Source organism: Eudoraea algarum (genome assembly GCF_050589645.1).
In the GTDB taxonomy this organism is placed as follows: domain Bacteria; phylum Bacteroidota; class Bacteroidia; order Flavobacteriales; family Flavobacteriaceae; genus JBNGOQ01.
This window is the reverse complement of the sequence record NZ_JBNGOQ010000001.1, coordinates 717556-775226: the sequence shown is the minus strand read 5'-3', so window position 1 is coordinate 775226 and position 57671 is coordinate 717556. Positions and strand designations below refer to the sequence as shown.

The window sequence follows — 57671 nt, the reverse complement described above, 5'->3', positions numbered from 1 at the left end:
AAGATGACCCTCCATTTGGTATGGGCGGCACCTCTTTTTCGCTGTTTTATCGATGAACTGCATAAAAAATACGATTAAACCACAATTTTTGGCCTTTTCACAACATTTTTTAGCTGATGTACAATATGTCTTGCTAACTTAATGGGAGCGAAATATTGAAGTTGAACCCAAATGCAGATGTTATGAAAGAGCTATCATTTAATACCGGAATTCTCGATGCCGTACTATCTATCGTAGTTGTTGCATTGGACATTGTGCTAGCACTTGTTGTTGTTGGCAGCCTACTGGCCCTTGTTGGCCTGATGTAAATCTCCCTGAAATGAATTTATAAAAAACCTTCGTTTATTTGTTGAAAATCAAAATTGCCTTTAAAGCGCTTCCTTCGGGGAGCGTTTTTTTTACAGCAATGTCCAAGACAAGGGTTTGATCTTCTTTAATTTTTGGAAGGATATACCTCTTTCCTTTTGCTTTCTATCCGCACCATGGTTTCCTTGATCCGCTCAGGATTCTTCCAAAAATCTACAAATGCCCGGAGGGCTTCATTGGCTATTTTAGGATGCGTATTCATTTCAAAAAGCGGCACCAACTGATCTACCTTTTTGATATAATCATATTGTTCCCTTTGCAGAGTACTGAGTTGGTCAGCCGCCTTGATGTGGGCCGGTATCCTATACTGCAAGGTTTTGTGATTGGATCGCTGCACCTCCTCGCTTCCAAGGTATGTAAGAAATTCATGGGCCAGTTTCTGGTTTTTGGTAGACAGCGCATGGGCCCCGTACAAATGCAGGATCTCCACCTGCGGAATATTTTGCGTAATCGGTGGCATAGCAAAAAAGCCTATGTTCCCTTTCTGTTCCTGTATGGGGCCAAATTCCCAAAGCCACTCCCCTATGTTCCACATGACGGCTTTGCCTTCTGCCAGGTCCTTGACAGCAAATTGCCAATCCTGCTCTGCTGATTTTGAACTAAACGCATGGTTGTCGAACAGCGTTTTCCAATGAACAAAAACATTCCCTACCCGCTCGTCCAACCAACTGATCTTTCCGGCCATAAGGTCTTCATAGAAATCAGGACCGTACAGGCGTAAGGAGAGGATAGCAAACCATCTGGCCACAGGGGGTTCCCAGCCGTCCCCGGAAACGGTGAACGGGAGGTATCCGGCCTTGTGGAGTTTACGGCACAGCTCCAAAAGCTCGTCCCAGGTGCTGGGCGGCCGCACCCCTACCTTTTCAAAAATATCCTTGCGATACCAGATGGGGTTCCATTGAAAGCTCATGGGCACAAAATACGGGCTTCCCTCATAGGACACCGCCCTTTTTATAGCAGGAGGAAATGCCGAGTCCCAATTGTTTTGGTCCCATACCACAGATAGGTTCACAATGTCACCATTGGACACATGGTCTCTATAGACACCTTTAACAATGCCCGAAACTACATCGGGCCGTGGCTCTTGCTCAAATTTGTCAAGGATAAAATCCGGAACCGGGGCATTGTAAAAATTGTTGGCCTCATAGTTGATGGTTGGGTTTCCCCTCTCCGTTTGGAAATCGAGCAACATCCCGGCATCCCAGTTGCCTGCGGGTCCCCCACCGTGATTTGCCACATAGCTGAGATCGGGGCTGGTGGATCTATTGAAATTTGAAGCGATCCTTATTTGTATGCTTCCCAGTGAGTTGTAATGGTTGCGTTGGGCCTCGGTGAGATTTTGCAAAGTATCCGTTATTTTTAATCCAGTGGTATAGGCCGCTATGGCGGCTTCATTGGCCCCTGTTTTCAAGAGTCCGTGCCCATAACTGTAATAGGGGTTGATCATATGGGGAAAGGCCTTAAGATTGGCCTGGAAGATCTTAACGGCCGCTTCTTCCCTTTTCTCTGCGATAAGTTGATATCCTAGATTGTTCAACTGTGCAAAGGAAAAGTCGTACTTGTCCGCTTCCTGGGCTTTGAGCGCTTCATACGTTTTAAGTGCCTGGTCAACCCCTTCGGTTTTCACCAGCTCGTGCAGTAATTGGGTTATGGGTTCTTTGACGTTCTGGGCGCTGCAAATAATCGGAAGCAATATGAGGAGATAACGGTGTAATTGTTTTATCATGGCCCTTGGTTTTTCTAAAAATACCAATAATCCCCCTGCCAAAGTGTTAGCAAAAACTTAAGAAAAAGAGATTTCCCCTGAAACCATAAATGAAAATATCCAAATTTGTCAGGTGTGCCCCAGAAGTAAAATTGCTATGCCTTCACTGATCGTGGTATAGCGACCCTATGGTGTTGATTTGATCAATTATTTGTATTGTTGTCAAACAAAGACCATCACTTTAAATCAAAGGCTAAAAAGTTGTTTGGCTGGCATACTTTAAATACCTGTGGAAAATTGGAATACGATGCACCCGGATTTGTTGGACTATATCCAAAGATATGTGGACCTCTCAGAAGAGGAAATAGCGCTCTTTGTATCCTATTTGAAGCCCAGGAACCTGAAGAAAAAGGAGTTCCTTCTTGAAGCAGGGCAAGTGTGCCGATCAAGATACTTCATCATCAAAGGAGTAGTCAGGCAGTTTTATATTGACAAAAAAGGAAACGAACAGATCATTCATTTTGGGGTGGACAACTGGTGGATCACGGATTATGCGAGCGTCATTAACAAAACCGTTTCCCATTGCTATATCGAGGCCCTTGAGGACACACAAATGCTGGAACTTTCCGAGGAAGACCTTAACCGCCTGTGTGTTGAACTCCCTAAAGCCGATCAGCTTTTCAGAAAAATAATGGAGAAGACCTATATTGCCATACAGGCAAGATTGGAATTTATGATGAGCCTGTCCGGAGAGGAGCTGTTCCAAACCTTTATTTCCCACAATCCCGATTTTGTCCAAAGAGTCCCCCAATACATGATTGCCTCCTATTTGGGCATGTCGCCTGAGTTCGTTAGCAAGATTAGGAGCAGAAAAAAATAATCACATTTCTTAATCTAGATTAAGAATCCCCAACGGTGCCTCTAGTAATTTTGTCCAAAAACATATACAATGAAAAAAGCATTTTTATACTATTCGTTCATTCCACTGATCATAGGTTGTTCAGGGCAGTCTAAAAACAAGGATATGGCCACGGCAGCCCCAAAGGAAGAGGCATCTGTTCACATGAAAGCAAAAACCATCAACGAGGATCTGCCCACTATTGGGGTGCTCATTTTTGAAGGCGTTATTATGAACGAGGTGATAGCGCCGCTGGATGTCTTTTCGAACACCGATGCTAAGGGGAAAACACGCTTTAATGTGATCACGATCGCTACGGAAAACAAAACGTACCACAGTGCACATGGTTTGCAAATAACCCCTGATTACACGGTGGATGAAGTACCGGAATTAACCGTTTTGGTCGTGCCCAGTTCCTATAATCCTGCCGATCAGACATCGGACAGCAAATTGGTGGCATTTGTCAGGGAACAAAACAAGACTACGGATTATGTGGCCAGCCATTGCGCGGGCGCCTTCATCATTGGTGAGACAGGAATCGCCGATGGCAGGGAAATTGTGACCTATGTAACGGGCGGTAAGGCGCTGCAGGCTGATTACCCTGCCTTAAAAGTGGCCGATGACAGCAAGGTAGCCGTGGTGCAGGACGGAAAATTCATATCGTCCAATGGAAGTTTGGTAAGCTACATCGCTTCCTTTGACCTGCTGGAAAAGCTCACGGATACCAATCACAGAAAATTTGTGGAATCCGCCATATTGTTCGACCGATTAAAGATGTAGGGTCCGGCCTTTGGCAAGGCGTTAAAAAGTAGGAATCTGACCGGTCCCTGCTTTTTTGTTTCGGCCAAAAGGACACTTCGCCACATGGGTGGACGGCTTTTTCCTTGAAAATTATGTGGTCACGTTTTCTATCTCTAAATTGTCAATCAAAAACAAGAAGTAATCACATTAAAATGTACTAAACCTTAAATGACATGAGAAGGAGTCTCCCATTATGGTGCGCCAGTTTCCTGTTGGCGCTAACATCACTCAATGCCCAAGCCCTGCAGGATTCGTTGGCGGTTGAAAGGGCCGCCTTGGACTATATTGAGTCCCAACACCAACTTAAACCCGAACTCATGGAACGTGCCCTGCATCCAAGAATGGTAAAAAGAACCTTCTGGACCGACAAAAAAACTAAAAAACAGTATTTGCGGGAAACCTTTGCCGATGCCATGGTCCTCTTGGCGGAAACCTATAACATAGAAGGGGACAGGTTTCCAGAGCCCCCTAAAAAAGAGGTCGTTATTCTGGATATTACCGGAAATACGGCGTCGGTGAAACTCATCGCGGACGAATGGATCGATTTGATGCATATCATTAAACTCAATGGCACGTGGCAAATCGTGAACGTGCTTTGGCAGTTTCACGATAGCTCCAAACACTGAAGGGAGCTAAAACGAACTGACCGTGATTTGGCATAAAATCTTTGTGTACACTGGATTGATTTAAAAAACCTTTATACCATGGAAAATATCCCTAACTGGATCATACTTTTATTTGTTGCCACTACCCTACTCACTATTTTCCTGTTTTGGTTGGCCGCCAAAAAGAACAAAGGCGTCTTGTACGTCCTAGTCATCTGGCTTTTGATCCAAGCGGGCATTGGACTATCGGGCTTTTATCAAAATTTTGATGCCGTTCCGCCCAGGTTTATCTTTTTGTTGGCGCCTGGCTTTGTCGTTGCTGCACTGCTGTTCCTGACCAAAGGTGGTAAAACATTTATCCAGTCGTTGGATCTTAAATGGCTGACACTCCTGCATACGGTAAGGGTTCCTGTAGAGTTAGTGCTCTTTTACATATTTCTGGGCGGCCTTATACCGGAGGACATGACCTTTGAAGGTAAGAATTTCGATATCATTTCGGGATTAACCGCACTGCTTGTTTACATGGTCGCCTTTAGAGGAGGAGTTGTAAAGCGCAAGCTGTTGCTCTTCTGGAATGCCATCAGTTTAGGCTTGTTGATCAATATCCTGACCATCGCCGTGCTCAGTGCAAAAACCCCTTTCCAACAAATGGCCTTTGATCAACCCAACATCGGGGTGATGTACTTTCCTCTGGTTTGGCTGCCATCGGTCATCGTGCCCCTGGTCCTTATTTCGCAGCTGGCCGGTATTTCAAAACTGCTGGCTAAAGGCAAATGAATGGCGTCTTATGGCAAACCCATATAATTTTTCGAAGACCATGGGCCCATAACAAAAACAAAGAATGAAAAGGATGGATGAACCCATAGCAAAATACCGCAACATGTTGTTCCCCTATGCCTACAACATCATAGGGTCTGCAGATGACGCAAAAGACATTGTCCAAGATGTCCTAAGCAAACATTTTGTTTCAAAAAACGAAACTTCAAATGAAATAAGGAACGAAAAAAATTACCTCATAACCAGCGTAGTGAACCACGCGATCAACGTCAAAAACCGCACTAAAAAATTCGCTTCCCATTTGGAGCAACTCCCGGAACCTGTGGCCACTGAAGAATCGGACCTGGAATTGCATCTTAAGGACATTGTTTCCTACTCCTTGCTTGTTTTATTGGAACAATTAAACGTTAGGGAAAGGGCCGTATTCATTTTAAAAGAGGCCTTTAACTATTCGCACCAGGAAATTGCCGAGGTCATCTCGGGCACCGCCGAAAATTCCCGAAAACTCTTGAGCAGGGCCAAGGCCAAGATCAATCCAGCAAGAAAACCTTCGGCCAAAATAGCCAAGGGGGAGGCTACTGGGTACCTTAACAGATACGTCACCGCCATAAGCAACGGGAACGTTGAGGAATTGGAGGCCTTGTTTTCCGAAGATATCAAGGTCGTTGCCGATGGAGGCACAGATGTGAAGGTACTTCGCAATTTGACCTTGGGTAGAGAGAACTGCATTGTTCTTCTTCTGGAGGTATACAAAAAATTTCAGATAGGACAGACCATCCGATTTGTAGAAATAAATCACCAACCAGCCATTCTCTTCTATACGGGTGAGGAACTTAACACTTGTCAGGTATTTTCCATTGCTTCCAATGGGAAGGTATACGCGATCAACTCGGTAATAGATCCCAAAAAATTGAAAAACATAGCAACCCGATCAGCCATTTAAAATGGGAGTAACCGCAATATGAATCCGAGGTGAGTTGGCAGTCGCTTCACGTAGAAAGCGGGTTTCGATAGCAACACCGTCACGTTTTGCACCCCAATTTTGTCTATTTCCTATAGACAAAATTGCAACAAATGAAACGATTATTAAGAATTGACTCCAGTTCAAGAAAAGAAGGTTCCCATTCCAGGAAGCTTGCCGATTTGGTCGAGGAAAAGTGGAAAGCCTCACACCCCAAAGGCAAGGTAGTCTACCGCGATCTGGCAGATTTTAACGTGCCGCATATTCACAACAAAACCATCCAAGGTTTTTACACGCCCCATGACCAACGAGGTGCGTCTCTCAAAGCGGCCCTTGAAATCTCGGATGAATTGATCGCCGAATTAAGTAATGTCGATGATATACTGATCAGCAGTCCGCTCTACAATCTGAATGTTCCGTCCAACCTTAAGGCGTATTTTGATCAGGTAGTCCGTGTGGGAAAGACCTTTGGTATTGATGAAGACGGCAAGTATTTCGGCATGCTAAAAAACAAAGGAGCCTATCTGGCCCTTTGCAAAGGCGGGTCCTATTTGGGAACACCTATGGAACCTTATGATTTTCAGGAACCCTACCTAAAAACCATATTGGGACATATGGGCATCGAAACGAAAAGGGCGTTCTCTTTGGAAGGAACGGCGTACCCTGAACAATTGGACAAAAACATGATGAAAATTAAACAACAGATTCTAGAAACTTTTTAAACCCAAAACATATGAAAGTAGATTTTTTTAATGACCAGTTAGAGAATAGGGCCTCGGTAATTCCCGTTGAGGAAGGAGAAACATTTAAAATGAACGGCATCTCATTTACCTTCAAGGTCACTAGCGAACTGACCAATGACCAGTTAGGCGTGTATACGATAAAGTTGGCACCGAAAGCCATAGGGGCCAAGTTGCATTACCACCGATTTATGGATGAGACCTTTATTGTCCAGAAAGGGACCCTGACCATCTTTGCGGGCACCCCGGAAAAACGATATGATGCGGGTCCTGGTACGGTCGTCTATGCCCCTAGGATGACGCCGCATGGCTTTCAAAATGATACGGATGAGGAAGTAGCGCTTACGCTGCTTTTCAATCCATCGCAGAAACGGGAGGGGTTCTTTAGGGGGCTGAGCGAAACACTATGTGAACAGCCCATAGACCCAGGGAAATATCTCAAATTGTACAACAAATACGATAGCTTTCCGGTGGACACCTCCAATATGTTGCCGGTAAGGGAGTAAGCATTTTAAAATTGAACGCATAAAAAATTCGGCGCTGGTTGTACCTGAACAAAAAAATGCCTCACGAAAATGTGGGGCATTTGTGTTTTGTACCGACCCTGGGTTTCCACAATACTGTGTAATTGGAAACTCATTAAAATAAACCAGGGATAATCATTTCTAGGCTTATGAGCATGCAGCGTTAATGCTATTTTCTATTTTTTTTTGAATCTAAAGTCGCATTTGTCAGCGCCATTTGCTATTGTTCCCTTTCTGATAAGTTCGAGTCCGGCTAGACTTGAGGTAATTTTATCCACTTCGCATAAAATGGGAGTGTATTGTTGCGCATTATGTTTGTTGAACAATTTGCATATTCCGCACTCCAATATGTCAATGCCATAACCAAACCCAAAGGTTTCTTTTTTGTCGGTAATTATCTTTGCGAGGAATCCATCCTCATGTCCCTTCTTGCTCAATTTTTTGTCCATCACTTTTAGAACCAAGCTGGATAATTTAGTGTTGATAAGCTTGGGAGGAAGTTTTTTAAGACTTTTTTGAAATCTGTTCTTTGGTCTTACGTAATCCAAAGCTATTTCAATGCAAACCGTTTTTATTATCTGAAAATCAGTTTGTTTTTCCTCCAGTGTTTGGATGGTAGCCAAGAAATATGCCATTACCTCCAATCTTTTATCGAGTGGATTTGATGAACTTTTTGAAAATTTCGTGTCCTTGGAAACCTGCATGTATATCTTGTCCGCATCACGTATTATTGAATCATGTGATTCGGGAAATTGTTTGGCCAAAATTCGTTTGAAATGTTTCTTGTACCCCATATCGCTCTGATTCCGCAATCACCTTCCAAGGAGGAATAAAGATAAAATGTTCTCTACCCACAATATACGTAAAATAGCCTCGCAAATCCAGGGAGTACTAAATCTAGGTTTTGGTACCTGGCGCCTGAAAGCGTATGGGTTGATTAAACCCCGCGTCCTTGAACTTTTGAATCATTACCAAATTGCAGTTATCCCTTTAGGTACCTCCCCTTCGACCCCGCTCTAGATAAACCCCCGGACTCGTGTCCATTTCGTTCGGGACAAGCTTCTCGTCTCTCCCAAACCCTGTTCAATATTTGGAATAAAAAAGCCCCTCGTTTCCGAGAGGCTTTCGCTCTTTGTACTGGCCCTCGACCTAGCTCGTGATAAATTCCGAGACTCCCCGTGGCTTGTGTAGGGCGTAAACCCTGCCTGCCGGAAGGCAGGTTCTCGCTCCCCACTTCAAAAAAATGAAGCCCGTCCAAAAATGGACGGGCCTTTACTTTGTACAGGCGGAGAGACTCGAACTCTCACACCTTTCGGCACTAGATCCTAAGTCTAGCGTGTCTACCAATTCCACCACGCCTGCAAAAGGACTGCAAATATAAAGTAAAATTTCAATTTAAAAACACTACGTCTTTAAAAAATAGTGCTGCTTTTTGTACATTTAAGCTACCATCAAACTTTGGTATATGCAAAACATAGGTGAATACGTGGTCCAACACAGGGACCGATTTATCAAAGAGCTTGTCGAACTCCTAAAAATCCCTTCCGTCAGCGCCGATCCCGCCTTTTCTCAAGACGTGATGGATACCGCCCAAGCCGTGGCCCGATCCCTTGAACGGGCCGGTTGTACAGCGGTGGAAATTTGTGAGACCCAAGGGTACCCTATTGTATATGGAGAGCGAAAAGTGAGCGCCGATCTGCCCACGGTTCTGGTCTATGGCCATTACGATGTACAACCCCCAGATCCCATGGACCTATGGGATTCCCCGCCTTTTGAACCGGTCATCAAGGCCACGGAACTGCATCCAGAGGGCGCTATTTTTGCCCGGGGTGCCTGCGATGACAAAGGACAATTTTATATGCACGTGAAGGCCTTGGAGTTTATGGTGAAAACCGACCAGCTGCCCTGCAACGTAAAATTCATGATCGAAGGAGAGGAAGAAGTAGGCAGTAGAAGTCTGGCGGCTTTTGTAGAGGAAAACCAGGAGAAGCTGTCCAACGATATCATTTTAATTTCCGATACCGGCATGATCGCCAAGGAGGTACCCTCCATTACTACGGGCCTTAGGGGCCTTAGTTATGTGGAAGTGGAAGTTACCGGTCCCAACAGGGACCTGCACTCCGGGCTATACGGCGGAGCGGTGGCCAATCCCATCAATATCCTAGCGAAAATGATCGCGTCCCTTCATGATGAAAACAACCATATTACCATTCCAGGATTCTATGACAACGTAATAGAACTATCCCAGGAGGAGCGTGCAGAAATGGCCAAAGCCCCCTTTGAACTGGAAGCGTATAAAGACGAACTGGATATTGAAGCGGTGTATGGCGAAAAGGGTTATACCACCAACGAACGCAACTCCATACGGCCTACACTCGATGTCAATGGCATTTGGGGCGGCTATATCGGCGAAGGGGCCAAAACCGTTATCGCCAGCAAGGCCTATGCCAAAATCTCCATGCGACTGGTTCCCAACCAAGATTGGGAGGAGATTACCACACTTTTCAGTACGCACTTTAAAAACATCGCCCCAGAAGGGGTAAAGGTGAAGGTAACCCCGCACCATGGGGGGCAAGGGTATGTTACCCCTATTGATTATGTGGGCTATAGGGCAGCAGCCAAGGCCTACGAGACCACTTTTGGCAAGACCCCCATCCCGCAAAGGACCGGGGGCAGCATTCCCATCATCTCGCTCTTTGAAAAGGAACTGGGCAGCAAGACCATCTTGATGGGCTTTGGACTGGATACCGATGCCATCCATTCGCCCAACGAACACTTTGGGGTCTGGAACTACCTCAAGGGCATTGAGACCATTCCCTATTTTTACTCCAATTTTACAGAAATGAGCAAACAATAGGGTGCTTCCCCATGTTGGTCAAAACGGTATTCAGGGGAGTTGCGAATACCCGTTTCGCGTTTTCCAAAGAAAGTATTTTTCAAAGAGGACTTTGGAAAAATCGTAGAAGACGTTGGGTATCATAATGGCAAAATTTCTGGGTTTAAAAAGTCGGTCACTTATAATGATCACCTCCTTTTTTCCGGCATCCATCACACATATTCCAGGGATCCTGCCCCAGGCTTTTTTCTTTAATTTGTTTTTCCCTTTAGTGACCCTAATGATGTTTTCCGCTACTATTTTACCAGTTTCATCGGAAGGATATCCCGTTTTAGGGCCGGAAAAGGGCACTTTGCCAGGGGTAAAGGGCAACTTTACGTCTACCGCGATTCCGGCAGCCCAAACATTGGGAATCTTAATATGCCTATAGTCCTCTCCTACGGGTAAATAGCCGGTGGAGGTAGCCCCTAGTTGGGTGGAATTGCTCACAAAATCGACTCCTAGGAAGGGTGGCATCAACATGGTGAAACTACTAGGCAAAGCTTCCCCTGAAGTTAAGATTACCTTATCCTCCATAACTTCTTTGACACCCACCTCTGTCCGGTAATGGATACGGAACATTTTCATAAAGGACTTCAGCATGGTTTCCCCGCCGGTCATCCCATCAATACCGAAATGCCCCAAAAAGGTTTCTGGGGTAATCCAATAGAGGTCTACTTTTTTTCTGATTTTTTGTTCCCGGAGCCATTTTTCAATATTGAACAAAAACTCGTAGGCTGCACCCATGCAGCCTGCATTTTGTGTAGCCCCGATAACGATTGGTCCAGGATTCTTTTTGAATTCCTCCAATTTCTTCCTGATTTTCATTGCCCCTTCGGGTGTGCCCACGTAATAAGCATGTTCCTTAACGCCGGGGGCGACATCGTATTTCACCTTGGGACCTGTGGCGATTACCAAATGATCATAGGACACTTCTCCCTTTGTGGTAAAGACCAACTGTTTGTCCGTATCTACCCTTAAGGCCTCGGCATGTCTGTATTCCACACCTTTTTTTTCAAGGATTTTATCCTTTCTAAAGGAAATGTCCTTTACTTCCCTCCTTCCAAATGGAACCCAAATGAGCGAAGGGATAAACAAAAACAAGGGCGATTTATCTATCATAATTACCCTGTGATCCCCTTTTCCCTTACGCTTAATTTCAAGAGCTGCGGTCATCCCCGCAAAATTGCCGCCTACTACTACTGTTGTTGTCATGGCCTTGGATTTTATTGTATTAAAGTTAGTACATCCCAAGGAGAAAAAGTGTGACCTAAGTCACACAAGACTTCGCCCGGGCAGTTGGGAAAAAATGCCAGAAAAACAACTCTACATTTGTAGAATATAAAATTTTATTCTATGTTTGTAGAATACATTTGAATACTACGCACATGAAACTGTCAAAAACGGAAGAGGAGTTGATGAACCATCTGTGGAAAATGGAAAAAGCCTTTATGAAAGATCTCTTGGAGGCCTATCCGGACCCAAAACCTGCAACCACTACGGTGGCGACCTTGTTAAAGCGCATGACGGACAAAACCTTTATCGCCTATACCACCCATGGAAAATCCAGGGAGTATTACCCTTTGGTGAAAAAGAAGGACTATTTCTCTAAACATGTGAACGGACTTATCAAGAACTTCTTTAATGACAGCGCCTCCCAATTTGCCTCTTTCTTTACCAAGGAGACCAACCTCAGCAAGGAAGAGCTGGAGGACCTGAAGACCTTGATCGATAACGAACTCAAAAAGAAATAAGATGTTGGACTATTTGCTAAATTCGGGCGCATGCCTGGCCCTTTTCTTTTTGTTCTACAAACTATTGTTGGAACGGCAGCATATGAATGTCTTTAAAAGATATTACCTATTGGGGGCCCTGCTGGTATCCTTGGGCATTCCCCTCCTGACCTTTACCATTTATCTTGAACCTGCCTCCCAGTTGGCACCCGTGCTTCTGGAATCGGCGAATGGCACCGTTGAGCCCGTTCCAACGGATCTGGACACCCTTAATCTACCCTTGATTCTTTGGTCTATCTATGGCGTAGGAGTGGCATTGTTCAGTTTTAGATTTGTAAAGAACCTGCTGCAACTGCGCCGGCGGATAAAACACAATCCCAAACAAAAAGTGAACCGTATTACCCAGGTGTTGCATACCGAACCCCTGGTGCCCCATACCTTTTTCAACTATGTATTCTTGAACCGGGAAAAATTTGAAACTCGTCAGATTCCGCGGGAAGTGATGATGCATGAGGAGATCCACGCCCGGCAAAAGCATTCGTTGGACATTCTCTGTATCGAATTGGTACAGCTGCTGTTCTGGTTTAACCCCTTCATCTATCTACTAAAACGCGCCATAAAGCTGAACCATGAGTTTTTGGCCGATTCCGAAGTGGTCCAAAAAGGAATTGAGCCGGCCGTATACCAAAAAACCATATTATCATTTTCATCAAATACCTATCAGCCGGTATTGGCAAATGCCATCAATTATTCATCCATCAAAAAACGATTTACCGTCATGAAAACAAAAACATCAAAACGCGCCATCTGGATCAGAAGCTTTTTAACACTTCCCCTTTTAGCACTGTTGTTGTCCAGCTTCAGCCAAAAAAACTATGTGCAGGAGCCGTCCGCAGCGATCGCTACGCACAACCACCCCATACAAGAGGAAAAGGCCTCTACCCAAGTAGTGGCCGAGTACAATAGCCTGGCCAAGGCATACAATGTGGTTCCCCTGGATCCGAGAAAAGTGCGCTCCGAAGACCTTTTGCGCATGGGCCATATCTATGCGCTTATGACCCCGGTACAGCGCAAAACTGCCGAGCCCTTACCCACGCATGTGGCTCCTCCCGTTGTGCCACAGGAAAAAGCCACTCCAGCCATGGTGGCCGAGTACAATGCGTTGGCCAAAAAATACAATGCGATGCCCAAGGAGCATATGCGTATCCTAGGGAGCGAGGTAGAACGTATGCGCTACATTTATGACCTGATGACCGCTGCCCAGAGGCAGGATGCTGAGCCCTTCCCTGAGCTTCCCGAACCACCCCCTCCTCCAGCACCGCCGCTTGTGGACGAAGTTGTGGTTGAAGTGGCTCCCGTGATATCCCCGTCGGCGCAGGAAGTAGTGTACGTACGGCCTACTTTGGCCCCTGAACCAGAGGTGAACGTGGTGGCGCCAATTTCACCTAAATCTGTTAGGGTACTTGTAGATCCGTCTCCTCCGGCGCCAGCGAAATCACCAAAAGACTTTATCGAGGAAATGGCCGAGAAAAATGCGGAGTTCTACCACAATGGCAAAAAAATATCCGCGTCCAAAGCCCTCAAAATTTATCGGGAGGCCAAAGGCCTGCATTTAAGAGCTAGGCATACCGGTCTCAAAAGGCCCATAGTGGAGCTATCCAGCGAACCTTTTGACATTATCGAAGACTAATTTCAATAACCACGCTCTAAGTCAGCCGGCATCTTCCATAACCTTTTTTAGGTTATCGGTGCCATGGGCGTGGTGTTGACCAAACCTTAAATCGGCGGTCTGGGAAATGAGACCATCCCGCCCAACCACCATACCAATTTGAACCGTCATGAAAATATACCATTACATACTACCGCTCTTTATATTGATCTTTTTATCGGTCGGCGCTCAAGAATCTGTCTTGTCCATTTCCGAACCTTATGGGCCATATGCCATTGGATTTCGTGAATTTAACACCCTGGATAAATCGAGAAGCTTCTCCGTTGAATCGGATGCCTCCAAGGACAAGGGCAAAACCATTTCAAGGCCTATACAGGTTTGTGTTTGGTACCCGGCCGTTGCAACAGGGCAAACGCCCATCAAATACGAAGACTACTTTTTTCTCAAGGCCCATGAGGTCGGGAGAACGGTGTTAACCAAAGAGGGAAGGGAGCGTCTCATAGCAGAATTCATCGAAACCGACCCTGTCAATCTCGATGTATTGGACAGGGAATTGAACGCTCCGATGAAAGCGGTCAAAAATGCCCCGTTCGAAGAGAAAAAACGCTTTCCTGTACTCATATACGGACCTAGCTGGTGGTCTACCGCATTCGAAAACGCCCTCTTGTTCGAATTTCTGGCAAGTCATGGCTATGTGGTAGTCTCCAGTCCAAGTGTGGGTCCCGAAACACGTGAAATGCCTATCTCGCGCATCAGCGTGGAAACCCAGGCCCGGGACATGGAGTACCTGTTAAGTATTTTGGACAAATTCCCCAATGCAGATCCCCATAAAATCTCGTTGGGTGGATTTAGCCTTGGGGGCCTATCCAATGTACTTATGATGGCCCGTAATCGATCTGTGGATGCTTGGATCGGGTTGGATCCCAGTATCCACGAAGCCTATGACTTTTTCAAGGATTCTCCCTATGAGGACTACCGCAGGTTTACCAAACCCATGCTCTTTATCAATTCCCTGGGTTATATGAATGAACTTCCTTTCTACGACAAACTGGTTTACAGTGATGCCTATATGGTAAATCTTCCTCAATTAGATCATACCGATCTCGCTTCCAAGTTCATAAAGCTTTTTGGTTCTGGCGATGCCGCGGATAAAATTAGAGGTTACAACCTTATTGCCAAATATTCGCTGGCCTTTCTTGATGGTGTATACAAATATTCCTTTGATTATGGGAGCATGATGGCCCAAGTATTTGAGCAACCGTCGGACACAAGCTTCGTAAAAATAAAAAGCAAAAAAGGCATACCCACCGTTGCGAAACTCTTTGAACGCTACAAAAATCATAAAGGCGAAGGACTAACGGCTTTTTTGAATGACCGACTGACTTCGGACAAGGTGGTGAACTATCCCGAAGCCGATCTACAGGATTTGATCTTTAGGTGCACCAAAAGCGGTTTTACCGAAACCTCCGTGCGCTTGATGCAATGGTACCAAACGTCCTATACCAATACCTTTCATTCAAAGGTGTTGGAACACATCCCTTTTGATCGGATGTTGCAGATGTTCCAAATGGTCTACGCAAACAATGGCGGCTGCCATTTTGACTATGAGCAGTTAAACCATACCGGACATCTACTATCTATGGGTGAAAAGGGAAGGGAAGCGCTGGATTATTTTGTCCTAAATATCCAACTGAACCCAAAAAGCTATAAGGCCTTTTTCAATTTGGGAATCGGCTACTATCGACTCGAGGATTTTGACCGGGCAGCAATACATTTCAAAAAATGCCTGGAGCTAAATCCGGACGAGCGGTACAGGGATTTGGCTCAGGGCTTTTTAGCCAAAATTTGAGTATTAGCGACATCAAACGCCCAAAACCATCTAAAAGTGGCTATTTCCATGGCTTTTTTGTAACAAATTGTCAGGAATCACGTTCTAACATTCTATCAATCCATTTAGAACACTGTTATGATACAAAACTTTTTTATCCTCTGCTCCGGGGCGGATGCCTCTATTTTGGAAACCTGTTCCCCCGGCGAACGCAACAAATATGCTGGCATTGGCGCCACCGTTTTCTTCACGGCGGTCATGGCCTTTATCGCCTGCAGCTATGCCCTTTATACCGTTTTTGATAACGTATACACCGCCATTTTCTTTGGTCTTATATGGGGTCTGCTCATCTTTAACCTGGACCGTTTCATTGTTTCCACCATTAAAAAAAGGGACAGTTTTAGAAGTGAGTTGCTCCAGGCAGCTCCGCGAATCGTACTGGCGATTATTATTGCCGTGGTCATTTCCAAACCTCTGGAAATGAAGATCTTCCAAAAGGAAATAGATCAGGTGCTCCTGGAACAGAAAAACGAACTTACCCTTGCCAACAAGGAGCAGATCGCACAACAATACACACCGGTGGTCGCCGGCCTTAATCAAGAAATAGATGCCCTAAAGGGCGAGATAACCGCCAAGGAGGCCGAGACCAATGCGCTTTACGAAACCTATATTTCCGAGGCCGAGGGCAGGGCAGGGACCATGCTGCTGGGAAAAGGGCCTGTCTACAAGGAAAAAAGGGAAAAACACGACGCCTACCTTCAGGAGTTGCAACAACTTAAACAAACAAACAAACAGAAAATTGCGGATATCGAAGCGCAGATTGCCAATCTAAATACGGAGTATGCCGTCGCAGTAAATGACTCCCAACCCATTATTGATGGTTTTGACGGACTCATGGCACGGATCAATGCGCTGGGCGAACTCCCCTGGTTTCCATCCTTCTTTATCTTTTTACTTTTCCTGGCCATTGAAACGGCGCCCATTGTGGCCAAATTATTGGCGCCCAAAGGACCATACGACCTAAAACTGGAAGATGAGGAAACAGCCGTGGAGACCTGGGTGACCCAAAAGGTGCTACAGCGTCAAAAGATATTGGCCACGGACACTTCCCTGAACGAAAAAATCTACGGTGAGATTGCCGAGGAAGAGGCCGTGTATGCCTACAAAAAACAAAAAGCGGAGGAATTGTTGCGCCTCCAGGCAGATACCTTCCACGATCTGCAAATCAAAAGTCTTTGATATGGAGCGGAAAGGACCGGTGGTTCATCACCGGTTCCTTAGTCGCTTCATCCGCAATTACACCAATTGAAGTATGGTGGGTGCAACCACGCTCAATACAATTTCCTTTTGGTTGATGCTTATATCATAAATGGGATACACTTTGGTGGGACTGCCCGTTTTCAAAAAGCCCTTGTACCTACGCTTCTTTCCTGTCGTTTTCATAAGCTTGATTTTTGCATTATTCCTCAAAAATAGTTGTCTGTTTTCTTCGACTAGTGAGCGCAAAGTCCGAAACGCCATTGGTATCGGTAAACGACCCCCATCTATGGATGCATACTTTGACCTTTATAATGCACGGCTATTTTGACCAACTGTCCTAAGATCTTAACGGAATCCTTCATGGAGAGCTTGGATCCATCGGCATGGATCCATCGGTTCAAAGGTTTCTCGCAGATAAGGCCTACGGCCTTTTCCTTTCCATAAAACTTTCGCATTCGCATAAAAATTTCAACATCGAACAACCAACGCGTGATGAATCTTTTCCGGAACATATTTTCAGCGATCTCACGGTCCATGATCTTGGCACCACATTGGGTATCCTTAAAGGGCATGCCCAAAATTTTTCGGATAATCAGATTAATGGTAAGGCTAATGATCTTACGGGCAGATTCCTTGGTAATATCCGCACCCATGCGGTTTATTCGGGAGCCACTTACTATTTTATAGTCAGACGCCTCCAGCACATCCACCAATTGGTCAAAATCCCTGAGGTCGGTGGAGAGGTCGGCATCCAGATATCCGATACAATCCAATTGGGTATCCTTGGCCAAATGCAGTATCCCTTGCCTAACGGCCTCGGCCTTGCCCCCATTTTTCGCACAGTTATAAACACTAATGGTCCCTTCGTGCCCCTTGCGGAGTTCCTCCAACACCTGCAAGGTATTGTCCGTACTGCCGTCATTGACAAAACAGAGGTGATATCCTAGATGCTTCCGGACAAACTCCCTAAAAACTTCAGTAGAGAGCCGTTCCGCTTCATTGTAGCAGGGAATTACCACCCCTACACAGCGTTTCTGGAGCATACGGGCCTCCCCTTTGATCAAAGTGGGTTTGGTACTGGTCCCCAACATGCGTCTTACCCGGGCACCCAGTTCATTGAGACTCAGCGGCTTTTTGACATAGTCATCGATCCCGAGGTTAAAACCATTTATGATGACCTTTTCATCGGTATTCCCCGACATTACCATAATAGGGGTACTCGACTTTCTATCGATACGGATGTGTTTCACGACTTCCAGACCCGATATGTCGGGCATGTTAATATCCAGAATCACTAAATCGGGTTGAAAGGCATCAAAGGCCTGTATCCCGGCTGCACCGGTACCGGCAAGCATTACTTCATAGCCTTGGGCTATAAGCTGTTTTTCTAAGGACAGTAAAATTAACTGCTGGTCATCAATGGCTAAAATTTTCATAGGTTAAGTCTTTGTGGTTAAATTTTTTTGGTTCAGGATGGAAACCGCTCGGATGTTCGATCAATTTCCAGGACAAACATAGCCTCGTTCGACGCAATATTTGTGTAGGAAAAGTCGATTTACGGTTTACTGTAGATGAATGGAACCTTTGGTGCGGTGGGCGATAATGCCCGAATATCACAATATATCTATCTTTATCTTGTTATATTTTCCTACAAGATAACCATGGACCGAACCAATGTTTTACTGATCTTATCGCTGGTTATAGGCGTTGCCTTTCACGGGTCGGCCATGTTCTTCACCTTGGAATACACCTATGATGCCCTGATCCATCTTTTTTTCGCCGATCATTATGCCCAAAGTTGGTTTGAGCCCTGGGATTATCGGTGGTACACAGGTTTCACCGTACAAGCCTATCCGCCCCTGGTTCATCAGTCCATTGCCTTGCTCTCCTTTATTGGGGGATTGAAATTTGGATTGTTCGTGCTTGCTATCATGGCTATTTTGTTGTTTATCACCGGGGTCTATCGCTTTTCACTGGTGTTTCTTGGCAACCGAAAAATAGCTGGCTATGCCAGTCTTCTGGCCGTATTTTCTTCCACTTTTCTGGAAACCTTGCATCTTTTTGGGCAATTGCCAAGCCTTATTGGCTTATCCGTACTACTACATGCCCTACCGGAAATATACCTATGGCTTACTTCGGGGAAATACAAATACCTGTTGACCTCGCTTTCCCTTATCGCTGTAACGGTTACCTCGCACCATGTTACGCCTATATTCGGGATGGTTTTCTTTATTTTTCCCTTGATCGGAATGGCCTTGATAGACCAAGCAAAGGAACGGGCAGGCCATCTTGGCAAAGTTACTTTTAGGGTATTCATTGCTTCTTTTAGAGCCATGTTCTGGCGTGTTGCCGGTTTTGGAATGTCTTCACTGGTGTTGATTGTGGTCTGTATCCTGCCCTATTGGATCAACACGAAAAAAAATCCGATTACCCAGGTACCCATTCCTCATGGTTCGCGCGACAACTTTTTGGAGGTAACCTCCTCGGGGCTGGTCTTCTTTTTGATACCCTGGGGCATTCTTTTAGTGCTACTACCCTATCTGTTTTACCGATTTTACAGCAAACGTTACCTCTTTTTTGGCCTTTCCTTTTCAGCGCTTACCTTGTTGGGCACAGGGGGCACTACACCGCTTCCGAGGATGCTCCTTGGCGAAAATGCCTTTAACATCCTAACACTGGACCGGTTTACGCTTTGGGCCACCATAATGGCCCTTCCGCTGTTTGGGGAATTGGTGTATCGCTTAGCCGAAGGAGACCTGAAGGCGCTGATAAAGAAAAAGACGGGAGGCGTATACCACAAGTTTCTCAGTGGCCTTTTGGCAGCGGGGGTTTTGTTCATGGTCATTTTCACCATGAGCCTGGGTTACTTTAGGCCCGCACAGCCTCAAAAGATCAAGATGTTGCCCATAGTAAACTTCCTCAACCAAGATCAGCATGATCAATGGCGTTACCTTACCTTGGGATTCGGAGATCAGATGGCCTGGTTATCTGCCCAGACCAATACCCTGACGGTTGATGGTAACTACCATTCTGCCCGGCGCTTGCCAGAACTTACTACCCGGGCCATAGAACGCTTGGAAAATTCAAAATTTAAGGGAATAGAAGGTATTGGTTCCCTACAGCAGTTTTTGACAGTCCCGGAAAAATACCATTTAAAATACATCTTTTCGAACGACAAGTTCTACGACCCACTACTCTATTTCTGTGGTTGGCAACGGCTGCAACAATTGGAAAATGGTATTCAGGTGTGGGAGAAACTGAACGTGCCCCCGCTCCCGGCCCTACTTCCCAAGGAAGATGTGGCGGTCTCCTTAAAATTGCTGTGGGGCCTGGTCCCGATATGCACCTTGCTCATCGCTTTTATGCTGAACATTCAATCCCTATGGCTCCGTGCATTGAAATCAAAAAAGCGACACCCACCCATTTACATGGAATACGGAATTGCCTACAGTTCATTTCCCAATAAATTACTGGCGCTCAATCAGCTTTGGGCTGTTGGAGTGCTCCTGTGTGTTGCCTTAAGCCTCTATCAATTCTACTTGAACCACCATCCGCAGCGTGCGCCCGAGAATGTCCTCAAAGCCTATTACGATGCCGTGGATTTTAAGGAGTTTGAACGTGCCCATACCTATCTTGATCCTGCGAGTGAGATAAGCCTGGCCCAATATATGTTAGAGGTTTCGGTATCCGATGGGATTCTAAGTTCCCACGCCAAACTGGATGCCATCGCCGTGGACATTTTGGAGCAGACCGCTAATAAAGCCCGCGCCCAGGTCCGGACGGAATGGGTCACTCCCCTGGAAAAGATAAAGAAAACCTTTGTGCACGAATTGAACGCAAGGGACGGACGCTGGTACCTAAGGCCCCTTGCTTTTGACAACAACCTACCATCGGATCAGTTGTTTTCAGACAATACGACCTCCTTTTTCAATCAAGGTAGGCGTAGAATTACCACACAGGAAACCCATCATGAGGATATACTGCAACAACCAGTGCTGGAAGTGCTTTCTGCAAAATTGGTAAAATTCGGGTCGCAATACGCCATTGTTGGCGAACTGCAAAACGTGGATCACGTGCCTGCCGATGTGGTCATCAAGGCGAGTTTGTACAACAATGCAAATGTTGAACTGGCAAACTACAATGCCAAGTACCATATGAAACATAAATTGATGCCCAAGGAAATCACCCCTTTCCGCATAAACTTTGAGGGCGTCGCCTGGTCCAAAAACGGGGAACGGATTCCAGGCACCTTCAACCCGGAAGAATTTACGCCGATCCAACTCCGGGAGGCTCCTACCAAATTTGACCTTCAGTGCGCGGGCAACGTGGCACAGACCGATCTTTATAAACGCCTGGCCCTACAGGAGGTAAGTTTAAACAAGGGAGCCATGGATGGAACACTCTTCAATTGGGGTGTGCAGGAAGTGACCATCCCCCAGCTTCTTGTGTCCTATTACGGGAAAGATAGGGACTTGCTCTGGGTAGATCACCAATTCCTGAGCGAAGGTGTGCGCGTACAACGCAAACAGTCCTTTACGTATGTTCCCAGAGATATGAGTGCCCTAAAGGTGATTAGCAGTGGCCTCGAAAATTGCTTTGTCAATGGGCTACCCAATGCGGAAGTAGGTGAAAAACGCTTCCCCGAAAGGGAACAGTTGCATGCCATGCAACAAATGCAACCCTACAACGGGCCTGGGTTTAGTTTTTTAAAATTTGAACTGAATGCCTATGTCGGAAATCCAAAATAAGCTACGTTCCCCTGTTTCCCTTCTACCACTGTTCTGGCTGCTCTGGGGCTGCACCCCGGAAGTGACCGTAGGGGACACAAGGGAGGCACAGCTAACGCTTAAGCCACCTTTGGACACCTACACGGCAGGGGACGACATCATCCTGGAGTTTCAACCTGAAGGCGTTGCCCTGCCCAAGCTTTTGATCCAAAATGTGTGGGGAACTTCCGTCCTATCCCCGATAAAAAAAGATAATCGATTAGTCTATATCTTTCCCAGAATGTATTCGAGAAAGGCCGGTAACTGTCATTGGCAATTGCTCCTCAAAGGAAAGATGGTACAAAACGGCTCGCTCCAAATAAGGCCCAATGAGGACCGTTCAGTTCATCTGGAAACCTATATGGGGCCTAGGAGTATGATGGCCGGCCACTTGGACCACACTATGCTGGTCGCAGTGGCCACGGATCTATATGACAATCCGGTACCACAAGGCAGGCCGGTCAACATACAATATCAATCCAATACAACTAAGATCACCGATAGTGTCCTCACCCAAGGCCTGGTTGCCTGGAAACGCATTCCTACCCGTCCGAAAGCCGGAAGGATATTGGTGAGTGCGGCCTATCAACAAACCCGCTCCAAGGAACTAACAGCCAATGTCTTCCCTGCCTTGGCAGAAGACTTTAGCATTGAGGCGGAGCGTACCCATCCCTATGCGGACGGTCATCAATCGGTTAGCTTGGTCACCTCCATTATCGAGGACAGCTATGGAAATACGGTCAGTGACGGCACCTTGGTCCGCTTTGTGGCCGAGACTGGTACCGGGGCCTTGTTGCACAGTTTGGGGACTACTATCAACGGCCGTGCGCAGGCCAAATTGCTGCATCCCCAAGAAGCCGATAGTTGGACGGTAAAGGCCTATATAACAGGGGCGGCGGAAAGCAATCCAATTTCGCTCTATTTTGATCGGGCCGTCCAGGATCTCGCCCTAAGTTCTTCCGAAGATCAGCGAAAACTCACCGTAGGGCCCCTACGCAGCTTTATGGGCCAACTGATACCCGACGGGATGCAAATTAGTGTCCATGTTCATGACCCAGCTGGGCGACTACTGGAACGAAAAACCACCACCACCCGAAAAGGTTTGGGTATATTTCAGTTTCCAAAGGCCTATTTTGGACCAGGCACCTATTTGTTGGAGGTACGCGCTGGTGGTATGGTACAAAAACAAACCGTAACATGGTATGAATAGCCGCTGGAACAAACATATGTACCGAGCACTCCTGTTGCTGTCGTTTCTGGGAATAAATGCCCTGGTCCTCATCGGAATTGGATCCACTTTCTCCTATCTTAACTCGGGCGCCGATCGCGCTTCCATGCTGCATCTGGCCCACGAAACCGAAACAACCTATTTGCCCAAGGTACATTGGAGCACTTTGAAAAACAAGGGCCGGGATATGGAAGCCCAGACCCTAAGGGACATTGAACGGGACTATCTGCGCGCCTGGCACTTGAGACATCAGGCGTACCGGTACTCGGATGCTTCCCTGTCCAAGGACCACTACACTGATAGCGCCCAGACAAAATTAAAGGCGATCATAGATTTCAACAAGAAACGAAAAATCAGTATCCAGGGCACTACCCTATCCCACCATCCCAGCTTGGAATTCTACAGTGCCGATGGAAAGTTGGTCGTCTTTACGGATTCCAACGTTAGAATCCATGAGGCAATCTACCAGAACGGGGAGCTGCTCCGACAACAAACACAGCCCCATGGTTATCAGGTAATGATGCTATTGGAAGATGGTTTTTGGCGCATACGGCATATGACCGCATTGGAGGGCGTCCAATCGACCCAACCCCCTGACGGGAAAGCAGCTATTCCGGAGCTGAAAGTAAATACGATCAAAGGACTCAACTACTATCCCCGAGATACCCCCTGGGAGCTCTTTGGTCCGTTGTTTTCGACCAAAATTACGGAGCGCGACTTTGAGCGTATCCGTAAAATGGGCTTAAATACGGTCCGGGTATTTGTCCCCTATGACGGTTTTGGTCCAGACCAATTGACAAAATTGGAAAACCTAATGGATATAGCGGAGGAAAAAAACCTTAAGGTGATGCTGACCCTCTTTGATTTTTATGGCGATTACGATATCTCCGATTGGAGTCGCACCCATCGGTACGCCGAGATAATCGTTCAAGGGCTTAAAGACCACCAAGCCTTATTGGCCTGGGATGTAAAAAACGAACCTGATCTGGATTTTGTTTCCCGGGGCGAGTCCAATGTAAAGGCTTGGTTACAGGAACTAGTCTTTCAAATCAAAAACTGGGATCCCACACATCCGGTTACCATTGGTTGGTCCCATCCAGAAAAGGGATCATTATTGGCCGATCAGGTAGATTTTGTTTCCTTTCATTATTATTTGGAGCCGTCAGACTTTCCGCAGGCGGTTGCGAAGCTTCGGGAAACCGTGCCGCACAAACCCCTGCTCCTTCAGGAATATGGGTATTCTACCTATAGTGGTTTCTGGAACTTGTTTAGTGGGTCCGAGCAGGAGCAGGCTAGGTACTACAAAGACATGCAGCAAGCCCTTGAAAAAGAGGAACTTCCCTACATGTTCTGGACCTTGTATGATTTTGAAGCGGTTCCCAAGAAAGTCGTGGGCGGCTTGCCTTGGAGGAGAAGCCCCCAACAGTATTTTGGCTGCTTTGATAGAGTCGGAAGACCAAAAGCCTCCTATAAATACCTAATTTCAACGGCGCAAGACCAGTAGTTGTTTCATGCATCTTGGTACGTTTCAGGAAATAGGAAAAGGGAGCAGCTAACCACAACCACTCCCTTCTCAGCTTAACCTAACCAAAAAACTATTCGTTGGGTTCCAATTGATTTTGTAGTGCTGTGAACTCCTTGAAAGGTGTTTTTGATTTTTGATGCGCTATGGCCTCAAAATAATCCACATACGTCTTCGTAATGGCCGACATGGGCAAGGAACATGATGCCTTGTAATTGGTACGGGCCAGATGGACACGATAGGCATCCTGAATCAAAATGTTCTGAATGGCATCTGCCAGCGACACGCTGGATTCTGGGTCAAAAAACTCCCCCTGATATCCTTCTTCTTGCACCAGGACACTTAGGTCTCCCAAATCGGGCAACGCCACGGCCTTTCCATAACTTCCTGCTTGGTGCAATACGCCAGAACTTCCGGTGGTACTCGTGTATGGGAAGACCACCACGGCGCTTTCTCCAAAAATCGTAGGTACATCTTCCTCCGCCACATACCCGGTAAACCGCAGTTGGGGTACCGTTTTATACCGCTCTTGGACGGTTGCCAAATAACCCGGCGTGTTGGGACTATCGGTACCCGCAATCACAATTTCAATATTTTCTTGGGTCCGCTCTCTAATCTGCTCTACCGCATCAATTAGGATTTCCACCTTCTTATATGTCCCGAACTTTCCAAAGGCCATTACCTGTTTGGGTCCGTTTGGCAGGCTGTAATCCGGCTCCGGTGGGGTTTCAAAGGAACCGTGTGGTATCAGGGCCACATTTTTGGCCCGGTATTTCTTTTCCAAAATATCTACATACTTGCTGATGGTCACGGCCACCACATCTGACGCCAAAATCAATCGTGTAAGGCTTGTCCCGATATAGCTATAGAGCCGTTGCAAAAACTTGCTTTTGGTGATCCCCGCATTGTCAAGGTCTACCTGCTCCAGAATATTGTGTAGGAGGGAAATGGTGGGGATTCCCCTGAGTTTGCAAAAAAGTGGTAAAAACAATCCCAGTGCTGCGGGAATCTTTTTGTCCCCAAATTTTAGGAACTGCAGGTTGAACAAAACTGCATCGGGTTGCGTTTCCAAGAGGGTCCTGGCAATATTGGGAAAGTTGGTGTAGCTATTAAAGTTCCAGCACTCCTTCACCGTAATCTTGCAGCCTTCCTCTTCAAAGGAGAGATCTTTTTCTCCTTTAGTACGGTCGGTAATCAGGATAATCTCACCGACCTCCTGCTGTAATCTAAAATGTTTTACCAGATGATAGCCGTACTCCGTAAGTGTGACTTTACTGGGCGGGTAAGCTGTTACAATGGCCAACTTCATTTTTGTAGGTTTCATAGATTTGGAATTAGGTTAAACTTCTTGCACAAATATCTAGAGAAAACCCTATAAACATTAGCGTTTACAGATGGATGGACCGTTGCTGTAGACGAACGGAAGTTGAGTTTCGATAAGTCTTTTTTGGCCATATGGGTCAAAATATCCCGCAAAAAAACCTCCTTGCGAGGGAGGGGCGTCTTAACGGGAAGGCTGGTTTTTAGGGCAGGAGATACCCTAAACCTTTGGTAGGGTCATTTTTTGTGTGAAATACAAGAGTTGAGTGATAAGCAGGGCTACCATGGCCACGATTTGTACCTGTACTACAATTTCCAAAGTGGAGTGGAAAAAAATCACTAGCAAAATTTGGGAGAGGCCCAAGATTCCTGATAGGACAACGGGCATGTACTGATCCAAGGACAAGAAGTAATAGGCAAAAATATTGGAGATGGCAAAAAGGGAAGTCGCCAAGGCATATTGCCACAGGAGATCAGCCATAGCAATATATGCCTGCCCGAACATCAGCTCAATGATCAACTGTGGAAAAAGATAACAACCTATGACAATCCCCGTGGATAGGAGTCCTATATAACCCACGTATTTAAAAAGGACGGGGGTCGTTGGCTCGCCATCCTTTTGTTTTTGTACCACTGTAGGCAATAACAACATCACGAACATCCAGGCTACAAAATAGACCACCCGGCCAATCAATGCCAATGAGGCATAGAGTCCCGCATCCAGGGCATCAAAATAATGTTTCACCAGAAGCACATCGCTATTATTGATGATTATCTGGGTAAGTTCGTAACAGGCGGTCAGTACAATGAACTTGGCAACGCGTTTTACGTCTGTTGGAGCCAAGGAATGGTGTTTTCGCAAGGTGATTTTTCTTGTATCACAAGGAATCAGTCCAAAAAGAAAGGACAGCACAATGCCCCAAGCGACCAATAGCACCGGATGCATGGGTACCATGTACAACAAGCCAAACGTGAGCAGGAGTCGACTCCACATTTCGGTCTGATAGGTCAGTGATAGTTTGCCAAAATCTTGCCGCCCTTGAAAGCGCCCCCTATTAACGCTCATAACGAAGTAGATAGGGATTCCCAAGCCGAAGGCAGTGAACATCCATGAAGTTTGTGTATGAAACAGCAACTGCAATTCTTCGGCAAAATACATGAGCAAAAAACCTATCAGTAATCCAAAAAGAACAGCAGACCGGTAGATATACTGTTTAAAGCCCTCCCAGGCATTCCCGGAAAAGAGCAATGCAAACTTGGCCGTGGTCAGCTGAAAGGTCATCCCCATAAAGGACAGTACCAAAAGGAGGGTCACTAACAGTGCTGCATCGGCAAAGGCCTCTGGTCCCAGCAGTCGCCCGAGAAGTAAATTATAAAGATAGTTTCCCCCATTGACCAGTAATACACTGCCCATAAACAATTGCTCGGGGGAAATTTTTTTGACACTGATTTTGTATGTGGCCATGGCTAAGTTCTGTTTGATTTAGACACCAAATATCCGCGGATTCGCCTTGATAAATAAGCTGGTTTAGACGGATGACCGATTGCCGTAGACGAACGGACAAAAACGCACTTCCGGCCTGGTGGAAGCCTTCCTACCTTTATAAAACCAAAAAACAAATGGGCGAGAGCCGTGGTTGTACCTACGACCGAGCCCACGAAAAGCTTAACCTATGAAGACCAAATGTATATTCTTACTATTGCTTTTGATTGGCATACCTCTTTTGGCCCAACAGCCCATGGCGCAGGGCTTCCGACTTTTGGAAAGCGGACAGTTCAGTGCCGCAGAAACGTTCTTCGGGTCTTACCTGGAGTTGGAACCCGATAGCAAGACCGCCAAAATCTGTTATGGGCGTGCATTGGGACTGAACGGAGAAACCGAAAAAGCGACCCTTTTGTTTGCCAAGCTCCTTGAAACCTATCCCAAGGACTTGGAGATACAACTTAACTATAACGAATCCCTGCTTTGGGACCAGGACTACGAAAAGGCCCAGCCCTTATATAAATCTCTGGTAGCCGAGCATCCACAGAGTTTTGCCGCGATCTTGGGATATGCTAACACCTTGAGCAATCTCAAGGAATACAAGGCCGCCCTAGACTGGGCCAACCGGGCCCTGGCCCTTGAGCCAGGGAACAAAAACGCGTTAATCTCCAGGAAGTACATACGCCTGGGACTGGCCAATGCCCAAATCGCTCTACAAGACTACGAATCGGCCCAAAAGCTGCTAGAAAATATCTTTACGGATTTCCCTGAGGACAAAGAAACCCTTTTGAACCTCGCCAGCCTCCATTTAATCACAAAGCGAATAGATCACGCAAAACGCACCTATGCCCGTTACGCAACATCGCCCAAGGATTCTATCGTTGCCATTAATGGTATGGCCTTGGCCGAACATTTGGGAGGAAAGGAAAAAGAAGCCCTAAAGCTGGCCTCGGAGGCCATAAAAAGAATACAGACCCTGGATGATGATGAACTCCATGAGCGCACTCGGGAGCGCTATGTGCAGGCCTTGATCTGGAACCGAAAATTTGGCAAGGCCAGAACGCAAATCGACAGTCTGTCCGTAGCTCACGCGGATAAACCTTGGGTGTTGGCATTAAACGCTACCCTGGGCATGTATACGGGCGACTTTAAACTCAGTTTGCGCAAGTACGGGGCCCTTTTGCTCCAAAATCCTATTTCCTTTGACGGACTGTTGGGAAAGGCGAACACACTCTTTGCGCTGGATCAAACCCAAAAGGCCTATGAAGCGGTGGAGGATGTACTGCTGGCCTACCCCGGTCAAAAGGACGCTTTGGCCTTTAAAGAAAAATTGAAGGCACAGCAAAGACCATCGATGGAGGAACAGGGATCGTACAGTTTTGACAATGGGAATAATGTAGCCTATGCCTCCACGACTCGATTGCGCTTGCCTCTATCCGCCAAATGGAAGACTACCTTAAGCTATCAGCATCGAAGCACTGAAAATACTATGACCCTGGACAGGGCACAGTCGCATCAGTTGGTCGCCGGTTTGGAGTATCAACTGATGCCACTGGTACATGTGAAGACGATAGCGGGGCTCAACCATGCCCACTTTGCCACCCAAACCTATACACAGCCCATGTTGGATGCACGCCTACAACTGCGTCCCTATAAACTCCAAAACCTGGAGTTGGGATATCAACGGGAAGTGCAACAGTTCAATGCTGCCCTGATCGAGCGGGAGATAGCAATGCAGCACTACGGACTGAGCTATAATGTAGGCACTCCTTTTGATTTGGGTTGGTACACCCAACTGATGCATACCGAACAAAGTGATGCCAATACGCGGGAACTGCTGTTCACTTCGCTTTACTATACCGTATTGCACAAGCAGGCCCTGAAGTTTGGGATAAACTATCAGTATATCTCCTTTGCAACGCAAGTACCGGACATCTATTTCAGTCCCGAAAGCTATCATGCCGGAGAAGTATTCGCCGAGGCAAGTGGACGATTTTCCAAAAAGACACGGTACAGCGCCAAGATAGCCGGGGGGATCCAAAAAGTGGAAGCATCACCAAACACTCCGATTTTTAGGGCCGAGGTCAGTTTCGGACATCAACTGTCCAAACGCTTTCGAGGCGAGTTTTACGGCCGCTATAGCAATATCGCATCTGCAACGGCCACTGGTTTTGAATATACCGAAGTGGGCCTGAAATTACAGTTGGTGTTGCCACATCCGATAGTGAAAAACTGAACCTTGGACCAAGCACCTTTCAGTCGGCCAAGGTTTCGCATTGAAACCCGTAGATGTTCAACAAACGTATAATATCGCTTTCGTTGAGACTGTCGGCCGTTTCGATGCGCAACACATTGTCTATGTCTTCTATGTCCACGGACCAACGGTTTACGGGAGAGAGCTTGCTGAACAATGGTTCTACGGCCCGCACCTTTTTTTTGGTCTTGATGTCCGTTCTAAAAATCAATATTTTCATAAGGTTAAAATCCTTTAGGTGTTTGCTACCTCATCATTGGTTTCGTTGTCCAACCGTTGTAGGTACCGTTGATAGGCCGCATCGCCCTCCTCTTTCCAAAATTGGTCATAGTGCTTCCATTTAGAAAACTCTCCCTTGGGTTCTTTGTCGCAGGACGACTTGGAGCGTTTGGATGAACTGTGGCTTTTACCGCTGCCACCAAAACCTCCGAAGAGCAGTTTAAACAATAGCACCATGCCAACGGCCTGCCAAAAGGTAAGTGTAGGCAAACCAAAAATATCAGGAGCCAGCCAATTCCAAAGCCACATGACCACAAAGGCGAACAAAATGGCCAAGGCCGCAATTCCCAGAATCCCGAAAAGGACCCAACCTATAATCTCCCCTATAGATTTACTACGCATCTTATGTTTAAAAAAATTCGTCATTTTTATCTGTTTTAGTTTATACTTTTTTGGTTTCCAATTTTTTGTACAGCAGTGAAATAGCCCTATGACGGCGCGACATGAGCGTCCCTTCAGGTATTCCAGTTTCCATACTTATTTCCCTATAGGTGTACCCCTCAAAATCTATGGCCAGGATAATATCGCGATAATCCGGTTTTAGGCCCATGATGGCTCGCTTCAACGCAACCTTCATTTGTTCCGGGTAGCTGTTGTCCGGTTGGTCATAAAGGATTTCGGCAAATTCGATTAATTTGCTCTCCTTTTCGGTTTCCTTCATGTCCAGAGGTTTACTGGTACGCATCACATCGATAATTCTATTTTTAACAGAATGATATACAAAACTCGCCACGTTGTTAATCGGTGAATACCGGTCCGCTCCCGAAAACAATTTCAAGGCCACGTCCTGAATAATGTCCTCGGCATCGCGATTGGCATTACCCTTTATCTTTGAATTGACATAGGCTGTGAGCGACTGGTACTCAGCACCAAAGAACTCATCAAGCTTTTTACTGTTATCCATTTCCGAGGTCATGTAAACCTTTTTCTATTGGCCTTCAACTATAAAGACGAAGCTTTTTAAAACCATTGCATTTTTTTTGAAATTCTTTGTGACAAACACGAAAAAACATTGCTTTTGGATGGTTAGGGCTCACGCCTTGGTTTGGCGTTGGCCTAAAATAGTACATATCATCACACCAAAAAGGGATAAGTATACAATATGTAAACTTATCCCTAAAATGGTCAATATGGATTCCGCTCCTTCCCTGGAGGGTTTTCAGTAAATGCTTTAAGGGTTAAAGTGAAGATAACCCCTCTGCCCCGTCAGGGCGGGACACCTCCCTTTACCAAGGGGAGGACCCTTTTAAACTGTTCTTCAATCTCCTCCGATGGATCCCCTCCTTCCCAAGGAGGGGTGTGACGGAGTGACGGGGTGGTTGTGTGCCCTCCTAAGGGCATAAAGACTGCATGAAAAGCCAATGGGGTCAGTTCGAGCGCAGTTGAGAACTATACAGTACGGCGACTTACAAGACTTCTCGACTGCGCTCGATGTGACAACATTCCCTACCATTACTTTCAAATCTTGCTAATAGTGGGTTTGGGTAATGGCTGTTGGATTTGTCCTATGAAAAAAAGTGAGGTTCCCACAGCCACCAAGGACAAAACGCTCATCAACCCGATTATTCCAGAACCTTAAACCAGGTTTAAACGTCGCATCAGTTCCGGGCGGTTAGATCGGCTGATCGGAATCACCTGTTTCTCTATCAACACACTATTGTCCTCAATATCTATAATCTTGGTAAAGTTGATGATATAGGAGCGATGGATCTGCAAAAACATGGCTTCGGGTAATTTGGCCTTTATTTTCTTTAGTGTTGTATGCACTTTATAGCTTTCCTTTTCGGTCTTGATATCGATATAATCGCCCTGGGCCTCGATGACCAAAATCTCGTTATATTTGAGTTTGATCAAACGCCTATCGATGTTGATGTACAAATCTTCGCCCAAAACGGTATCGGCACCTTCATGGGGACTGAGCTTGGGTTGTAGCACTAAAGCGTTCTTCACTTTTTGAAGCGATTTCCCAAAACGCTCCAGGGTCAGGGGTTTCACCAGGTAATCCACAATGGCCTCATATTCATAGGCCTCTATGGCAAAGTCACGGTCCGAGGTGGTCAATACGATCTTGGGGGGATTTTTCAAGGTCTGTACAAAATCGAAACCGGTGAATCCCGGCATATGGATATCCAGAAAAACAACATCCACGGTGTGTTGGTTCAAAAACTTTATGGCCTCAATGGCACTGGAAAATTCATCAATGACATCCAGGTCCGGTACAGAAGCGCAAAGTTGCGACACAATGGCCCTAGCGGCCGCCTCATCGTCGATTATGATACAATTCATGATTAAATGTTTTTTACATAGTTTTCAATGATATCCAATATTTCCAAAAACTCCCATTGCAGGGAGGTATCTGCCATTCGCAAGCTTTCCTCATAGTCCACCGCGAAACGATAACTTTTTGTGAGGCCCAGCACATTAAATTTATGTTTCAATTTGTGCACGTTCAAGGCCGCTTCCCGGGGCAGGTTGTTCTTGATATTCCCCAAATACTCCGCTTTCTCCTGCGGAAACTCCTCCTTTAGTATGTTGATGAACTTCTTTTCAAAAGCGCTGTCATCACCCGCCAACTGTTTTATGTAATCCAGATTAGGTTTTTCCTTCATGCAAGTTGTTTTTTTAAACTAAAATGAAATGTACTGCCTTCCCCCTTCTCCGAATAGAGCCATACCTTTCCTTCATATAGGTCTACGATCTTCTTGACGATAGATAGGCCTATGCCTGTAGAACGCGCTTCTGCCCCGATGGACTGGAATATCTCAAATATCTTCCCATGGTATTCCTTGGGGATGCCGATACCGTTATCCTTGACACAGAATTCCCAATGGGTGTCCGTCTCCGAACTACTTACCTCCACCAGTCCCTCGGGTTTATCTATGTGCATTACCGCGTTGCCGATGAGATTTTGGAACAATTGCTGCATTTGGGTGGGATCGGCCTTAATGGTCGGTAAGGTATTCATGATCACGACGCTGACATGTTCGGGAATAAAAATAATTTCACGTATATGTTGTACAATCCGGTTGAGGTCCACACAACTGCTCTCCAAGGTCTCGCTCTTGATACTGGAGTATTTTAGAATGCCGTCTATAAGCTTGTCCATTCCTTCTATTTTTTCCTGCATCATTTGCAAGTTGTACAAGCCGTTATCATCCAACACTTCCTTATAATCCTCCTGCAACCAGGTGGCCAGGGCACTAACGCTCCGCAGCGGTGATTTCAGGTCGTGGGACACGATATGTGCATACTCTTGCAGTCCTTGGTTACTCGCTTCCAATTCCTTGAGCAACCTTTCCTTTTGCAGCTCCAAATTCCGTTGTTCGGTGATGTCTTCTATTAGGGCCACTTGGTACACCACTTCTCCTTCCATATTCTTAAAGGCATTCACCGAAGTCTTTGCCAAGAGCTGTGAGCCATCTTTTTTGATGTATTTCTTGATCAGGGAAAAATTGTCTATTTCACCTTTGTTCATCCGTTCCATCAATTCCTTGGAGGCTTGTACATCCTCTGGGGAGGAAATGTCCCTTACGTGGCATTGTTTCAATTCCGCTTCGGAATAGCCCAAGAGTTCAATGAAGGTACGGTTGGTCTTTATAATCTTGCCCTTATCGGTCAGGACAATGCCTAAAGGAGAGTTCTGTACGATAATATCCAGTTCCTTTCGTTGCTCGTTTAGCAATTGTTTTATTTCGGTTTCTTGGGTAATGTCCCGAATAATCCCTTGGGCGGCAATGGGTTTGCCACCCTTACCGTATATCAGGCTGCTGTTGATTTGAACATATTTGCGCGAACCGTCCTTGACCATAATTTTGGCGCGATAGTTTTTCAGTGTGCCCACCTCAAGCAGTGATTGCATGGATTCCTTAGTGTACTGCACATAATCCGGGTGCACCAAATTTGCCAGATTAACCGCCTCTACATTGTGATCGTACCCCAAAAACTCCTTGGCCGAGCTGTTCATATTGATCACATTGAACAGTAGGTCCATAACCACATAGGGATCTATAATGTTGATAAAGACCCCATCGAGTTCGGAGGTCTTTTCACTGAGCAAATTTTCCAACTTGCTGTTCGCCTCTTTTAGATGGCGGGTGGCATCATAGAGTTCCTTGGACTTGGCCTCCAATATTTTTTCGGCCTGGATCCGCGCCTGTTTTTGTCTTTCCAGCGCTTTCCTGAGCAATATGACCTCCTTGCTATCCATTTTGAACGATGTCAAATTTTACTTCCGTGCCATCTTCCTTTAGCAATTCGTATGCAATGGTGGCACTACCGTTAAAATGTTCAAAAGCTTTTTGCATAAGACCGTGTGCCAGCCGGTACAGGCCACGGGAAGAGGAATAAATCAGGGATATGGAACTATCTGTCTTTTCCAAAATCTTAAAGGTGGGCAATTCCGCATCCGGATAGAGTTTTTTTACATGTACATGGATATGGTCTTCTATGGAGTATAACAATCCCAAAGGCGAATTATAACTTTGGATGACTTCAGGATGCGCTTTTCCCAAACTGGTAAAAAGATAGAGTCCAAAGGTATAGATCAGTTCATCCACAGGAAGTTTTATCTCCTTGCTCAAATTGGTGATCAGGCTTAGCATTTCATTGAAATCATAGGTGCCTACTGAGGTATAGATACCCTGGGAGGGAAGGTCGGAAAGCTCAATAATGGTGTCTGCCGTCTCTAATCCAAATTTGGATTCGACCATTTCCATAAACTCCGTAAAAACAATTCCTTTCATAGTTGGGATTTGGGATGCAAAGTAGGAAAATTAGTACGTTATTGAAAACTATTGTTGTGAAAGCCCACTTTTTGTTAGGCTTTTACCAATTCGTTGATGTCCCAATACCCAAGAACCGTGCTGAGCTTCTCCTCATAATCCTCGTATTTGAGCGGTTTGATCACATAGCCCGCTATGCCAATACGATAGCATTCCAGCAGATCGGCCCTGTTCTCCGAGGTGGTCAGGATAATGGTCGGCAGGTATTTTAATGTTGCATCTTCCTTCAGGATTTTCAAAAATTCAATTCCACTCATTCTCGGCATGTTCAGGTCCAAGAGGATAATGTCTGGCAGAGCATTGGCAGAACGGAGTTTTTGCATGGCCTCCTCTCCATTTTTAGCCTCCGTGATATGGTGTTTCACGGAAAGTTTTCCCACGGTACGCTGCAATTTCATGGTCTCTATCGCATCGTCTTCTATAAACAGGATATTCATAACGGTTTTAGTTAGGGTAAGGGACAAAGTACCTCATTATCGCTGAAAATCATCGGGAAGTGTCGTTGAATGGAAAAAAAGTGTAGGCGAATGGAAGTTTTCTATCGTCCATGAAAAGGACTTTTGCCAAATATATCCTTCGATCCTTGACTTAAACCCCAGTTTGCAGGCCGTTTATATTACCGTTCCTGGATTTTCAGTTGCCCCATATCCGGTGCCAAAGTCCCCCTAGCAATCGCTGTGCATCGGTATCGTACTTTTCGGTCTCTTCTATTCGGATCCCTTCAGATTCGGGTATTACTTTATAGCTGAAAACAAATTGGGTCTCATCGGTATCCAAACTGAGTAATCCAAAACGAAGATCGTTAAAGTACAACTGGTTCTGCCTCTCGGAAATGGTAAACCACCCTTCCGCAATTCTGATCATGCGTTGGATCTTATCCTGTTTTTGCAATTCACCAAGGAGTTGGTGATTTTTAGGGTAGCTCCTAAACTGTATCGGTTGGGAATCGAACAGGGAATAATCCCCAATGAGATAAGCATCTTTCGTCTCAACATTAGCCGTCCACAAAAGCGAATTTAATGGCGTGGGCCTAGTGGCGATAGCGATGTACGGAATCTGCTGCGCCTCCAAACTTTCCGTGAATTTCATATAGGTAATGCCCTTTAGGATCAAGGTCAGCAACAAATAGGAGCTGCTTACCCAGAGCCCCATGGCATTCCATCTACTCCTTTTGGGGTCTGTGCGTTTCCTGCTCATGGCCAATAACAGAAACAGTAAAAACGGTACGGTATACAGCGGGTCGATTACAAAAATATTTTGAAAGGCCAGTCGCAGATCAAACGGCCAGAAGAGTTGGGTACCCCAGGTGGTAAATGTGTCCAGCAAGGGATGGGTAAACAGGCCCCAGAACATGAGTCGGGACCAATCTTGCCAACTCGCCTCAGATTTTCGCTCCACTTTCCATATCAGCCACCCCAGGATGGGTGCGGCCAATACGCTAAAAAGTATGGAATGACTGAACCCTCGGTGCAGTTCAATAGTGGTCACGGTATCCGCGACGTAGCGTACCAGTACGTCCAGGTCGGGAATGGTACCCGCCACTGCGCCATAAAGCATCGCTTTGTTTCCCACTTTCTTTCCCAGCACGGCTTCGCCCACGGCAGCGCCCAATACAATTTGTGTCAGTGAATCCATATCCTTCTTTTGGGTGAAAGATGCAACAGTCGGGTATCCCTTTTCTTTCCCTACTCCACGATTTCCATCTTCTTTAACAGAAAGGAAGCGTTCATATTTTTGCAAATTCCTTTTTTCAATGTGTAATCAAAATACAATTCGTTGTCCTTGATCTCCGCATCGAAATAATAATTTTCTACCTGTGGCATTTTTTCGGCCACCTCGCATAGGCTCAAATCATGTGTAGCAATAATTCCGGTGGATCGGGAAGCCACCAGTTTTTCGACAAACTTACGGGACCCGATGGCCTTGTCCGTACTGTTGGTGCCCTTCAAAATCTCATCCAAGACTATAAAATACCGGTCTTCTTTTATGTTGTCCACAATATACTTTAAGCGCTTCAGCTCCGAAAAGAAATAGGAGGTGTCATCGGTAAGGGAGTCCGATGTTCGCATGCTGGTAATCAGTTTAATCGGAGAATATTCCAGGGCCTTGGCGCAGACCGGCAGCCCCATATTGGCCATGACAATCTGCAAGGAAACCGTCCGTAAGAAGGTGCTTTTCCCTGCCATGTTGGCTCCGGTGACAATAAAGAACTGTTCGGCTTGTATTTCAAAATCACTTGCCACACTTTTGGAAGGATCCAATAAGGGATGGGTTGCCTTCTCGGCTTTTAAGACCGTATTGGTGGTTCTTATATTCGGATAGGTATAATCCGGATGGTTAAACCCAAAATTGCCTAAGCTACCATAGGCATCAAAGAAGGCCATGGTATGGAACCACTTTTCTACATTTGCCCCATACCGATCGATCCATTGTTCAATGCGATAGCAATGGTAAAGGCTCCTCAAAAAAAACCCATTGCCCAAAACAAGGTAAAAAATGTTGTTGTTTTGATCCAGGCCACCGAGCAGTCTTGAAAACTCATGAAGCACTGCCGAGGTCTCTTTACCCTGTGACATTACGTTTTCTTTTTCTTCCTGTAACCTGCTCGCCTTAAATTCGGTGTCCTCCACCAAACGTAATAGCTTCTTGTACTGAAGAAAAGTGCTTTGAATCTTGGACGTATGAGCCGTTAGCCTGCTAATCTTTTTGCTGTATATGCCTGTGATGATGAAACCTGCAACACCCCAATAGATGAGGACCGACTCGGGTACCACATCCAGAAAATACAAGGACACCACAGCTAGGGAGCCCAGGGAGAACAACGTTGGCAACCAACGCATCATTCTGGGCATAAAAGGTCTGTAATCCTTAATCCATTTAACAATGGACGTTGTAGGTGTTTCCACTTTGGCCAAGACCGCCGTGGCCAAGAAGTCCTGACGCCATTGCGGCATCCCGGCCAATTCCTTTATCGCTTCCTGTTTTTCGGGTATATGGTCTATGGTATTGGCCGTGAGCATTTGGGCCAGCAGTTGACTTCCTTCGCCTAAAGCAGTTCTATTGCAGTATTGATAGAACGAACCCTTCCCGAACAGGTCAATATCTTGACTGTAGGCATGCGAGGGATCCTGGAAACCAATCCCGTCGGGAAGATGATGGAAATTTCGATGCAGTACCTTTATCTCCTTTTGGTTAATATGGATCAGTTTCGCCAACTTATCCCGTTTGTACTGCAAATCGGTATGCCTGGAAACTAAAAAGATGAACAACACCAAAGTCAGTAGCAATACGGCCAAGGTGCCTTTGGCATTCCCATACAGCAGGTAAAGCCCAAAAACCGCCGCCAAAAAAATGGCTAGCCGCAGCATGCTGGAACCGTATAGCTGTCGCTTTACCCGGGACCACTCTTCCTGATGGGATTGTATTTGACGGTTATAAAACGATTTTAGTTCTTCCATTTGGGGACCTCCAAAGTGTAACGGCGGGCATAAAGATATGGAATCCGAACCTAGTCCAGCGCATCAAATTCCGCCTTTAATTTTTTTGTGAACTTGGCAACGATGAGGTCATAGGAATGATCGATCAGCTCTCGAATAAGCAGAGGCGGAAGGTTTTCCAAATACAAGGTATTCCAGTGCACTTTGCTCATATGATAGCCCGGGATAATAATCCCATCATGGATCTCCCGCAGTTCAATGGCCCGTTCGGGATCGCATTTCAGGTTCACTTGCGAAGGAATGCGTTCCAGGGGAGCCAGGGCAAACATCTTCCCCATTACCTTGAAGACCAAGGTCTGTGCATCAAAGGGGAATTCTTCGGTAACCCCCTTTTTAGCTATGCAATAAAGTCTGAATTCTTCTATGTTCATTCGCCAAAGCTAATTTTTGTCCTACAATCTGTCATGCTCTTACCGCTTGGGTAAACCTGCTATAAACCCTAAAGGCGGTCCCGACTAAGCGGTTCCTTTCCTATATTCCTTGTGAATCGTAGACGATTACCTTGGTCCATAGGTCCTTGCATTCTTCAATGAACCTGAGGTGTGCTTCCTCGTTTTGATACCCTTCCTGCGCCTGGGCAGAGGCAAAGGTGACGATCAGGGAATAGGTAAAGGATCCATCAACCACATCCCTACTTGCCTTGGGCGGGGTTCCAATGAAGTTGGTCTTGGCGTATTTTGAATTATCCAAAAAGCGTTGTAATGAAGCCTCGAATTTTTGTCGGTCGGCTTGGTTATCGGGCTGCTTCAACCAGAAATACACGGTATGGGCAAAGGCAGGATCAAAATCTTTCATCTTGTTTTCGGTTTGGCCATAACTGCATATGGCAAAGGTTAACATTAGGGTGATGCAAATTGCTCTTTTCATAGGGTATGGTTTATTTTTCCAATTGTTGTTTTTCCGTGATATTGATCTCCAAGGCGGTGTAGTCAAGCGTCCAACCAATGGTCTCCACGATATTCTCAATGAGCAGCACCGCTTCCAGCGCTTCCCGCTTGGCGGTATCCATAAGGCCGCTCTCTGGAATCTTCTCTTTTATGTGTTGTTTGGCCTCTACGTTCAAGGTGGTAAGATCCTCCGGTGAGAACGAATTAAAAAGGCCATTTTTGATATCATAAAACTGTAGGTCAGGTTCTATGGACAGGACCTCGGGTTGCGGAAAATTGGTCAGTACGATCGTTTTGTTGGCCTTATCGGCGTGCATTTGCACTTTTTTTAGGTCATAACCGATGTGCGCCTTGGCATTGATGATCATTAAGGCTTTCTTTTTACTGCTCACCAGGCTCATAAAGCGTTCCCGGGTATTTTCATAGTGGTAGATCTCGGCAAAATCACCCTCCACCGTTATAAGCTTGCAGACGCGCTTTATTTTGTCCAACAGCACCACGGACTGGTGCTGCGTTAGCTCTTTGTTCTTTTTTTGGCGCAACAATGAGAATATCCAGTACATGAGTATGGCGCCTAGGATAAGTCCCAAAAAGACCTCGATTACACTATCCATTGTTTCCTATTTCGCCCAAATGGGTGTACTTAAATCCGTGTTCATATTTTAAGCCGTAACCCAATGCCCTGTCTAGGGAGGCATGCGAAAAAAGTACAATTCCAATCAGCTGGCATAAAGGTAAGGAAAGATAGATTCCTCCCAAATAAATAAGTAAGGCCAGCCCCTTATGGTGGAAAAGATTGTAGGTAAACGCCCCGGCCCTACTCCCCCAAATATAACCCAACATGCCAAGGTCGGGGCTTAACAACAATACCAAAAACCACCACCAAGCATAGGGCAATAGGCTAAAAAGATAGATTCCCAAGGCGAACATAAGGAGTTCCTCCACTCTTAAAAGCGTATTCATTTTTCCAAAATTTTATATAGGACCGGTCTACTGGGGCTAGCATCGTTTTCAAAGGGTGCAACCTGTAGGTTTAAAAAATAGGTGCCGTCCGTAACCCTGTTGGGAACAAAAACGAACTCTGTAACGGTCGCCTCCGTCCTAGGCTTGCCTTCCATGTTCCAAAACGCCCTGTGCGCCAGCAAAGCCCCTTTATCTTGCTCCTTGTCTATGGAAGGAAGGTCTACCAAGAGGTGTTTTACCTCTCGATCGGCCAGAAATTGGGCCGTTTGTTCCAAGAGATAGGGTGGATTGGTATGCGAATATTGTTTGGACAACTTATCCCGTAGATTGGGCAAGGTACGTATTACCACGGCCTCCCGTTTCCTGTTCCCCAAAGCGTATTGCAGTTGTTTGCGCGATATCACAAAATCGTCCTGATACTTTTCGGGAGCTATGGTAATGACTTCGGCAAGAAAGAAAAACTGTTTTAGATACGAGTTTACGGAATGGAATTCCTTGGTAATATGCCCTAAGCATTCGGTATGCGTACCATGGGCATGTGGATTAAAAGCAATGGTATTGAAATTAGTGGACCCCCCTTCAGAAACCTTACCCACATAGCCTTCCCCGGTATGGGGCCGTATGGTGGGGTGGCCAATATACCAAGCATTTACGTTGGATGCGTCTCCCCGAATCGGGATGGAAATATCCAAGGGTTTGGACAGGTCTATCTGATGGTTTTTTAGTTTTGCAATCATGTATGCGGCACCGGTTTCAGTAGGGATTCCTTTTCACCTCTTAAATCTAACAATTCTTGGATTAATTTGTGAAACAAGTTTAGGACAAGTTAAGCATAAACAGGTCACTGGCAATTCCGTCGGATAAAAATTTGCCTTTTTTGGATACGCGCAGGCTATCACCTTCAAGCGATAATAGCTGTTCGCCCAAATGTTTGTCGGCCTGTTGTAAAAGATAGTGTTGGTAATCTTCGCCAAATTCCGTACGGATTCGTTGTAGGGAAACGCCCCAAACAGTCCTTAAACCGGTCATCACATATTCGTTGTATTTATCCGTACGGGAAAGTACCTCCACCTCCATGGGAAGTACATCATTGGCAAGGGCCTTTAGGTATTTTGGGTTATTGCCAATGTTCCAGCCCCTGCGCTTCCCGTCAAAAGAATGGGCAGAAGGGCCAATCCCCATATAGGATTTGCCCAGCCAATAGGCCGTATTGTTCTCTGAAAAATAACCCGGCCTGCCAAAGTTGGAAATCTCATAGGCAATATATCCATTGGCCTCCAGAATCGTTGTCAATTCCATAAAATGTTCTTGTGCCAGCGCGTCATCCACGGGCGGCACTACTCCTTTTTGTATGAAATGGGCCAAAGCGGTCTTGGGTTCCACGGTAAGCGCATAACTAGAAATATGGGGGATATCAAAATATAGGGTCTTGGCTATATTCTGTTTCCAGCGTGCCAGATCCATGCGGGGAATACCGTAAATAAGGTCAATAGAGATATTTTCAAAGTGTTTGGCAGCTTCCCTGATGCTTTCCTCGGCTTCCTCGGCCTTATGTGCCCTATTCATCAACCTAAGATCTTCATCAAAAAAGGACTGGATCCCAAGACTTAGACGGTTCACTGCAGAAGCGGCCAGGGCTTTTATTTTTTCTCTTGAAAGGTCGTCCGGATTGGCTTCCAAAGTTATCTCCGGGGTATTTCGGACCGTATAGTTGTCGTAGACCGTTTGTATAATTTGCTCTATTTCGCCCGTTTCCAATACTGAGGGCGTTCCCCCACCAAAATAAATGGTTGCTACTTCCCGATCTTTGAATTCATCCTTCCGCAATTCCAATTCCCGGAGCAAGGCGGCGACCATGGCCTCTTTCTTTCCCATATTGGTAGAGAAGTGAAAATCACAGTAGTGACAGGCCTGCTTGCAAAAGGGGATATGGATGTAGATACCACTCATTTCAATTGACAATGAACAATTAGCAATAAACAATGACCATATATATAATTTAAGTACTATTTATCTATTCTGGTAGTCTTTAGGATTGAAAACATAATCCTTGATAATTCATCCGCATCAAGAATCAATTTATCCGCTTTATTTGTTGCTATATAGCTTGAATCCTTTAGTAGGTTTAACCAGTATTTTGTTTCCAAGCTCTCCTTATAGGCAACAGAAATCTTTGAAGAAAAGTCTGCTTTTGAAATTGCCCCGTTCGCTTCGGACACATTGGCGCCAATAGATGTTCCGGAACGCAGTAGTTGCTTTGACAAGGTATACTCCTTCTCTTTTAGCATCAACTCCTTGTACAAGGCCACAATTTGTAATGCGAAAGCATATGATTTTTCATAAAGTGGATTATTCCCCATGCCATTCACAACAATGCTCCCGATCACACATTGTCAATTATTAATTACTACTGTTTATTGTTTATTGCTAATTGTTCATTGTTTATTGACCTTTCCTTCATTTTGTTTCACGAAAGCGGCCCAGCCCGAATACGATTTGCCCACCTCTATTCTGCCTTCATTATAAAAATGACACACCGCTGCGGCCAGTCCGTCCGTGCTGTCCAGGTTTTTCGGCAGTGTTTTTAGGCCCAGGGTGCTCTGCAACATCTTTGCTACCTGTTCCTTGCTGGCATTTCCGTTTCCGGTAATGGCCATTTTAATTTTTTTGGGCAGGTATTCGGTAATCGGAATCTGTCTGGAGAGTCCGGCGGCCATAGCGACCCCCTGTGCGCGACCCAGTTTTAGCATAGACTGCACGTTTTTACCATAAAAGGGAGCCTCGATAGCAATTTCATCGGGATGGTAAGTGTCTATCAGTTCCAAGGTACGTTCAAAAATAAGTTTCAGTTTGGTATAGGGGTCATTATATTTTTTCAGCAGCAGTTCGTTCATTTGGATAAACTGCATCTGTTTATGGACCACCTTGATGATTCCGAAGCCCATGATACTGGTTCCGGGATCTATCCCCAAAATGATTTTTTCGTTGGCCAAAAGGAATAATTTTTATTCGGTATTCAATACAATGGGTATCCTAAACTTGGCACTGACCGGGATACCCCTTTTTAGCGCGGGTGCTACCCGTGGCAAACTTTTAAGGCTCTGTGTAATAACCCCGTCAAACTCTGGCATTTCCGTCTCAATGGCATCGTCTTTTTCTATATCCAGCACGGATATCAGACCGTCCTGGTCCATCATAAAATCCACATAAACGGTATCGTTCACATTGGTGTCCAAAACAAAATCGAACTCCTGCAGAGTCATGGAAAAATGCATGAGCAAGGTGGCTTCGAAACAGTTTTTCTGATCCCCCTTGGAAGCCAGTTCGTCGCAGTCACTGAACAGTGGATATTGATCCACTTCATTCCAGTTAATGTTCTGCATTTCCTCCTCCACCATTTTTTGGGTTTTGGCCTCCTTGGAAGCAAACCAATCGCAAGCGGTGAGGAAACAGAGCAGTCCTAAAATGCACAGCTTCCGCATAAGGTTAAATTCTTTGCGGGAAATTACGATTTTTTAGGCAATTAGCGCAGGTAGAAATACAATTGAATACAAAAGAAAAACTGTAACAAATCTGCCGTATCTTCGTCAAACAGGAAATACAAAAATGGACATCACCTTACTTCTTCTCGGCTTTATTTTGATGCTTATTGGCATTCTGGGAAGTTTTCTACCCGTTTTACCTGGGCCTCCCGTAAGTTGGGTGGGCCTGCTGCTCCTGTATCTTACCAAAGCCGTTCCAGACGATTGGTGGGTTCTGGGCATCACCTTGGTCATAGCCCTGGCGGTCTTTGCCCTGGATTACATTATTCCGGCTGTGGGCACCAAAAAATTTGGAGGCAGCAGGGCGGGCATGATCGGGACCACGGTTGGGCTCTTGGTAGCCCTGCTTTTTCCCATCTTGGGCATTTTCGGAATCGTAGTATGGCCCTTTGTAGGTGCGCTAGTGGGGGAATTGATCAATAAGGCCGATAATGCCACGGCCCTAAAGGCGGCCTTTGGTTCCTTTATCGGTTTTCTTACTGGGACTTTTTTGAAATTTGTGGTCACTGTGGTCTATATGGGATTGTTCATCTCCACTGCTTGGGACTATAAAGGGGCTTTGTTTCCCTTTTTTGATTGATGCTTATGGCCTAAACAAATAATATGGGTAAACAAAGATTAATTAGAAGTGAGCTGCTGATTTACGGATTGCCCCTGTTTGTCATTCTGTCTTCTGTCTTTCTGGCCCTAAGTCCCTTAACACAAGCGCATCCAGACTTGGCCATTGCCGTACTGTACGATCTGACCTTGACCGCTCCGTTGGTTTATTTTCTTTTGATCCGCAAACGAAAAATTTCAAAGCTTACCGTGGTCCCCGTTTTTATATTGGGCGTTGTTATTGCCACTTTTCTGCTACCGGAAAACGTTCAGTTGCATTTAAGTTTTATAAAAGCCTATGTTGCCCCAATAGTGGAGTTAGTGGTGCTTTCCATTCTGATTCGTAAAATCTATACGGGTGTAAAAACCTTTAAATCCAACGCAAAACCCGCTTCCGATTTTTACATCACCAGTAGGGCAAGTGCTCAGGAATTGTTCGGAAAATCCAAACTTTCCGCCTTCCTTTCTTCAGAAATTGCGATGTTGTACTACGCACTATTCTCATGGAAAAAGAAAAAACGCCGGGCCAACGAGTTTACCAATTATAAGGACACCGGAAGCATTCCACTGGCAGGCGGGCTAATCATGGTGGCCTTAATAGAGACCTTTGCCTTGCACCTTCTCTTGATGAGATGGAGCACTATTGCGGCCTGGGTTTTAACAGGGATTAGTCTCTATTCCGTTTTGTTGATTTTTGGTCATATTAGAGCGTTGACCAAGAGGCTTTCTGTTTTGACCGATACCGAACTTATCCTAAAAAACGGACTCATTGCGGATATATGTATTCCTTTGGGTGAAATCAGTAAAGTGGAATTATGTGCGACGGAGGTGCAATCAAAACATTTAAAAATCGGTACGCTCGGACTGTCCAAAACGAGTAGGGACCACAATGTTGCCCTGCATTTTAAAACACCCCAGACCATTGAAAAATTCTATGGTTTTACTGAGGAATGCCATGTTTTGGTGCTACATATTGATGATAAGAACAATTTTGTAGATCGTATTGACCAAATCATTGATTGATTAATCCAACCACACTGTTTTTTCTGCAATGGACGTTCGATCCCCAGCCGGGATTTCCTCCTCGTAATGGCCCATATAGAAAAAGCCCAAACACCTTTCCCCGGCATGCAGGTCAAAGAACCCGTCCATATACACAATGAGTCCGGGCGAGCTCCAATAACACCCTATGCCCAGTTCGGTGCAGCATAGCCACATATTCTGCACCGCCATGGCCACCGCCGCAATCTCCTCCCATTCCGGTAGGCTTTCCATGGGGTCACGCTGCATGCAAATGGCAATGATCGCCCCCGCTCGCATTGGGTTTTCCTTTAATTTTTTGATTTTGAACGCCTTGGGACGGGCCTCCACCTCCTGATATTTTTCGGCCAAAAACAGTCCCAGTCTTTCCTTGGCACCGCCCTGAAGCACCTTAAAGCGCCAAGGTTCGGTTTTTTTATGGGTGGGGGCCCAATTGGCCGCCTCCAAAACCTGTTCTATATGCTCCTTCCGTACAGGTTTCCCATTGTATTGGGCCGGGAATACCGAACGCCTGTCTTTTATCAAATCGAAAACCATTCCTTGTAGCTTTTGATCTTCAAAGGTAGGCCATGAATCACTATTATGCCAGTCTAACCTATGTCCTTAACCGTTTAACAACAAATCGATCCCGTGCCGAAGGGCCGGGTTTCGATTGTCCTCCTTCCAGATAACGGATAAGATTGCTTTTTGTGGAACCTGTTTTATTTCGATAAATTTTACGTCCATTTGAAAACCGTATTGCAGGGATGTGGGTACAATGGCAATGCCCAGTTTGTTTTCCACCAGCTTAAAAATGGTCTGCGCATGAACCGATTTATGGGACACCTTTGGGCTAAATCCGGCATTTTCACAAATACTCATTATAGTATCAAAATACAGGGGACTGTAGTCCGGTGAAAACAGGATGAAATCTTCCTTGGCCAGCTGATGCATTCCCTTAAAATTTTTGGCATCCGTGGAATGTTCCTTGGGTAGGACCAAGGAAAAGCTATCCTCAAAAACCGGTTTTATATGAATGCCCTTGGGTGCCCTGGCCAAACGCACAAATCCCATATCAAGGCGGTCCTTTAAGATCGCTTGTATCTGCGCGTTGTTGGACAGCTCTTCCAAACTGGTTTTGATTGCGGGAAAACCCTTTTTCAGTTTTAGCAACAGTTCAGGGATTACGTTCTGCATGGCCGATCCCAAAAAACCGATGCGGATTTCCCCAAAATTCCCCTCGTGGATCCGCTTCAGCTGTTTCTTGGTAAGCTCCAGATGGTTCAAAAGAAATTCCATTTCCCCCTTGAGATAGCTTCCGGCCGCGGTTAATGCCACTTTCTTTTTGCTCCGGACAAACAGAGGAGCATCCAAAATTTCCTCCATTTGTTTTATTTGCCGGCTTAGGCCCGGTTGGGAGATGTACAAATTTTCCGCTGCTTTTCTAAAATGCAACTCCTCGGCCACCGCCAAAAAGTATTTAAAATGTCGTAACTCCAATTGATAACTCATAGTTATTGATTATTGCAATAATTGGTATTTTCAATTATCAAACATAATCAATAATTTTAGGGGATACAAATGGTTGGCCTATGATACATGTACCCAAGACGTTTTGCTATGGAGAGGATCATTTAACTGCAAGCATCGCCCTTGCACTCGCCCGTGGGCGAACTCAGGGCATCTTAAAGGAAGCTACCCGGAAGAAAGTAGCCGCTAACCGGAGGATCGTGGAAAAAATAGTGAGTGCCGGAGATGCGGTATACGGCATCAACACAGGTTTTGGACCGTTGTGCACCACAAAGATTTCCAAGGAGGAAACCAAGATATTGCAGACCAATATCCTGAAAAGTCACAGTGTGGGCGTTGGGGCCCCCATCGCTTCGGAAATTGCCAAATTGATGATGATCTTAAAGGTACATTCCTTGGCAAAAGCGCATTCCGGAATCGCGCTTTCCACCTTGGACCGTATTCTGTGGCATATTGAAAATAACGCCATTCCGGTGGTTCCGGCCCAAGGCTCGGTTGGTGCCTCGGGCGATTTAGCACCGCTCTCCCATTTATTTTTGCCCCTAATAGGTTTGGGAAAGGTGACTTATAAGGAAACAAACCTCAGCACCCAGGAACTGTTTAACAAAACAGGCCTGGGACCCTTGGAACTAGGTCCTAAGGAAGGTCTGGCCCTTATCAATGGAACCCAATTCATTGCGGCCCATGCAGTAAAAGTGGTAGAAAGCATGCACGCCTGTCTTTCCCAAGCCGACATTATCGGGGCTATGATGTTGGAAGGGTTACAGGGATCCATAAAACCCTTTTACAATGAACTTCATGCACTGCGCCCCTTTAAGGGAAATGTACATGTAGCATCCCGGATAAAGTCGCTCTTGAAAGGTTCGGAGATCATGGAAGACCATGTGGATTGTGAACGGGTACAAGATCCGTATTCGCTGCGCTGCATGCCACAGGTGCACGGAGCCTCACGAAATGCTTGGCTGCATTTAAAGGAACTTTTGGAAATTGAGCTGAATTCGGTTACGGACAATCCGGTAATCATCAACGAGGAATTGACGATCAGTGGAGGCAGTTTTCATGGACAACCCTTGGCTATGGCCCTGGATTATGCAGCTTTGGCCTCTTCCGAGATCGGGAATATTTCGGACCGAAGGATCTATTTGGCCTTGGAAGGCAACAGCCCTGGTGTCCCAAAACTGCTAATGCAGGATACGGGTATCAATTCGGGCTACATGATACTACAGTATACCACGGCCGCCTTGGCCAGCGAAAACAAAGGGCTGTGTTTTCCCTCAAGTGCGGATAGCATTCCCACTTCCCTGGGCCAGGAAGATCATGTTAGCATGGGGTCCATAGGGGGCAGAAAGGCCCTGCAGATCCTTGGAAACGTAGAGAAGATATTGGCCATAGAATTGTTGACCGCCGCCCAGGCGTTCGAGTATAGAAAACCGCTACGGTCGGGCCTCTTGCTCGATGAAATCCACAAGGAAATTCGCAGCAAAGTGCCTTTTGCGGAAAAGGATCGGGTTTTTTCGGATGATATTGAAATAGGAATCCATATGATACGAAACCAAAACCTCATACAGGTCATTGATCGGGTCATGGAAGGGACATCCCTATCGTTAAAGACACCCCATTCCGATGAATTTGAAGTATATTGATGCTATGAAAAGATACACACTTATAGGTCCCTTTACCCAACTATTGCCCATGACCGGGCTAGCCGTAAACGGCCCCATCCCGGACGCCGACCTTCCCCTTGTGGAAGATGCGGGCGTGCTGCTCGAAAATGGAATTATCCATTCCCTTGGGCGTTATACGGAAATGCTTTCTTTGGCAAACGACCTGAAGGCCGAAAAGATGGAATTGGAGGGAAACCACAGTTGTTTCCCCGGCTTTGTAGATGCCCACACCCATATTTGTTTTGCCGGTTCCAGGGCCCGGGATTACGCGCTGCGCAACGCGGGAAAATCGTATTTGGAGATTGCAAAAGCAGGTGGGGGCATATGGGATACGGTGACCCAAACCCGAAAGGCTTCCCGAGAAGATTTAGCAGCTGGGATTATCAAAAGAGCAAAACGGCACCTTAAAAATGGGGTCACTACGCTGGAAGTGAAGAGCGGATACGGTCTTTCCGTGGATGAGGAACTGAAAATGCTCCGGGCCATTGGCGATGCCAACAAAGAAACACCCTCCGACCTAATAGCTACTTGTTTGGCAGCCCATATGGTGCCCCGGGATTATGAAGGCACCCCATCGGCCTATTTGGAGGAGATGGCCCAAACGCTTTTTCCCGTACTAAAGGCGGAAGGGTTGACCAACCGTGTGGATGCCTTTATCGAGGAAGGCGCCTTTTCCCAAGCGGATATCGCCCCATATTTTGAGCAGGCAAAGGCTATGGGATTTGATATTACCGTCCATGCCGACCAGTTTTCCACAGGGGGTAGTGAAGTGGCCTTGGCCCATGGAGCGGTCAGTGCTGACCATCTGGAAGCAAGTACCAACAAAGAAATTCATTTGCTGGCCCAAAGCGAGGTCATAGCCACGGCCCTTCCAGGGGCATCCCTGGGCTTGGGCTGTAATTTTACCCCCGCACGTAAGATTTTGGATGCCGGAGGTGCCTTGGCCATTGCCAGTGACCATAATCCGGGTTCGGCCCCCATGGGCGATCTGTTGACTCAGGCTACCGTTTTGGGAGCCTTTGAAAAGCTGACCAATGCGGAGGTATTGGCCGGTATTACCTTTAGGGCTGCCGCGGCCTTAAAACTATCGGACAGGGGGAAGCTTGCAAAAGGCTTTTTGGCCGACTTCAGCGTTTTTCACACCAAGGATTACCGAGAGGTTTTGTATCACCAAGGCGCCTTTAAACCGTGTAGTGTTTGGAAGGCCGGAAAACTCATTTTTGATAAACACAAGGGATAGGGAAATGACAGCAACTAAAATTACTACAGATTTCAAAGCTCAAATCCTTCAAGGTATTCCCAAGGAATTACCACCAAAAAGGGCGTATGACCCAAAGGCCAACCATGCGCCCAAACGCATGGACATTCTGAGTCAGGAAGAAAAGAGATTGGCGGTCCGTAATGCGCTGCGCTATTTTCCGGAAGCATGGCACAGGGAACTCTCCAAAGAGTTTGCAAACGAATTGGAGACCTATGGTCGCATTTATATGTACCGTTTTAAACCAGGGTACGAACTCTACGCAAGACCCATAGACGCCTATCCGGCAAAAACGCCCCAAGCGGCTAGCCTAATGCTCATGATACAGAACAACCTGGATCCCGCCGTTGCGCAGCATCCCGAAGAATTGATTACCTATGGGGGCAATGGGGCGGTATTTCAGAACTGGGCGCAATACCTACTTTGCATGAAATACCTGGCCGAAATGACAGAGGAACAGACCCTCCATATCTATTCAGGGCACCCTATGGGCCTCTTTCCCTCCTCCCGGCAAGCACCAAGGGCCGTTGTAACCAATGGGATGATGATTCCTAACTATTCCAGGCCGGAGGATTGGGAAAAATACAATGCCCTGGGCGTTACCCAATACGGACAGATGACCGCTGGTTCCTATATGTATATTGGCCCTCAGGGTATTGTGCACGGCACTACGATCACCGTAATGAACGCCTTCCGAAAAGTCCTGAAACCCGAAGAACCGGTAAAGGGCAAACTGTTTTTGACCTCTGGACTGGGAGGTATGAGCGGGGCCCAGCCCAAGGCCGGGAACATTGCTGGCTGTATCACAATTTGTGCGGAGGTCAATCCGGCCGCTGCCAGGAAACGGCATGAACAGGCATGGGTGGACGAACTGCTTACAGATATGGACCTATTGGTAAAAAGATCCCGAAAAGCAATCGAACTCCAGGAGGTGGTTTCCCTGGCCTATGTGGGCAATATCGTGGAGGTCTGGGAGCGGTTCTACGAGGAAGGACTTTTTGTTCATTTGGGTTCGGACCAAACTTCGCTTCACAACCCTTGGAGCGGGGGCTATTACCCAGCAGGTCTAAGTTTTGAGGAAGCCAACGATATGATGCGCCAAGATCCGAAAACCTTTAAAAAATATGTACAGCAGTCCTTAAGAAGACAGGTGGAGGCCATTAACAAGCATGCAGAAAAGGGAACCTATTTCTTTGATTACGGCAATGCCTTTTTATTGGAGGCTTCCCGAGCTGGAGCAGCGGTTATGGCCGGGAACGGAATCGATTTTAAGTACCCTTCCTATGTACAGGACATTTTGGGACCCATGTGCTTCGATTATGGTTTTGGCCCGTTTAGATGGGTATGTACCTCGGGACTTCCCGAGGATCTTCAAAAGACGGACAACATTGCCCTACAGGCCATGGAACAGATAAAACGCGGGGCACCGGCAGAAATCCAGCAACAGCTACAGGATAACATAAGGTGGATCCGAGAAGCGGATACCAACAAGTTAGTGGTGGGTTCCCAGGCCCGTATCCTGTACGCCGATGCCGAAGGTAGGGCCAAAATAGCGGAGGCCTTTAACCGGGCCATTGAGAACAAGGAAATCTCGGCGCCCGTTGTCTTGGGGCGCGACCACCATGATGTAAGTGGAACAGATTCCCCCTTTAGGGAAACGAGCAACATCTACGACGGGAGTAAATTCACCGCTGATATGGCCATCCACAATGTGATAGGCGACAGTTTTAGAGGAGCTACCTGGGTCTCCATACACAACGGCGGCGGTGTAGGCTGGGGCGAGGTAATCAATGGCGGCTTTGGTATGGTACTGGACGGTTCTGAAGATGCTTCCAGAAAATTGAAAAGTATGTTGTTCTACGATGTAAACAACGGTATTGCGCGTAGAAGCTGGGCGCGGAACAAAGAAGCCATTTTTGCCCTAAAGCGGGAAATGGACCGAAGCCCGGAACTGAAGGTAAGCCTGCCCAACTTGGTGGCGGATGAACTGTTGGACGGATTGTTTAATTAAGATCATATCCTTAAATCCATTGTATGAAGCTCTTTAAAATCACAAGCCCCACAGTTGCCCAGGTTCCCATCATTATCAGTGTACCCCATGCCGGTACCCGACTTCCTTCGGAATTAAAAAAACATTACAAAAAAGGCATGCGCAGGCATCTGGACGACACGGATTGGTTTGTACATAGACTGTACGAATTCGCCCCTTCCCTGGGGATTACCCTAATCAAAGCCAATCTGAGCAGGTGGGTAATAGATCTTAACAGAAGCCCCGAAAGTATCCCCCTGTATTCCGATGACCGCCTCATTACCCCAAACACCCCTACCACGGATTTTTACGGCAATCCCCTCTATAAGTCCAAGGAATTGGAGCCAGACAAGGATGAAGTCGCAAGAAGATTGCAGGGGTATTATAGGCCGTACCACCAACAAGTTGCCCAACTGCTCGAGGAAAGAAAAAAAACCTTTGGCCAAGTACTGCTATGGGATGCGCATTCTATCCGTCACAGGGTCAGTACCATTCAAAAAGACCCGTTCCCGGACATGATCTTAGGGAACAATGATGAACGAACGGCACATCCAAAACTAATCCGGACGGCCTTGAAAGGGCTAAACTCCGGACGATTTGAAGTACATCACAACCATCCGTTCAAGGGCGGACACATTACCCGCTCCTTTGGAAAACCGGAGAACGGGGTGCATGCACTTCAATTGGAAATGAACAAAATCCTCTATATGGATGACAACGAGCTAACGTACAACGAGGACAGGGCCAGCAAGGTGCAAAAGGTATTGCGAACAACACTTGAAGGTTTAATAAAAACCATGGAACATTCGTTATGAAAACCTACTGCTTCAAAGCGATATTACAAAATACCGGCTGGTTGGAAAACACGGCAATTACCGTCAATGACGCAGGCCTAATTTCGGACATTTCGCTCTTTGACCCCTTGAAAACCCCCTCTGCTGTTATGGGCTATGCGCTTCCTGGTTTTCAGAACGCGCATTCCCATGCCTTTCAATACGCTATGGCCGGATTGGCCGAAAGGCATGAAAACGTAGCAGAGCGGGATGATTTTTGGGGCTGGCGGGAAAGCATGTACCAATTGGCGCTTACTATAGATCCCGATCAAATGGAAGCCATTGCCACCATGCTCTATGCCGAAATGGCGAGGCACGGTTATACCCATGTGGCCGAGTTCCATTACCTCCATCACGATAAAAAAGGGCAACCCTACGCCAATCTCGCAGAGATGGGTAGCCGATTGATAGCTGCGGCAAAAAAAGTGGGTATCGGAATTACGTTGGTTCCTATTTTTTACCAAAAAGGAGGGTTTGGAAAAGAACCCAACAACAGGCAAAGAAGATTTATCTCCCCAGATATTGACGCCTATCTAAAACTGTTGGATGCGAGCAAGGAAGCCTGCAAATACTATAAACACGCCAACATTGGTATAGGAATCCATTCCCTGAGGGGGGTGGAGCCATCGGCTGTTGCCGAAATAGCCAAATCGGGACCTCAGGATATCCCCTTTCACATACATGTTTCGGAACAAGTAAAAGAGGTACGGGATGCACTGCAGTATTTGGGAAAACGGCCTGTGGAATGGTTGTTGGACAATGTGGATCTGAACCAAAGGTTTCATTTGGTGCACGCCACGCATTTAACGGATGCCGAAATCACGGGCATTGCAAAAAGCAAGGCCAATGTTGTTCTTTGTCCCAGCACGGAAGGCAATCTGGGCGACGGTATTTTTCCACTTAGAAAGTACCAGGACCAGGGAGGCAGTTGGTGCATAGGAACCGATAGCCATATCGGTCTAAACCCGTTGGAAGAGTTGCGGCTCCTGGATTATGGCCAGCGATTGACTTCCCACAAAAGAAATACGTACTTTTCGCCCAAAGAAGGCGATAGCGGCTCATATGCGCTTAAAATGGCCACCTTGGCAGGAAGAAGGGCAATGGGCGATTTTACAACCGGTTTTTTTGCCCCTGGAAAAGCTTTGAACGCCAACGTCCTAGATTCTACAGCTCCGTTGCTGGCAAGCAGCTCCCTGCATAACCTGTCATCCACACTGGTGTATACCGCTGATACATACATGCAAACAGGGACAATAGCCCATGGGAAAACCATAATACGCGCAGGGCATCACGAAAAGAAGGAAGCTATAGCCAACGCGTTTTCCTCGGTCATTAAGGAGTTAAACAACCGCTAGTGCCTTTCCCTACTCCAACCAGGACTGGTAGTAAATACCATCGTCGATATCCAAAGCGGTCTGAGTTAACTGCAAAGGTTTAAAGGTGTCGATCATTACCGCGAGTTCCTCGGTCCCTGCCTTGCCAATACTGGCCTCATAGGTGCCTGGATGCGGTCCGTGTGGAATACCGGCGGGATGCAGGGAAATATAACCTTGGTCAATGTTCTTTCGGCTCATAAAATCACCATCCACATAGTACAGGACCTCATCCGAATCTATGTTGGAATGGTTATAGGGCGCGGGAATGGCCTGTGGATGGTAATCATAAAGACGCGGACAAAAAGAACAGACCACAAAGGCTCCCGTTTCAAAAGTCTGGTGCACCGGTGGCGGTTGGTGCACCCGGCCCGTTATAGGTTCAAAATTATGGATGGAAAAACCGTAGGGATAATTATAGCCGTCCCATCCCACCACATCAAAAGGGTGAGACGCGTAAATAAGGTGGTGTAATTGCCCCTGTTTTTTCACTTTTATCAAAAATTCGCCCATCTCATCGTATGTCTTCAGATTTTCGGGCAGTTTAAAGTCGCGCTCGCAAAAAGGCGAATGCTCCAAATGTTGCCCAAACCAGTTCCTGTACCGTTTAGGGGTATACAACGGATGGTAGGATTCCGTAACCAACAGGCGATTCTCGTCCGTATCAAATTGGATCTGGTAGATCATTCCCCTGGGAATCAGCAAATAATCCCCGTATTCAAAAGAAATATCGCCCAGCATGGTCTTTAAGGTACCACTGCCCTTATGCACGAACAACAGTTCGTCAGCATCGGCGTTCTTGTAGAAATAGTCGGTCATGGAACTTTTTGGGGCGGCAAGACCCACGTGCACATCGTGGTTAAAAAGGATAGTTTTCCTACTCTCCAGATAGTCGTCCTCCGGTCTTATTCCAAAACCCTTGAGCAAGCGCGACTTTATGTTGTATTCTACGGCGGCCCGTGGGCTTATATCCAATGTTTTGCCCACCTCCTTTACCATGGTAGGTCTGTACAGATGGTACATCAAAGAAGACATTCCATCAAAGCCTATGGTCCCAAACAATTGTTCGTAATGCAGGGTACCATCTTCCTTCTTGAATATGGTGTGCCTTTTCTGGGGCATGCTGCCCAATTTGTGGTATAATGGCATAATTCGTCGCTTTAAATGCTACCAAATAAAATTACGACAAATCAGGGTATTTTATAAGGTTCCCCAAAAAAATACGGTTTTCACAAGGATTTTACCGCTGCCATTCATATTTGTTCGAAGTACCACCGAAATTCTTGTTTTCTTGTTCGGAAATTCCACTTTTCCTTGAAGTAATGGCAACAAAAAAAGCCTTCCATAGGGAAAGCCTTTCATTGGTTAGCACCAAAATTTGCTCTGGTGGCTATACCTTGCATCGAGAGTATCGATGCACAACACAACGTTGCAAATATAGTAAAGCTTTTTAAACTGGACTATTCTTTTCCCTAAACTATGCTTTTGGGTTGTAGGACCTAATGATCAAACGGGCGGCCTTGTCGTAATTGATGTAGTTATATACCCAGTTAAAAAAGACGATAACCCGGTTTCGGAACCCTACCAAAAACCATAGGTGGATGAACATCCAAATGAACCAGGCCACAAAACCGCCAAAGCGGAACTTTTTCAAATCTACCACCGCTTTGTTCCTCCCAACCGTGGCCATGGTGCCTTTGTCAAAATATTTAAAGGGAATCATGGGCCTTCCCTGCATAAGGTGCCTAAAATTTCTGGCCAAATGTGCTCCCTGTTGTATGGCCGGTTGCGCCACTTGTGGATGCCCTTTGGGATAGGCCTCTGTCTCCATATAGGCAATGTCGCCCACCGCAAAAATGTTTTCGTAACCCGCCACCTGATTGAAGCTATTGACTTTGAACCGGTTGAGGTGTTCCACAAAATTATCGGTTTCAAAACCCGCTACCATAGCTCCGGTAACTCCGGCTGTCCAGATGAAGTTTTTGGTGTACATAGTGGTCCCGTTATCCATGGTGAGCACTTCCCCATTATAGTCCTTTACGATGGTATTTAAATGAATTTTCACCCCCAAACGCTCCAGAAAGTGCTGCGCCCTTTTGGATGCCTTGGGACTCATGGGGGCCAAAACCCGGTCCGAACCCTCAAACAGATGGATCTCCATCTCGTCAATATTGAGGTGCTGGTAATCCTTGGGAAACACGTTCCTTTTTAGTTCCGCGAAGGCCCCCGCCAGTTCAACACCTGTGGGTCCTGCTCCCACGATACAAAAGTTCAGCAGCGCCATCCGTTCCGACTCCTTGGGCGAATCATCTGCCTTTTCAAAATTTTGGAGCATCAGGCTCCGTATATTCAGTGCTTGGGGAACCGTCTTCATGGGCATGGCATGTTCTTGGATATCCGTGTTCCCGAAAAAATTGGTCCTGGTACCCGTGGCCATGACCAGATAATCATAGCGCACGCTGCCCATATCTGTGTGTACCTCCTGCCTGGCCGGATCTACACGGTCTACCTTGGCCCACCTAAAGTGAAAATCAGACAGTTTTCTGAGTACCTTACGGATGGGGTAGGCAATGGAATCGGGTTCCAGTCCACTGGTGGACACCTGATACAATAAGGGTTGAAAAGTGTGGTAGTTGCGCTTGTCTATCAAAACCACCTGCGCCGATACGTTTTTAAGCTTTTTTGCCAGGGATATGCCCGCAAAACCCCCACCAATAATAATGATTCTTTTCTTTTCCGTTTCGGGAAGATTCATGTACGAAGTTTATACAAAAATAAGCAATCCCCTCCCGTTATTCACAACTTTAAAGAAAGTATAACAATAGGTTGTAAGGGGGATAAAAAGCCCAAAAACGGGACAAGCCGCCGGCGAAAGGGCGGTGGTCGAAATTTGCTGCCACTAATCGTATTACACGAGCTTGCAAGTATTTGATATTTAACTTTATAATGTTATTTTAAAGCCCCTTTTAATAAAACCGTGTATGAGGATAAAGCTACTTTTTCTATTCTTTAGCGTTCTTTTTTTCCTTTCCTGCTCCCAGGAGGGAATAGAGGAAGTTGTAGCGCCTACCACCACTATGGAGGTGGTGGATGCCGAAATTCAGGGGCATAGGGAAGAAATATCTGAAGAACCCTCGCCGGTGGTGCTGAGAACCCAAAATTGGTTAGCGCAAATTCAGCAGCCCAACGGACTGCTGGAAAGTTCCGAAAACACCAACTTTGTTTCCCTGTACGACAACGCTTTGGCTGCCCTGATATTTACCTCCCAAGGAGATCTGGAAAGAGCAGAACGTATTTTTGATTTCTTTGACCTTCGGAGGGAGGCGGAACTTTTACAGGGGCATGGGGGGTTCTTTCAGTTTAGGGATGCCGCCGGGGAAAACGGGAATCGATCTTGGATGGGTGATAATGTATGGTTGCTCATTGCCCTGAACAATTATCACACGTATACGGGCAATCAAAGATATAGCCCACTCGCACAAGAATTGGAAACTTGGATAAGATCACTTCAGGATGAGGACGGCGGACTTTGGGGCGGATACAATGCTGATGGCACTCGGATTCCCAAGGTTACCGAAGGTATAATTACGGCTTTTAACGCGGTGGCAGGCTATGATGCCTTTCATAAAAACATTCTGGCCTATCTAAAACAACAACGTTGGGATATTGAAGCCAAAACCTTGATCGCCTCCCCGGAAACCCCAGCTTACAATTTTGCGCTGGATCTACATTCCCTGGGATACAGTATTCTAAAGGACTTCCCGGAAGATGTACTTCCTATGGCCGATCGATACCGGACCACGCAGACCGCAACGGTAACGGGAGAAGAGATTAGCGGTTATTGTTTTGATGAGGACAAGGACGTCATTTGGCTGGAGGGAACGGCTCAAATGGCCTTTGCCTTTCAGTTGGCCGGAATGCCATCGGTTTCGGATGAACTCCTGGCCGAAATTGAAAAAACCTTTATTACAAGTGCGTCCTTGGAGGCGTCCTCGGGCATTCCCTATACTACCAACCAAGGGACCACCTACGGGGCTACCCGCTTATGGGACCATGCCGATCTGACCCCCGCACTTTCGTCCAATGCCTGGTACCTATTCACC

General features: G+C 46.3%; 56 protein-coding genes and 1 tRNA gene (1 of these 57 running past the window's edge). 25 read left to right on the top strand and 32 right to left on the bottom strand.

The features are described 5' to 3' along the window. The first annotated feature begins 182 nt into the window (after window positions 1–182). Window positions 183–308, top strand: coding sequence for a hypothetical protein (locus ACRD67_RS03630; RefSeq protein ID WP_430965675.1), 126 nt, complete (start codon window positions 183–185; stop codon window positions 306–308). A 125-nt stretch (window positions 309–433) separates the two neighbouring features. On the opposite strand, the gene ACRD67_RS03625 is transcribed toward ACRD67_RS03630, so the two are convergent. Continuing rightward, window positions 434–2092, bottom strand: coding sequence for an extracellular solute-binding protein (locus ACRD67_RS03625; protein WP_430965674.1), 1659 nt, complete (start codon window positions 2090–2092; stop codon window positions 434–436). A gap of 286 nt (window positions 2093–2378) precedes the next feature. On the opposite strand from ACRD67_RS03625, the gene ACRD67_RS03620 reads away from it, so the two are divergent. The 7 genes from ACRD67_RS03620 to ACRD67_RS03590 all read left to right on the top strand — a co-directional run bounded on the left by ACRD67_RS03620 (window position 2379) and on the right by ACRD67_RS03590 (window position 7359). Beyond that, on the top strand, window positions 2379–2951 hold the full coding sequence (locus ACRD67_RS03620) for a Crp/Fnr family transcriptional regulator (protein ID WP_430965673.1): 573 nt from the start codon (window positions 2379–2381) through the stop codon (window positions 2949–2951). Window positions 2952–3020: 69 nt separating this feature from the next. After that, window positions 3021–3749, top strand: a complete 729-nt coding sequence (locus ACRD67_RS03615) for a DJ-1/PfpI family protein (RefSeq protein ID WP_430965672.1) — start codon at window positions 3021–3023, stop codon at window positions 3747–3749. Window positions 3750–3943: 194 nt separating this feature from the next. Further along, window positions 3944–4396: a nuclear transport factor 2 family protein gene (locus tag ACRD67_RS03610; protein WP_430965671.1), complete on the top strand. Its 453-nt coding sequence runs from the start codon at window positions 3944–3946 to the stop codon at window positions 4394–4396. A gap of 78 nt (window positions 4397–4474) precedes the next feature. After that, window positions 4475–5152 (top strand): DUF8737 domain-containing protein, encoded by a 678-nt coding sequence (locus tag ACRD67_RS03605; protein WP_430965670.1) that lies wholly within the window; start codon window positions 4475–4477, stop codon window positions 5150–5152. 64 nt (window positions 5153–5216) lie between these two features. Next, entirely contained in the window at window positions 5217–6095 is an 879-nt protein-coding gene (locus ACRD67_RS03600) for a sigma-70 family RNA polymerase sigma factor (protein ID WP_430965669.1), read from the top strand. A gap of 131 nt (window positions 6096–6226) precedes the next feature. Continuing rightward, window positions 6227–6835 carry an FMN-dependent NADH-azoreductase gene (locus tag ACRD67_RS03595; RefSeq protein ID WP_430965668.1) on the top strand — a complete coding sequence of 203 codons (609 nt, stop codon included), beginning with the start codon at window positions 6227–6229 and terminating at the stop codon, window positions 6833–6835. An 11-nt stretch (window positions 6836–6846) separates the two neighbouring features. After that, window positions 6847–7359, top strand: a complete 513-nt coding sequence (locus tag ACRD67_RS03590) for a cupin domain-containing protein (RefSeq protein ID WP_430965667.1) — start codon at window positions 6847–6849, stop codon at window positions 7357–7359. Window positions 7360–7553: 194 nt separating this feature from the next. Here ACRD67_RS03590 and ACRD67_RS03585 read toward each other — a convergent pair whose 3' ends face one another. Continuing rightward, the gene (locus tag ACRD67_RS03585; RefSeq protein WP_430965666.1) at window positions 7554–8141 is read right to left on the bottom strand and encodes an L-2-amino-thiazoline-4-carboxylic acid hydrolase; all 588 of its coding nucleotides are present in this window, start codon (window positions 8139–8141) and stop codon (window positions 7554–7556) included. A gap of 516 nt (window positions 8142–8657) precedes the next feature. Further along, window positions 8658–8739 (bottom strand) — tRNA-Leu (locus ACRD67_RS03580). A gap of 103 nt (window positions 8740–8842) precedes the next feature. Here ACRD67_RS03580 and ACRD67_RS03575 point away from each other — a divergent pair. Next, window positions 8843–10234 (top strand): dipeptidase, encoded by a 1392-nt coding sequence (locus tag ACRD67_RS03575; RefSeq protein ID WP_430965665.1) that lies wholly within the window; start codon window positions 8843–8845, stop codon window positions 10232–10234. Window positions 10235–10264: 30 nt separating this feature from the next. On the opposite strand, the gene ACRD67_RS03570 is transcribed toward ACRD67_RS03575, so the two are convergent. Next, window positions 10265–11467 carry an NAD(P)/FAD-dependent oxidoreductase gene (locus ACRD67_RS03570; protein WP_430965664.1) on the bottom strand — a complete coding sequence of 401 codons (1203 nt, stop codon included), beginning with the start codon at window positions 11465–11467 and terminating at the stop codon, window positions 10265–10267. 173 nt (window positions 11468–11640) lie between these two features. Between ACRD67_RS03570 and ACRD67_RS03565 the strand changes: the two genes are divergently transcribed. Together ACRD67_RS03565 and ACRD67_RS03560 are read left to right on the top strand one after the other, a co-directional pair. After that, a complete protein-coding gene (locus ACRD67_RS03565) occupies window positions 11641–12006 on the top strand; it encodes a BlaI/MecI/CopY family transcriptional regulator (protein WP_430965663.1) in 366 nt (121 codons plus the stop codon). 1 nt (window position 12007) lies between these two features. Beyond that, window positions 12008–13675 (top strand): M56 family metallopeptidase, encoded by a 1668-nt coding sequence (locus ACRD67_RS03560; RefSeq protein WP_430965662.1) that lies wholly within the window; start codon window positions 12008–12010, stop codon window positions 13673–13675. Between the two features lie 21 nt (window positions 13676–13696). Here ACRD67_RS03560 and ACRD67_RS03555 read toward each other — a convergent pair whose 3' ends face one another. Next, a complete protein-coding gene (locus ACRD67_RS03555) occupies window positions 13697–13825 on the bottom strand; it encodes a hypothetical protein (protein WP_430965661.1) in 129 nt (42 codons plus the stop codon). Between ACRD67_RS03555 and ACRD67_RS03550 the strand changes: the two genes are divergently transcribed. After that, on the top strand, window positions 13824–15503 hold the full coding sequence (locus ACRD67_RS03550) for a tetratricopeptide repeat protein (protein WP_430965660.1): 1680 nt from the start codon (window positions 13824–13826) through the stop codon (window positions 15501–15503). The genes ACRD67_RS03555 and ACRD67_RS03550 overlap by 2 nt on opposite strands. 117 nt (window positions 15504–15620) lie before the next feature. Continuing rightward, complete coding sequence (locus ACRD67_RS03545) at window positions 15621–16721, top strand: DUF4407 domain-containing protein (RefSeq protein ID WP_430965659.1); 1101 nt, start codon at window positions 15621–15623, stop codon at window positions 16719–16721. 57 nt (window positions 16722–16778) lie between these two features. On the opposite strand, the gene ACRD67_RS03540 is transcribed toward ACRD67_RS03545, so the two are convergent. Both ACRD67_RS03540 and ACRD67_RS03535 read right to left on the bottom strand, forming a co-directional pair. Next, entirely contained in the window at window positions 16779–16925 is a 147-nt protein-coding gene (locus ACRD67_RS03540) for a hypothetical protein (protein WP_430965658.1), read from the bottom strand. A 101-nt stretch (window positions 16926–17026) separates the two neighbouring features. Next, the gene (locus ACRD67_RS03535) at window positions 17027–18178 is read right to left on the bottom strand and encodes a response regulator (protein WP_430965657.1); all 1152 of its coding nucleotides are present in this window, start codon (window positions 18176–18178) and stop codon (window positions 17027–17029) included. A 225-nt stretch (window positions 18179–18403) separates the two neighbouring features. Here ACRD67_RS03535 and ACRD67_RS03530 point away from each other — a divergent pair, with 225 nt between their 5' ends. Genes ACRD67_RS03530 through ACRD67_RS03520 form a run of 3 tightly spaced genes read left to right on the top strand, consistent with a single transcriptional unit; the run spans window position 18404 to window position 24240 of the window. Continuing rightward, window positions 18404–21490 (top strand): hypothetical protein, encoded by a 3087-nt coding sequence (locus ACRD67_RS03530; protein ID WP_430966180.1) that lies wholly within the window; start codon window positions 18404–18406, stop codon window positions 21488–21490. Continuing rightward, window positions 21471–22718, top strand: a complete 1248-nt coding sequence (locus tag ACRD67_RS03525; protein WP_430965656.1) for a hypothetical protein — start codon at window positions 21471–21473, stop codon at window positions 22716–22718. The genes ACRD67_RS03530 and ACRD67_RS03525 overlap by 20 nt, the downstream gene beginning before the upstream one ends. Next, window positions 22711–24240 (top strand): cellulase family glycosylhydrolase, encoded by a 1530-nt coding sequence (locus ACRD67_RS03520; protein WP_430965655.1) that lies wholly within the window; start codon window positions 22711–22713, stop codon window positions 24238–24240. Before ACRD67_RS03525 ends, ACRD67_RS03520 begins: the two co-directional genes overlap by 8 nt. A gap of 91 nt (window positions 24241–24331) precedes the next feature. On the opposite strand, the gene ACRD67_RS03515 is transcribed toward ACRD67_RS03520, so the two are convergent. Together ACRD67_RS03515 and ACRD67_RS03510 are read right to left on the bottom strand one after the other, a co-directional pair. After that, window positions 24332–25567, bottom strand: a complete 1236-nt coding sequence (locus ACRD67_RS03515) for a glycosyltransferase (RefSeq protein WP_430966179.1) — start codon at window positions 25565–25567, stop codon at window positions 24332–24334. Between the two features lie 231 nt (window positions 25568–25798). Next, window positions 25799–27043: an oligosaccharide flippase family protein gene (locus tag ACRD67_RS03510; RefSeq protein WP_430965654.1), complete on the bottom strand. Its 1245-nt coding sequence runs from the start codon at window positions 27041–27043 to the stop codon at window positions 25799–25801. 208 nt (window positions 27044–27251) lie between these two features. On the opposite strand from ACRD67_RS03510, the gene ACRD67_RS03505 reads away from it, so the two are divergent. Further along, on the top strand, window positions 27252–29297 hold the full coding sequence (locus ACRD67_RS03505) for a tetratricopeptide repeat protein (protein WP_430965653.1): 2046 nt from the start codon (window positions 27252–27254) through the stop codon (window positions 29295–29297). A gap of 19 nt (window positions 29298–29316) precedes the next feature. Here the strand turns inward: ACRD67_RS03505 and ACRD67_RS03500 are convergent, their stop codons facing one another. The 19 genes from ACRD67_RS03500 to ACRD67_RS03410 all read right to left on the bottom strand — a co-directional run bounded on the left by ACRD67_RS03500 (window position 29317) and on the right by ACRD67_RS03410 (window position 43204). Then, window positions 29317–29535, bottom strand: a complete 219-nt coding sequence (locus ACRD67_RS03500) for a hypothetical protein (protein WP_430965652.1) — start codon at window positions 29533–29535, stop codon at window positions 29317–29319. A 14-nt stretch (window positions 29536–29549) separates the two neighbouring features. Further along, window positions 29550–29960, bottom strand: coding sequence for a hypothetical protein (locus ACRD67_RS03495; protein WP_430965651.1), 411 nt, complete (start codon window positions 29958–29960; stop codon window positions 29550–29552). A 16-nt stretch (window positions 29961–29976) separates the two neighbouring features. Continuing rightward, on the bottom strand, window positions 29977–30510 hold the full coding sequence (locus ACRD67_RS03490; protein WP_430965650.1) for an RNA polymerase sigma factor: 534 nt from the start codon (window positions 30508–30510) through the stop codon (window positions 29977–29979). Between the two features lie 659 nt (window positions 30511–31169). Then, window positions 31170–31880 carry a LytR/AlgR family response regulator transcription factor gene (locus ACRD67_RS03485; RefSeq protein ID WP_430965649.1) on the bottom strand — a complete coding sequence of 237 codons (711 nt, stop codon included), beginning with the start codon at window positions 31878–31880 and terminating at the stop codon, window positions 31170–31172. Between the two features lie 2 nt (window positions 31881–31882). Continuing rightward, entirely contained in the window at window positions 31883–32203 is a 321-nt protein-coding gene (locus ACRD67_RS03480; RefSeq protein WP_430965648.1) for an Hpt domain-containing protein, read from the bottom strand. Beyond that, window positions 32200–33801: a PAS domain-containing sensor histidine kinase gene (locus tag ACRD67_RS03475; RefSeq protein WP_430965647.1), complete on the bottom strand. Its 1602-nt coding sequence runs from the start codon at window positions 33799–33801 to the stop codon at window positions 32200–32202. Before ACRD67_RS03475 ends, ACRD67_RS03480 begins: the two co-directional genes overlap by 4 nt. Beyond that, window positions 33794–34336 (bottom strand): heme NO-binding domain-containing protein, encoded by a 543-nt coding sequence (locus tag ACRD67_RS03470; RefSeq protein ID WP_430965646.1) that lies wholly within the window; start codon window positions 34334–34336, stop codon window positions 33794–33796. The genes ACRD67_RS03475 and ACRD67_RS03470 overlap by 8 nt, the downstream gene beginning before the upstream one ends. A 74-nt stretch (window positions 34337–34410) precedes the next feature. Then, window positions 34411–34812, bottom strand: a complete 402-nt coding sequence (locus ACRD67_RS03465) for a response regulator (protein WP_430965645.1) — start codon at window positions 34810–34812, stop codon at window positions 34411–34413. A gap of 196 nt (window positions 34813–35008) precedes the next feature. Continuing rightward, window positions 35009–36010 (bottom strand): metal-dependent hydrolase, encoded by a 1002-nt coding sequence (locus ACRD67_RS03460; protein WP_430965644.1) that lies wholly within the window; start codon window positions 36008–36010, stop codon window positions 35009–35011. A 50-nt stretch (window positions 36011–36060) separates the two neighbouring features. Next, on the bottom strand, window positions 36061–37833 hold the full coding sequence (locus tag ACRD67_RS03455) for a MutS-related protein (protein WP_430965643.1): 1773 nt from the start codon (window positions 37831–37833) through the stop codon (window positions 36061–36063). A gap of 50 nt (window positions 37834–37883) precedes the next feature. Next, on the bottom strand, window positions 37884–38243 hold the full coding sequence (locus ACRD67_RS03450; protein ID WP_430965642.1) for an MmcQ/YjbR family DNA-binding protein: 360 nt from the start codon (window positions 38241–38243) through the stop codon (window positions 37884–37886). A gap of 100 nt (window positions 38244–38343) precedes the next feature. After that, window positions 38344–38739, bottom strand: coding sequence for a Dabb family protein (locus ACRD67_RS03445; RefSeq protein ID WP_430965641.1), 396 nt, complete (start codon window positions 38737–38739; stop codon window positions 38344–38346). A gap of 10 nt (window positions 38740–38749) precedes the next feature. Beyond that, window positions 38750–39373: a DUF4230 domain-containing protein gene (locus ACRD67_RS03440; protein WP_430965640.1), complete on the bottom strand. Its 624-nt coding sequence runs from the start codon at window positions 39371–39373 to the stop codon at window positions 38750–38752. After that, window positions 39366–39722 (bottom strand): DUF4260 domain-containing protein, encoded by a 357-nt coding sequence (locus tag ACRD67_RS03435; protein WP_430965639.1) that lies wholly within the window; start codon window positions 39720–39722, stop codon window positions 39366–39368. The genes ACRD67_RS03440 and ACRD67_RS03435 overlap by 8 nt, the downstream gene beginning before the upstream one ends. Beyond that, on the bottom strand, window positions 39719–40459 hold the full coding sequence (locus tag ACRD67_RS03430; protein WP_430965638.1) for a cyclase family protein: 741 nt from the start codon (window positions 40457–40459) through the stop codon (window positions 39719–39721). The genes ACRD67_RS03435 and ACRD67_RS03430 overlap by 4 nt, the downstream gene beginning before the upstream one ends. Before the next feature lie 79 nt (window positions 40460–40538). After that, window positions 40539–41672 carry a radical SAM family heme chaperone HemW gene (gene hemW, locus ACRD67_RS03425; RefSeq protein ID WP_430965637.1) on the bottom strand — a complete coding sequence of 378 codons (1134 nt, stop codon included), beginning with the start codon at window positions 41670–41672 and terminating at the stop codon, window positions 40539–40541. 56 nt (window positions 41673–41728) lie between these two features. Continuing rightward, window positions 41729–42109, bottom strand: coding sequence for a four helix bundle protein (locus ACRD67_RS03420; protein WP_430965636.1), 381 nt, complete (start codon window positions 42107–42109; stop codon window positions 41729–41731). Window positions 42110–42157: 48 nt separating this feature from the next. Next, on the bottom strand, window positions 42158–42715 hold the full coding sequence (ruvC, locus tag ACRD67_RS03415; protein ID WP_430965635.1) for a crossover junction endodeoxyribonuclease RuvC: 558 nt from the start codon (window positions 42713–42715) through the stop codon (window positions 42158–42160). Between the two features lie 12 nt (window positions 42716–42727). Then, window positions 42728–43204 (bottom strand): hypothetical protein, encoded by a 477-nt coding sequence (locus ACRD67_RS03410; RefSeq protein WP_430965634.1) that lies wholly within the window; start codon window positions 43202–43204, stop codon window positions 42728–42730. 124 nt (window positions 43205–43328) lie between these two features. Here ACRD67_RS03410 and ACRD67_RS03405 point away from each other — a divergent pair, with 124 nt between their 5' ends. Together ACRD67_RS03405 and ACRD67_RS03400 are read left to right on the top strand one after the other, a co-directional pair. After that, window positions 43329–43844 (top strand): DUF456 domain-containing protein, encoded by a 516-nt coding sequence (locus ACRD67_RS03405; RefSeq protein WP_430965633.1) that lies wholly within the window; start codon window positions 43329–43331, stop codon window positions 43842–43844. Window positions 43845–43867: 23 nt separating this feature from the next. Continuing rightward, window positions 43868–44884: a hypothetical protein gene (locus tag ACRD67_RS03400; protein WP_430965632.1), complete on the top strand. Its 1017-nt coding sequence runs from the start codon at window positions 43868–43870 to the stop codon at window positions 44882–44884. Here ACRD67_RS03400 and ACRD67_RS03395 read toward each other — a convergent pair whose 3' ends face one another. Both ACRD67_RS03395 and ACRD67_RS03390 read right to left on the bottom strand, forming a co-directional pair. Continuing rightward, window positions 44885–45439 carry a nitroreductase family protein gene (locus ACRD67_RS03395; protein WP_430965631.1) on the bottom strand — a complete coding sequence of 185 codons (555 nt, stop codon included), beginning with the start codon at window positions 45437–45439 and terminating at the stop codon, window positions 44885–44887. Between the two features lie 66 nt (window positions 45440–45505). Then, complete coding sequence (locus ACRD67_RS03390; protein WP_430965630.1) at window positions 45506–46393, bottom strand: LysR family transcriptional regulator; 888 nt, start codon at window positions 46391–46393, stop codon at window positions 45506–45508. Between the two features lie 80 nt (window positions 46394–46473). Here ACRD67_RS03390 and hutH point away from each other — a divergent pair, with 80 nt between their 5' ends. From hutH to hutF, 5 genes are read left to right on the top strand one after another with little or no spacing between them, the layout of a single operon-like run. Next, entirely contained in the window at window positions 46474–48054 is a 1581-nt protein-coding gene (gene hutH / locus ACRD67_RS03385; protein ID WP_430965629.1) for a histidine ammonia-lyase, read from the top strand. A gap of 4 nt (window positions 48055–48058) precedes the next feature. After that, entirely contained in the window at window positions 48059–49315 is a 1257-nt protein-coding gene (gene hutI, locus ACRD67_RS03380) for an imidazolonepropionase (protein ID WP_430965628.1), read from the top strand. Window positions 49316–49319: 4 nt separating this feature from the next. Further along, on the top strand, window positions 49320–51344 hold the full coding sequence (gene hutU / locus ACRD67_RS03375; protein ID WP_430965627.1) for a urocanate hydratase: 2025 nt from the start codon (window positions 49320–49322) through the stop codon (window positions 51342–51344). 23 nt (window positions 51345–51367) lie between these two features. Then, on the top strand, window positions 51368–52177 hold the full coding sequence (locus ACRD67_RS03370) for an N-formylglutamate amidohydrolase (protein ID WP_430965626.1): 810 nt from the start codon (window positions 51368–51370) through the stop codon (window positions 52175–52177). Next, entirely contained in the window at window positions 52174–53550 is a 1377-nt protein-coding gene (gene hutF / locus ACRD67_RS03365) for a formimidoylglutamate deiminase (protein WP_430965625.1), read from the top strand. Before ACRD67_RS03370 ends, hutF begins: the two co-directional genes overlap by 4 nt. 9 nt (window positions 53551–53559) lie before the next feature. On the opposite strand, the gene ACRD67_RS03360 is transcribed toward hutF, so the two are convergent. Both ACRD67_RS03360 and ACRD67_RS03355 read right to left on the bottom strand, forming a co-directional pair. Beyond that, window positions 53560–54717 (bottom strand): homogentisate 1,2-dioxygenase, encoded by a 1158-nt coding sequence (locus tag ACRD67_RS03360; RefSeq protein ID WP_430965624.1) that lies wholly within the window; start codon window positions 54715–54717, stop codon window positions 53560–53562. Between the two features lie 328 nt (window positions 54718–55045). Next, entirely contained in the window at window positions 55046–56323 is a 1278-nt protein-coding gene (locus tag ACRD67_RS03355; RefSeq protein ID WP_430965623.1) for an NAD(P)/FAD-dependent oxidoreductase, read from the bottom strand. Between the two features lie 226 nt (window positions 56324–56549). Between ACRD67_RS03355 and ACRD67_RS03350 the strand changes: the two genes are divergently transcribed. Further along, on the top strand, window positions 56550–57671 hold the 5' portion of the coding sequence (locus ACRD67_RS03350) for an AGE family epimerase/isomerase (RefSeq protein WP_430965622.1). It continues 87 nt past the right edge of the window; only the first 1122 of its 1209 coding nucleotides appear in the window; the start codon lies at window positions 56550–56552; its stop codon lies off the right edge, out of view.

Coding starts and splice junctions, on each gene's coding strand:
- ACRD67_RS03630 (WP_430965675.1), top strand. CDS start 183: ATGAAAGAGCTATCATTTAATACCGGAATTCTCGATGCCGTACTATCT.
- ACRD67_RS03625 (WP_430965674.1), bottom strand. CDS start 2,092: ATGATAAAACAATTACACCGTTATCTCCTCATATTGCTTCCGATTATT.
- ACRD67_RS03620 (WP_430965673.1), top strand. CDS start 2,379: ATGCACCCGGATTTGTTGGACTATATCCAAAGATATGTGGACCTCTCA.
- ACRD67_RS03615 (WP_430965672.1), top strand. CDS start 3,021: ATGAAAAAAGCATTTTTATACTATTCGTTCATTCCACTGATCATAGGT.
- ACRD67_RS03610 (WP_430965671.1), top strand. CDS start 3,944: ATGAGAAGGAGTCTCCCATTATGGTGCGCCAGTTTCCTGTTGGCGCTA.
- ACRD67_RS03605 (WP_430965670.1), top strand. CDS start 4,475: ATGGAAAATATCCCTAACTGGATCATACTTTTATTTGTTGCCACTACC.
- ACRD67_RS03600 (WP_430965669.1), top strand. CDS start 5,217: ATGAAAAGGATGGATGAACCCATAGCAAAATACCGCAACATGTTGTTC.
- ACRD67_RS03595 (WP_430965668.1), top strand. CDS start 6,227: ATGAAACGATTATTAAGAATTGACTCCAGTTCAAGAAAAGAAGGTTCC.
- ACRD67_RS03590 (WP_430965667.1), top strand. CDS start 6,847: ATGAAAGTAGATTTTTTTAATGACCAGTTAGAGAATAGGGCCTCGGTA.
- ACRD67_RS03575 (WP_430965665.1), top strand. CDS start 8,843: ATGCAAAACATAGGTGAATACGTGGTCCAACACAGGGACCGATTTATC.
- ACRD67_RS03570 (WP_430965664.1), bottom strand. CDS start 11,467: ATGACAACAACAGTAGTAGTAGGCGGCAATTTTGCGGGGATGACCGCA.
- ACRD67_RS03565 (WP_430965663.1), top strand. CDS start 11,641: ATGAAACTGTCAAAAACGGAAGAGGAGTTGATGAACCATCTGTGGAAA.
- ACRD67_RS03560 (WP_430965662.1), top strand. CDS start 12,008: ATGTTGGACTATTTGCTAAATTCGGGCGCATGCCTGGCCCTTTTCTTT.
- ACRD67_RS03550 (WP_430965660.1), top strand. CDS start 13,824: ATGAAAATATACCATTACATACTACCGCTCTTTATATTGATCTTTTTA.
- ACRD67_RS03555 (WP_430965661.1), bottom strand. CDS start 13,825: ATGACGGTTCAAATTGGTATGGTGGTTGGGCGGGATGGTCTCATTTCC.
- ACRD67_RS03545 (WP_430965659.1), top strand. CDS start 15,621: ATGATACAAAACTTTTTTATCCTCTGCTCCGGGGCGGATGCCTCTATT.
- ACRD67_RS03540 (WP_430965658.1), bottom strand. CDS start 16,925: ATGAAAACGACAGGAAAGAAGCGTAGGTACAAGGGCTTTTTGAAAACG.
- ACRD67_RS03535 (WP_430965657.1), bottom strand. CDS start 18,178: ATGAAAATTTTAGCCATTGATGACCAGCAGTTAATTTTACTGTCCTTA.
- ACRD67_RS03530 (WP_430966180.1), top strand. CDS start 18,404: ATGGACCGAACCAATGTTTTACTGATCTTATCGCTGGTTATAGGCGTT.
- ACRD67_RS03525 (WP_430965656.1), top strand. CDS start 21,471: ATGTCGGAAATCCAAAATAAGCTACGTTCCCCTGTTTCCCTTCTACCA.
- ACRD67_RS03520 (WP_430965655.1), top strand. CDS start 22,711: ATGAATAGCCGCTGGAACAAACATATGTACCGAGCACTCCTGTTGCTG.
- ACRD67_RS03515 (WP_430966179.1), bottom strand. CDS start 25,567: ATGAAGTTGGCCATTGTAACAGCTTACCCGCCCAGTAAAGTCACACTT.
- ACRD67_RS03510 (WP_430965654.1), bottom strand. CDS start 27,043: ATGGCCACATACAAAATCAGTGTCAAAAAAATTTCCCCCGAGCAATTG.
- ACRD67_RS03505 (WP_430965653.1), top strand. CDS start 27,252: ATGAAGACCAAATGTATATTCTTACTATTGCTTTTGATTGGCATACCT.
- ACRD67_RS03500 (WP_430965652.1), bottom strand. CDS start 29,535: ATGAAAATATTGATTTTTAGAACGGACATCAAGACCAAAAAAAAGGTG.
- ACRD67_RS03495 (WP_430965651.1), bottom strand. CDS start 29,960: ATGACGAATTTTTTTAAACATAAGATGCGTAGTAAATCTATAGGGGAG.
- ACRD67_RS03490 (WP_430965650.1), bottom strand. CDS start 30,510: ATGACCTCGGAAATGGATAACAGTAAAAAGCTTGATGAGTTCTTTGGT.
- ACRD67_RS03485 (WP_430965649.1), bottom strand. CDS start 31,880: ATGAATTGTATCATAATCGACGATGAGGCGGCCGCTAGGGCCATTGTG.
- ACRD67_RS03480 (WP_430965648.1), bottom strand. CDS start 32,203: ATGAAGGAAAAACCTAATCTGGATTACATAAAACAGTTGGCGGGTGAT.
- ACRD67_RS03475 (WP_430965647.1), bottom strand. CDS start 33,801: ATGGATAGCAAGGAGGTCATATTGCTCAGGAAAGCGCTGGAAAGACAA.
- ACRD67_RS03470 (WP_430965646.1), bottom strand. CDS start 34,336: ATGAAAGGAATTGTTTTTACGGAGTTTATGGAAATGGTCGAATCCAAA.
- ACRD67_RS03465 (WP_430965645.1), bottom strand. CDS start 34,812: ATGAATATCCTGTTTATAGAAGACGATGCGATAGAGACCATGAAATTG.
- ACRD67_RS03460 (WP_430965644.1), bottom strand. CDS start 36,010: ATGGATTCACTGACACAAATTGTATTGGGCGCTGCCGTGGGCGAAGCC.
- ACRD67_RS03455 (WP_430965643.1), bottom strand. CDS start 37,833: ATGGAAGAACTAAAATCGTTTTATAACCGTCAAATACAATCCCATCAG.
- ACRD67_RS03450 (WP_430965642.1), bottom strand. CDS start 38,243: ATGAACATAGAAGAATTCAGACTTTATTGCATAGCTAAAAAGGGGGTT.
- ACRD67_RS03445 (WP_430965641.1), bottom strand. CDS start 38,739: ATGAAAAGAGCAATTTGCATCACCCTAATGTTAACCTTTGCCATATGC.
- ACRD67_RS03440 (WP_430965640.1), bottom strand. CDS start 39,373: ATGGATAGTGTAATCGAGGTCTTTTTGGGACTTATCCTAGGCGCCATA.
- ACRD67_RS03435 (WP_430965639.1), bottom strand. CDS start 39,722: ATGAATACGCTTTTAAGAGTGGAGGAACTCCTTATGTTCGCCTTGGGA.
- ACRD67_RS03430 (WP_430965638.1), bottom strand. CDS start 40,459: ATGATTGCAAAACTAAAAAACCATCAGATAGACCTGTCCAAACCCTTG.
- hemW (WP_430965637.1), bottom strand. CDS start 41,672: ATGAGTGGTATCTACATCCATATCCCCTTTTGCAAGCAGGCCTGTCAC.
- ACRD67_RS03410 (WP_430965634.1), bottom strand. CDS start 43,204: ATGCGGAAGCTGTGCATTTTAGGACTGCTCTGTTTCCTCACCGCTTGC.
- ACRD67_RS03405 (WP_430965633.1), top strand. CDS start 43,329: ATGGACATCACCTTACTTCTTCTCGGCTTTATTTTGATGCTTATTGGC.
- ACRD67_RS03400 (WP_430965632.1), top strand. CDS start 43,868: ATGGGTAAACAAAGATTAATTAGAAGTGAGCTGCTGATTTACGGATTG.
- ACRD67_RS03395 (WP_430965631.1), bottom strand. CDS start 45,439: ATGGTTTTCGATTTGATAAAAGACAGGCGTTCGGTATTCCCGGCCCAA.
- ACRD67_RS03390 (WP_430965630.1), bottom strand. CDS start 46,393: ATGAGTTATCAATTGGAGTTACGACATTTTAAATACTTTTTGGCGGTG.
- hutH (WP_430965629.1), top strand. CDS start 46,474: ATGATACATGTACCCAAGACGTTTTGCTATGGAGAGGATCATTTAACT.
- hutI (WP_430965628.1), top strand. CDS start 48,059: ATGAAAAGATACACACTTATAGGTCCCTTTACCCAACTATTGCCCATG.
- hutU (WP_430965627.1), top strand. CDS start 49,320: ATGACAGCAACTAAAATTACTACAGATTTCAAAGCTCAAATCCTTCAA.
- ACRD67_RS03370 (WP_430965626.1), top strand. CDS start 51,368: ATGAAGCTCTTTAAAATCACAAGCCCCACAGTTGCCCAGGTTCCCATC.
- hutF (WP_430965625.1), top strand. CDS start 52,174: ATGAAAACCTACTGCTTCAAAGCGATATTACAAAATACCGGCTGGTTG.
- ACRD67_RS03360 (WP_430965624.1), bottom strand. CDS start 54,717: ATGCCATTATACCACAAATTGGGCAGCATGCCCCAGAAAAGGCACACC.
- ACRD67_RS03355 (WP_430965623.1), bottom strand. CDS start 56,323: ATGAATCTTCCCGAAACGGAAAAGAAAAGAATCATTATTATTGGTGGG.